Source organism: Rubrobacter tropicus (assembly GCF_011492945.1).
GTDB classification, from domain to species: domain Bacteria; phylum Actinomycetota; class Rubrobacteria; order Rubrobacterales; family Rubrobacteraceae; genus Rubrobacter_D; species Rubrobacter_D tropicus.
Map to the genome: position 1 here is coordinate 3,018,155 of NZ_CP045119.1, position 56,392 is coordinate 3,074,546.

Annotated in this window: 56 protein-coding genes and 1 pseudogene (2 of these 57 cut by a window edge); 23 read left to right on the forward strand and 34 right to left on the reverse strand. The window is 67.7% G+C overall.

Translation table 11 applies throughout. The annotated features are described in order from the left end of the window. A protein-coding gene (locus GBA63_RS15215; protein WP_166177413.1) for a prephenate dehydrogenase/arogenate dehydrogenase family protein crosses the window boundary here: on the forward strand, positions 1-152 show its final stretch. It extends 955 nt beyond the left edge of the window; only the last 152 of its 1,107 coding nucleotides appear in the window; its start codon lies off the left edge, out of view; its stop codon occupies positions 150-152. Between the two features lie 131 nt (positions 153-283). Then, entirely contained in the window at positions 284-703 is a 420-nt protein-coding gene (locus tag GBA63_RS15220; RefSeq protein WP_166177415.1) for a globin family protein, read from the forward strand. A 25-nt stretch (positions 704-728) separates the two neighbouring features. Here the strand turns inward: GBA63_RS15220 and GBA63_RS15225 are convergent, their stop codons facing one another. The 4 genes from GBA63_RS15225 to GBA63_RS15240 form a co-directional block, all read right to left on the reverse strand. Beyond that, positions 729-1,178 (reverse strand): nucleoside deaminase, encoded by a 450-nt coding sequence (locus GBA63_RS15225; RefSeq protein WP_207956822.1) that lies wholly within the window; start codon positions 1,176-1,178, stop codon positions 729-731. Between the two features lie 9 nt (positions 1,179-1,187). Continuing rightward, positions 1,188-1,751, reverse strand: a complete 564-nt coding sequence (locus tag GBA63_RS15230; RefSeq protein ID WP_166177417.1) for a Uma2 family endonuclease — start codon at positions 1,749-1,751, stop codon at positions 1,188-1,190. Positions 1,752-1,831: 80 nt separating this feature from the next. Further along, positions 1,832-2,722: a TIGR01777 family oxidoreductase gene (locus tag GBA63_RS15235; RefSeq protein ID WP_166177419.1), complete on the reverse strand. Its 891-nt coding sequence runs from the start codon at positions 2,720-2,722 to the stop codon at positions 1,832-1,834. Positions 2,723-2,803: 81 nt separating this feature from the next. After that, the gene (locus tag GBA63_RS15240) at positions 2,804-3,418 is read right to left on the reverse strand and encodes a DedA family protein (RefSeq protein ID WP_166177421.1); all 615 of its coding nucleotides are present in this window, start codon (positions 3,416-3,418) and stop codon (positions 2,804-2,806) included. 224 nt (positions 3,419-3,642) lie between these two features. Between GBA63_RS15240 and GBA63_RS15245 the strand changes: the two genes are divergently transcribed. Further along, positions 3,643-4,035, forward strand: coding sequence for a CopG family transcriptional regulator (locus GBA63_RS15245; RefSeq protein WP_166177423.1), 393 nt, complete (start codon positions 3,643-3,645; stop codon positions 4,033-4,035). 19 nt (positions 4,036-4,054) lie between these two features. After that, a complete protein-coding gene (locus tag GBA63_RS15250; protein ID WP_166177425.1) occupies positions 4,055-5,230 on the forward strand; it encodes an extracellular catalytic domain type 1 short-chain-length polyhydroxyalkanoate depolymerase in 1,176 nt (391 codons plus the stop codon). A gap of 183 nt (positions 5,231-5,413) precedes the next feature. Here GBA63_RS15250 and GBA63_RS15255 read toward each other — a convergent pair whose 3' ends face one another. Genes GBA63_RS15255 through GBA63_RS15265 form a run of 3 tightly spaced genes read right to left on the reverse strand, consistent with a single transcriptional unit; the run spans position 5,414 to position 7,410 of the window. Beyond that, positions 5,414-5,875 (reverse strand): calcium-binding protein, encoded by a 462-nt coding sequence (locus GBA63_RS15255; RefSeq protein WP_166177427.1) that lies wholly within the window; start codon positions 5,873-5,875, stop codon positions 5,414-5,416. Between the two features lie 60 nt (positions 5,876-5,935). Next, complete coding sequence (locus GBA63_RS15260; protein ID WP_166177429.1) at positions 5,936-6,946, reverse strand: SPFH domain-containing protein; 1,011 nt, start codon at positions 6,944-6,946, stop codon at positions 5,936-5,938. Beyond that, a complete protein-coding gene (locus GBA63_RS15265; RefSeq protein WP_166177430.1) occupies positions 6,943-7,410 on the reverse strand; it encodes an NfeD family protein in 468 nt (155 codons plus the stop codon). The genes GBA63_RS15260 and GBA63_RS15265 overlap by 4 nt, the downstream gene beginning before the upstream one ends. A 68-nt stretch (positions 7,411-7,478) precedes the next feature. On the opposite strand from GBA63_RS15265, the gene GBA63_RS15270 reads away from it, so the two are divergent. The 6 genes from GBA63_RS15270 (at position 7,479) to GBA63_RS15295 (ending at position 13,525) form a co-directional block, all read left to right on the forward strand. Continuing rightward, entirely contained in the window at positions 7,479-8,459 is a 981-nt protein-coding gene (locus GBA63_RS15270) for a phosphotransferase family protein (protein WP_166177431.1), read from the forward strand. Positions 8,460-8,565: 106 nt separating this feature from the next. Continuing rightward, positions 8,566-9,453, forward strand: a complete 888-nt coding sequence (locus tag GBA63_RS15275; RefSeq protein WP_166177432.1) for a nucleoside hydrolase — start codon at positions 8,566-8,568, stop codon at positions 9,451-9,453. 85 nt (positions 9,454-9,538) lie between these two features. Continuing rightward, positions 9,539-10,777 carry an ABC transporter substrate-binding protein gene (locus GBA63_RS15280; RefSeq protein WP_166177433.1) on the forward strand — a complete coding sequence of 413 codons (1,239 nt, stop codon included), beginning with the start codon at positions 9,539-9,541 and terminating at the stop codon, positions 10,775-10,777. A gap of 3 nt (positions 10,778-10,780) precedes the next feature. Continuing rightward, positions 10,781-11,635: an ABC transporter permease gene (locus GBA63_RS15285; RefSeq protein ID WP_166177434.1), complete on the forward strand. Its 855-nt coding sequence runs from the start codon at positions 10,781-10,783 to the stop codon at positions 11,633-11,635. After that, entirely contained in the window at positions 11,628-12,461 is an 834-nt protein-coding gene (locus GBA63_RS15290) for an ABC transporter permease (RefSeq protein ID WP_166177435.1), read from the forward strand. The genes GBA63_RS15285 and GBA63_RS15290 overlap by 8 nt, the downstream gene beginning before the upstream one ends. Next, the gene (locus GBA63_RS15295; RefSeq protein WP_166177436.1) at positions 12,458-13,525 is read left to right on the forward strand and encodes an ABC transporter ATP-binding protein; all 1,068 of its coding nucleotides are present in this window, start codon (positions 12,458-12,460) and stop codon (positions 13,523-13,525) included. The genes GBA63_RS15290 and GBA63_RS15295 overlap by 4 nt, the downstream gene beginning before the upstream one ends. A gap of 122 nt (positions 13,526-13,647) precedes the next feature. Here GBA63_RS15295 and GBA63_RS15300 read toward each other — a convergent pair whose 3' ends face one another. Together GBA63_RS15300 and GBA63_RS15305 are read right to left on the reverse strand one after the other, a co-directional pair. After that, positions 13,648-14,040, reverse strand: a complete 393-nt coding sequence (locus tag GBA63_RS15300) for an NUDIX domain-containing protein (protein ID WP_207956823.1) — start codon at positions 14,038-14,040, stop codon at positions 13,648-13,650. A 38-nt stretch (positions 14,041-14,078) separates the two neighbouring features. Further along, positions 14,079-15,071: a zinc metalloprotease gene (locus tag GBA63_RS15305; protein WP_166177437.1), complete on the reverse strand. Its 993-nt coding sequence runs from the start codon at positions 15,069-15,071 to the stop codon at positions 14,079-14,081. A 210-nt stretch (positions 15,072-15,281) separates the two neighbouring features. Between GBA63_RS15305 and GBA63_RS15310 the strand changes: the two genes are divergently transcribed. From GBA63_RS15310 to sppA, 4 genes are all read left to right on the forward strand, one after another. Further along, the gene (locus GBA63_RS15310; protein WP_166177438.1) at positions 15,282-15,899 is read left to right on the forward strand and encodes a metallophosphoesterase family protein; all 618 of its coding nucleotides are present in this window, start codon (positions 15,282-15,284) and stop codon (positions 15,897-15,899) included. Between the two features lie 68 nt (positions 15,900-15,967). After that, positions 15,968-16,852: a hypothetical protein gene (locus GBA63_RS15315; RefSeq protein ID WP_166177440.1), complete on the forward strand. Its 885-nt coding sequence runs from the start codon at positions 15,968-15,970 to the stop codon at positions 16,850-16,852. A gap of 41 nt (positions 16,853-16,893) precedes the next feature. Continuing rightward, positions 16,894-17,556, forward strand: coding sequence for a YIP1 family protein (locus GBA63_RS15320; protein ID WP_166177442.1), 663 nt, complete (start codon positions 16,894-16,896; stop codon positions 17,554-17,556). Positions 17,557-17,583: 27 nt separating this feature from the next. Further along, a complete protein-coding gene (gene sppA, locus GBA63_RS15325; RefSeq protein WP_166177444.1) occupies positions 17,584-18,648 on the forward strand; it encodes a signal peptide peptidase SppA in 1,065 nt (354 codons plus the stop codon). Positions 18,649-18,728: 80 nt separating this feature from the next. Here sppA and GBA63_RS15330 read toward each other — a convergent pair whose 3' ends face one another. Further along, a complete protein-coding gene (locus GBA63_RS15330) occupies positions 18,729-19,868 on the reverse strand; it encodes a golvesin C-terminal-like domain-containing protein (protein ID WP_166177446.1) in 1,140 nt (379 codons plus the stop codon). A 271-nt stretch (positions 19,869-20,139) separates the two neighbouring features. On the opposite strand from GBA63_RS15330, the gene GBA63_RS15335 reads away from it, so the two are divergent. Next, complete coding sequence (locus GBA63_RS15335) at positions 20,140-21,036, forward strand: bifunctional helix-turn-helix transcriptional regulator/GNAT family N-acetyltransferase (protein WP_207956824.1); 897 nt, start codon at positions 20,140-20,142, stop codon at positions 21,034-21,036. Between the two features lie 220 nt (positions 21,037-21,256). Here GBA63_RS15335 and GBA63_RS15340 read toward each other — a convergent pair whose 3' ends face one another. Further along, a complete protein-coding gene (locus GBA63_RS15340) occupies positions 21,257-22,765 on the reverse strand; it encodes a CoA-acylating methylmalonate-semialdehyde dehydrogenase (RefSeq protein ID WP_207956825.1) in 1,509 nt (502 codons plus the stop codon). A 35-nt stretch (positions 22,766-22,800) separates the two neighbouring features. Further along, positions 22,801-23,343: a hypothetical protein gene (locus GBA63_RS15345; RefSeq protein WP_166177448.1), complete on the reverse strand. Its 543-nt coding sequence runs from the start codon at positions 23,341-23,343 to the stop codon at positions 22,801-22,803. Positions 23,344-23,489: 146 nt separating this feature from the next. On the opposite strand from GBA63_RS15345, the gene GBA63_RS15350 reads away from it, so the two are divergent. From GBA63_RS15350 to egtD, 4 genes are all read left to right on the forward strand, one after another. Continuing rightward, positions 23,490-24,449 (forward strand): zinc-dependent alcohol dehydrogenase family protein, encoded by a 960-nt coding sequence (locus GBA63_RS15350; RefSeq protein WP_166177450.1) that lies wholly within the window; start codon positions 23,490-23,492, stop codon positions 24,447-24,449. 186 nt (positions 24,450-24,635) lie between these two features. Continuing rightward, positions 24,636-25,943, forward strand: coding sequence for an ergothioneine biosynthesis protein EgtB (egtB, locus tag GBA63_RS15355; protein WP_166177452.1), 1,308 nt, complete (start codon positions 24,636-24,638; stop codon positions 25,941-25,943). Positions 25,944-26,106: 163 nt separating this feature from the next. Then, entirely contained in the window at positions 26,107-26,901 is a 795-nt protein-coding gene (egtC, locus tag GBA63_RS15360; RefSeq protein ID WP_166177454.1) for an ergothioneine biosynthesis protein EgtC, read from the forward strand. 25 nt (positions 26,902-26,926) lie between these two features. Beyond that, entirely contained in the window at positions 26,927-27,925 is a 999-nt protein-coding gene (gene egtD, locus GBA63_RS15365; protein ID WP_228282592.1) for an L-histidine N(alpha)-methyltransferase, read from the forward strand. Positions 27,926-28,107: 182 nt separating this feature from the next. Here the strand turns inward: egtD and GBA63_RS15370 are convergent, their stop codons facing one another. The 7 genes and pseudogenes from GBA63_RS15370 to pckA all read right to left on the reverse strand — a co-directional run bounded on the left by GBA63_RS15370 (position 28,108) and on the right by pckA (position 34,351). Further along, positions 28,108-28,614: a hypothetical protein gene (locus tag GBA63_RS15370; protein ID WP_166177456.1), complete on the reverse strand. Its 507-nt coding sequence runs from the start codon at positions 28,612-28,614 to the stop codon at positions 28,108-28,110. Next, positions 28,611-28,817 carry a hypothetical protein gene (locus GBA63_RS15375; RefSeq protein ID WP_166177458.1) on the reverse strand — a complete coding sequence of 69 codons (207 nt, stop codon included), beginning with the start codon at positions 28,815-28,817 and terminating at the stop codon, positions 28,611-28,613. Before GBA63_RS15375 ends, GBA63_RS15370 begins: the two co-directional genes overlap by 4 nt. Positions 28,818-28,977: 160 nt before the next feature. After that, positions 28,978-30,029 (reverse strand): annotated as a pseudogene (locus GBA63_RS15380) (spore photoproduct lyase family protein). A gap of 323 nt (positions 30,030-30,352) precedes the next feature. Then, on the reverse strand, positions 30,353-30,694 hold the full coding sequence (locus GBA63_RS15385; protein ID WP_166177460.1) for a cupin domain-containing protein: 342 nt from the start codon (positions 30,692-30,694) through the stop codon (positions 30,353-30,355). Positions 30,695-30,749: 55 nt separating this feature from the next. Next, a complete protein-coding gene (locus GBA63_RS15390; RefSeq protein WP_166177462.1) occupies positions 30,750-31,187 on the reverse strand; it encodes a Fur family transcriptional regulator in 438 nt (145 codons plus the stop codon). Between the two features lie 162 nt (positions 31,188-31,349). Further along, positions 31,350-32,228, reverse strand: coding sequence for a manganese catalase family protein (locus tag GBA63_RS15395; RefSeq protein WP_166177464.1), 879 nt, complete (start codon positions 32,226-32,228; stop codon positions 31,350-31,352). 521 nt (positions 32,229-32,749) lie between these two features. After that, complete coding sequence (gene pckA, locus GBA63_RS15400; protein ID WP_166177466.1) at positions 32,750-34,351, reverse strand: phosphoenolpyruvate carboxykinase (ATP); 1,602 nt, start codon at positions 34,349-34,351, stop codon at positions 32,750-32,752. 185 nt (positions 34,352-34,536) lie between these two features. On the opposite strand from pckA, the gene GBA63_RS15405 reads away from it, so the two are divergent. Together GBA63_RS15405 and GBA63_RS15410 are read left to right on the forward strand one after the other, a co-directional pair. Continuing rightward, positions 34,537-36,402, forward strand: a complete 1,866-nt coding sequence (locus GBA63_RS15405) for a transketolase (protein WP_228282133.1) — start codon at positions 34,537-34,539, stop codon at positions 36,400-36,402. A gap of 229 nt (positions 36,403-36,631) precedes the next feature. Then, positions 36,632-39,553, forward strand: coding sequence for an ATP-binding protein (locus GBA63_RS15410; protein ID WP_166177468.1), 2,922 nt, complete (start codon positions 36,632-36,634; stop codon positions 39,551-39,553). Between the two features lie 45 nt (positions 39,554-39,598). Here GBA63_RS15410 and GBA63_RS15415 read toward each other — a convergent pair whose 3' ends face one another. The 15 genes from GBA63_RS15415 to GBA63_RS15485 all read right to left on the reverse strand — a co-directional run bounded on the left by GBA63_RS15415 (position 39,599) and on the right by GBA63_RS15485 (position 55,208). Continuing rightward, complete coding sequence (locus GBA63_RS15415) at positions 39,599-39,979, reverse strand: hypothetical protein (protein ID WP_166177470.1); 381 nt, start codon at positions 39,977-39,979, stop codon at positions 39,599-39,601. Positions 39,980-40,158: 179 nt separating this feature from the next. Further along, positions 40,159-41,622, reverse strand: a complete 1,464-nt coding sequence (locus tag GBA63_RS15420) for a dihydrolipoyl dehydrogenase family protein (protein WP_166177472.1) — start codon at positions 41,620-41,622, stop codon at positions 40,159-40,161. Next, positions 41,619-42,998: a cytochrome P450 gene (locus GBA63_RS15425; RefSeq protein WP_166177474.1), complete on the reverse strand. Its 1,380-nt coding sequence runs from the start codon at positions 42,996-42,998 to the stop codon at positions 41,619-41,621. Before GBA63_RS15425 ends, GBA63_RS15420 begins: the two co-directional genes overlap by 4 nt. Further along, positions 42,995-44,290 carry a hypothetical protein gene (locus tag GBA63_RS15430; protein ID WP_166177476.1) on the reverse strand — a complete coding sequence of 432 codons (1,296 nt, stop codon included), beginning with the start codon at positions 44,288-44,290 and terminating at the stop codon, positions 42,995-42,997. The genes GBA63_RS15425 and GBA63_RS15430 overlap by 4 nt, the downstream gene beginning before the upstream one ends. Then, positions 44,287-45,528 carry a hypothetical protein gene (locus GBA63_RS15435; RefSeq protein WP_166177478.1) on the reverse strand — a complete coding sequence of 414 codons (1,242 nt, stop codon included), beginning with the start codon at positions 45,526-45,528 and terminating at the stop codon, positions 44,287-44,289. The genes GBA63_RS15430 and GBA63_RS15435 overlap by 4 nt, the downstream gene beginning before the upstream one ends. Further along, entirely contained in the window at positions 45,525-46,796 is a 1,272-nt protein-coding gene (locus GBA63_RS15440) for a hypothetical protein (protein WP_166177480.1), read from the reverse strand. Before GBA63_RS15440 ends, GBA63_RS15435 begins: the two co-directional genes overlap by 4 nt. A gap of 291 nt (positions 46,797-47,087) precedes the next feature. Beyond that, the gene (locus tag GBA63_RS15445) at positions 47,088-48,512 is read right to left on the reverse strand and encodes a phytoene desaturase family protein (RefSeq protein WP_228282134.1); all 1,425 of its coding nucleotides are present in this window, start codon (positions 48,510-48,512) and stop codon (positions 47,088-47,090) included. A gap of 46 nt (positions 48,513-48,558) precedes the next feature. After that, positions 48,559-49,332, reverse strand: a complete 774-nt coding sequence (locus GBA63_RS15450; protein ID WP_166177484.1) for a DUF1990 family protein — start codon at positions 49,330-49,332, stop codon at positions 48,559-48,561. Continuing rightward, on the reverse strand, positions 49,329-50,078 hold the full coding sequence (locus GBA63_RS15455) for a hypothetical protein (RefSeq protein ID WP_166177486.1): 750 nt from the start codon (positions 50,076-50,078) through the stop codon (positions 49,329-49,331). The genes GBA63_RS15450 and GBA63_RS15455 overlap by 4 nt, the downstream gene beginning before the upstream one ends. A 68-nt stretch (positions 50,079-50,146) precedes the next feature. Then, the gene (locus GBA63_RS15460) at positions 50,147-50,503 is read right to left on the reverse strand and encodes an STAS domain-containing protein (protein ID WP_166177487.1); all 357 of its coding nucleotides are present in this window, start codon (positions 50,501-50,503) and stop codon (positions 50,147-50,149) included. A gap of 83 nt (positions 50,504-50,586) precedes the next feature. Next, positions 50,587-50,979, reverse strand: a complete 393-nt coding sequence (locus GBA63_RS15465; RefSeq protein WP_166177488.1) for an STAS domain-containing protein — start codon at positions 50,977-50,979, stop codon at positions 50,587-50,589. After that, entirely contained in the window at positions 50,960-51,439 is a 480-nt protein-coding gene (locus GBA63_RS15470) for an ATP-binding protein (protein ID WP_166177489.1), read from the reverse strand. The genes GBA63_RS15465 and GBA63_RS15470 overlap by 20 nt, the downstream gene beginning before the upstream one ends. After that, on the reverse strand, positions 51,436-52,605 hold the full coding sequence (locus GBA63_RS15475) for a PP2C family protein-serine/threonine phosphatase (protein WP_166177490.1): 1,170 nt from the start codon (positions 52,603-52,605) through the stop codon (positions 51,436-51,438). Before GBA63_RS15475 ends, GBA63_RS15470 begins: the two co-directional genes overlap by 4 nt. Positions 52,606-52,698: 93 nt before the next feature. Beyond that, a complete protein-coding gene (locus GBA63_RS15480) occupies positions 52,699-53,922 on the reverse strand; it encodes a hypothetical protein (protein WP_166177491.1) in 1,224 nt (407 codons plus the stop codon). Continuing rightward, positions 53,919-55,208, reverse strand: coding sequence for a hypothetical protein (locus tag GBA63_RS15485; RefSeq protein WP_166177492.1), 1,290 nt, complete (start codon positions 55,206-55,208; stop codon positions 53,919-53,921). The genes GBA63_RS15480 and GBA63_RS15485 overlap by 4 nt, the downstream gene beginning before the upstream one ends. 289 nt (positions 55,209-55,497) lie before the next feature. Between GBA63_RS15485 and GBA63_RS15490 the strand changes: the two genes are divergently transcribed. Next, positions 55,498-56,340, forward strand: coding sequence for a fumarate hydratase (locus GBA63_RS15490; RefSeq protein ID WP_166177493.1), 843 nt, complete (start codon positions 55,498-55,500; stop codon positions 56,338-56,340). After that, positions 56,337-56,392, forward strand: partial view of a FumA C-terminus/TtdB family hydratase beta subunit gene (locus GBA63_RS15495; protein ID WP_166177494.1) — the beginning only. It continues 514 nt past the right edge of the window; 56 of the gene's 570 nt are visible here — the first part of the coding sequence; the start codon lies at positions 56,337-56,339; its stop codon lies beyond the right edge, outside the window. Before GBA63_RS15490 ends, GBA63_RS15495 begins: the two co-directional genes overlap by 4 nt.

Sequence of the window (56,392 nt, forward strand, 5' to 3'; positions counted from 1 at the left end):
TGGGCTCAAACGGCATAAACATCCACGACCTCTACGTCAGGCACTCGAACACGGAGAGGGCCGCCCTGGTACTGACGCTGGACGCGAAAGCGGCGCCGGCGGCGCGCGCGCTGTTGAGAGAGGCCGGCTTCGGGGCGGAGATCCAGAGCTAGAGCGGTCACGTTGTTTGGCCGGAGCAGGGCCGCTGACGGCCGTCGGCCCTTCCAAACGCTTCAACCTCATCGCGAAACGCTCTAGAATGCTGACCGCAGAGAGTCGACTCAGGCGCACGGGGGGAGAGACGATGCCTTTGACGGACCACCAGAAGGCGCTGGTACGCTCGACGTGGGCGCAGGTGCTCCCGATCTCCGACGAGGCCGCGCGGCTTTTCTACGGCAGGCTCTTCGAGATAGATCCCTCGACCAGGCCCCTGTTCGCCTCGGCGAACATGCCGGAGCAGGGCAAGAAGCTGATGCAGACGATAGACGTGGCGGTTGCCAGCCTCGACGACCTGGACCGCATAAGGCCCGCCGTCGAGGACCTGGGGCGCCGTCACGTCGACTACGGGGTGGCGGAGGAACATTACGCCACGGTGGGAGCGGCGCTGCTGTGGACCCTGGACCGGGGCCTGGGCGACGGCTTTACCCCCGAGGCCGAGGCGGCGTGGACCGAGACCTACGGGATCCTCTCCGGCATCATGAAGGAAGCCTCCGCGCGCGCCTGAAGACCCGGCGCCCCGTACCATCCGCTCAAACCCGGCGCGCCATCTCCTCGTAGAGGGCGTCGCACTCGCCCCCCAGGACGCCGCCCTCTACCTTGAAACCACCGAAGGAGGCGCGGGCCGAAACCTCCCCGCAGCGCAGGTCCACGTGCGGAAGGCCGAGCCCCTTCAAGGTACCTATCGAGGTGCCGTATAGAACGCTCGGGATGCCGGACCAGAGGATCGCGCCCGCGCACATCGGGCAAGGCTCCGCGGTCGTGTAGAGGACGAGGTCGAACGGGTCTACGCCAGGCCTTCTATCGAACAGGTCCATGATCGCCGCCGTCTCGCCGTGCAGGACGGGGCTTCTATCCGCGTCGTTGAGGCCTTCGGCCAGGATCTCGCCGCTCCCCGCGTCCGCGATTACGCACCCGAACGGCGCGTCCGGGTTGCCGCGCGCGACCTCTATTGCCCGCCTCATGTACCGTTCGTGGTCCAAGCCGTCTCCTTATTCCTGCGCGAAGATCTCGGGCAGGGACAGCTTCCAGCCGGGCACCACGTCGGCCCCGTCCACGACGTCGCCGGCGTCGGCCGTGAGGACGCGTATGTCCTCTCGGGAGCGGTAGACCGTGATGGCGCGCCTCTCCGGGTGCGCCACGAGGACCATCCGGCACCCGGCCTCCAGCCAGTCGAGCGCCTTGTCCAGCACTTCGGAGCTCCTGTCGTTCGGGGAGACCACCTCGACGACGAGGTCCGGGGCGCCGGATCTGAAACCGCTGATCCGCCCGGCCGCCTCCACACGTTCCTGGCCCACGAATGCCGCATCGGGCGCGCGCACGGTGTCGGGGTCGGAAGAGATCTTGAACCCGGTCTCTGCCGTATACGTCCGGCCGAGCTTGTTGGCCTTGACGTGGTTCCTGAGCTCTGCGGCTATCTCTAAAGCCAGGTACCCGTGCTCATCTCCGGCCGGCGTCGTCTCCCTCAACTCCCCCCTCACCAGCTCGCGGCGCGTGCCGTCGTCCGGCATGTTCAGGAGCTCTTCGGCCGTGACGGTCTTCGTCTGCACGGTCATACGTCAACCTCGCCTCTCTGGTGGCCCTTCGCCACGTGGTTCTTCGTATGATACGCGCCGCGTTCCGCCCTCGAAACCGGCTACCGGCCGAGCAGGTGCCTGAGCGCGCCTTCGAGCTGCGGGTAACGGAACGCGTAGCCCGTCGCCTTCAGCTTTGCGGGCTCCATGCGCTGGCTCGCGAGCAGCAGGGCGTCGGCCACCTCGCCGAGCAGGATCCGGACGGCCGGAGCCGGAAGCGGCAGAACCGTGGGCCGTCCGAGGACCTTACCGAGGACCTTCGTGTACCCGGCGTTGGTCATCGGGTTGGGCGAGCCGACGTTTATGGGGCCCTCGACCGCTTCGTTCGTGAGGGCGTGGACGATGGAGCCTACGACGTCGTCGAGGGCGACCCAGCTCACCCACTGAGTGCCGCTTCCTATCTTCCCTCCCCCGCCGAGCTTGAAAATGGGTAGCGTCGTCCCGAGAGCCCCGCCTTCCGGGCTGAGCACGACGCCCAGGCGCGGGTGGACGACCCGGATGCCCGCCCGCCGCGCCGGTTCGGCCGCCGCTTCCCACTCCCGGCACACCCCGGCCAGAAAGCTCGTGCCCGACGGGCTCTCTTCGGTCAGGACCTCGTCGCCCCGGTCGCCGTAGTACCCGACGGCCGAGGTCGAGACCATTACCCCCGGCGGGGTCGCGAGGGCGGCTAGCTTCTCGGCGAGCAGGCGCGTCCCCTTTATCCTGCTATCGACGATGCGTTGCTTTTTCTGGGGGGTCCAGCGTCCCTCGGCTATGCTCTCGCCGGCGAGGTGGACGACGGCTTCGGTCCCTTCGAGGTCGCCGTCGATGGTGCCGGCCTCGGGGTCCCACCGGACGTCGTAAGCGGTCTTGGGGGAGCGGGTCAGGCGGGTAACATTGTGGCCTCCGGCCTCCAGTTCGGGGATGAGTGCCGACCCTATGAGGCCCGTCGCGCCGCTGATCAGGACGTTCATCTCTCTCCTCCGCCTAGCCGCCATCCCGTCCTATGTTAGCGTGCCCCCACGTCCCGCGGCGTGTCCGCTCTTCCACGCGCCTTACTGACCCTTCTTTCCGCGCCTGAAGTGGCGCAGGACGAGGAAGAGGGCGATGCCCGCGGCCCCGACGACGAGTACGACGTTGGAGTAAGAGCCGATCCAACCCTGAACCACCTGCCAGTTGGCCCCGAGGGCCACCCCGGCGCCTATGAGAAACCCGTTCCAAACCGCCGACCCGACGGTCGTAAGCACCACGAACCGCACCAGCGGCATCTTCGCCGTGCCGGCCGGTATGGAGACGATGCTCCGCGCGACGGGTACGACGCGGGCCCCGAGCACGACCCAATCGCCGTAGTGCCCGAACCAACCTTCCGCCTTCTGCAGTCTTTGCTCGTCGACCCGCAACCACTTCCCGTAGCGCAGCACGAGCCTGCGCCCGCCCCAACGCCCCAGCCCGTAGAGCACGACGGCCCCCGCAACGCTCCCGAAGGTGGCGGCGGCCAAAGCACCCCACAGGTTCAGGTCCCCCCTGCCAACCAGGAACCCCGCCAGCGGCAAAACCACCTCCGAAGGTATCGGCGGGAACAGGTTCTCGGCTATAAGGAGCAGGGCGAGCCCCACGTAACCGAGCGCCCCGATCACATCCAGAACCAACTGACCTACGTCGCCAAGCACGAACCCTCCACACGAAACACAACGGCCCCGCCGCACGGGCCGCCCCAGACACTAACACCGTATACCCGCAAACGAACGAAAGGTTTCATCGCGCATGAGAAAACCAACCCGCAAACCAACGCGCCTCAATATGAATCGCCCCTCCCCTTGACATCCCTTTGTCATCCACTTACCATCCATGTGGATGTTATACAGAGTATCGGAGAGTCTGAGGGCGTATTGGGATGAGCGAGACGGAGAAGATCACGATCAACCTCGGCCTGGTGGACCTTGGTCAGGTGGACCTGCTGGTGCAGGAGGGTTTCTACTCGAACCGGACGGACTTTATCCGCACGGCGATACGCAACCAGCTCTCCACGCACGCCGAGGTGGTGCGGCAGACGGTCGCCCGCAAGACGCTGGTGCTCGGGCTGGAGAACTACACCAGGCGGGACCTCGAAGCGGTCCGCGACGCCGGGGAGACGCTCGAGATCAAGGTCCTCGGGCTGGCGAGCATCGCAGACGACGTCAGCCCGGAGCTGGCGCTAGAGACCATCGACTCGCTGGTCGTGCTGGGGGCGCTCAGGGCGAGCCCGGCCGTAAAGTCGGCGCTGGCAGGCAGGATCCAATCCCCATAACCGGAAGGAGCAATTCTTTATGAACGAGAGCATACAGGCCCGCATGGCCGAGGCCACGCGCCTGACGCAGGAGGGACGCCTGGACGAGGCGACCTCGATCATCCAGGGCGCCCTCGGAAACGGCCTCCCGACGATGCCGACCAACCTCGGGACCGTGCCCAATTTCGGGATGGGCGGGACGAACGGACCCATAGACGTGACCTCCCAGCTCCTGAAAAGCGCCCCGCAGGGACCGGCGCCCCACCGGGGGACCGGCCCGAACCTGCGCTCCCGCGGCGTCAGGCATCCCTCCCACGGGACCACGGTCAAGGACGCCGGAAGCACGGCCGGCGGGCAGTTCGACGCGCGGTCGTACAGCGGCGCGGCCGGGGGGCGGTCCTACAAGCTCTACGTGCCGACAGGCTACTCCGGGGAGGCGGTGCCGCTGGTGGTGATGCTCCACGGGTGCACCCAGGACCCCGACGACTTCGCGGCCGGCACCCGCATGAACGCCCTGGCCGAGGAGCACACCTTCCTCGTGGCGTATCCCGCGCAGACCAACAGCGCCAACATGCAGAAGTGCTGGAACTGGTTCCAGGCCGCAGACCAGCAGCGCGGTCGCGGGGAGCCAGCCATCATCGCCGGGATCACGCAGCAGGTAATGGACGACTACGCGGTCGACGAAGGCCGGGTCTACGTCGCCGGGATGTCGGCCGGCGGGGCGATGGCCGCCATCATGGGCGCCACCTACCCCGACCTCTACGCCGCCGTCGGCGTCCACTCCGGGCTCGCCCCCGGCTCCGCCCACGACATGCCGTCGGCATTCTCCGCGATGCGCCAGGGCAACCCCGGCGCCCCGATGCCGCAGGCCCCCTCGAACGGACAGACGAAGGTCGTGCCGACCATAGTCTTCCACGGCGACAGGGACGGCACCGTCCACCCGCGCAACGGCGACCGCCTGCTCGCCCACCTCACGGCCGGCGACGGCTCCTCCCTCAAGGTCTCGACCCGCCAGGGCAAAAAACCGGAAGGCCACGCCTTCACCCGCATCTCCTACAAGGACGCCGAAGACCGCCCCGTGGTCGAGCGCTGGTCCGTCCACGGCCTCGCCCACGCGTGGTCCGGCGGGGGCCACCCCGGCTCCTACACGGACCCCAAAGGCCCCGACGCCTCGGCCGAGATGGTCCGCTTCTTCAAGCAACACGCGCGCAAGTAGGGAAGCTGTCAGCTTTCAGCCGTCAGCTATCAGCAAAGACCTTGTCGCGGGGACTTCCGTCTTTTCGGAAGTCCCCGCGACGGTTGCTCCCACACCAGGCGCCGAAGATGTCACCCGCTCCCGTCACACCAACAAAAAGCTGAAAGCCGAAGGCTGACGGCTGAAAGCTCTAGGCCGACCGCTCTAACGCGGCCGGCGGATCTCGCAGCCGGTAAAGCTGTCCTGGCCGGCGTCGAAGACCACGAGGTCGCGGGGACCGTTGCCGCAGGAGATCACGTCGCGCATCCCGTCGACGGCTTCGATGCGGTCGCTGCCCGTCCCGCCCGAGAGCCTGTCGTTACCGGTGTTGCCGATCACGACGTCTTCGCCGTCCGAGCCGTTAACCGTGTCGTTGCCCCTGCCGCCCGAGAGCCTGTCGTCGCCGCCGTCGCCGTTGATCGAGTCGGCGCCGGCGTTGCCGCGCACGAGGTCCCCGCCCTTGAGGCTGTAGATCGAGTCGCGCACCGGGCTGCCGAACATGGTATCCGGCCCGTCGCTGCCGACGCACCTGCCGCCGTTGCAGGCGAGCGTCGCCGCCAGCGCCGTACCCCCCGCCACGAGCAAAGCCGCCGTCACGACAGTCAACACGAGAATCGTGCGCCTCATTCCCTCTCCCTCTCCCCGCCGATACGTCCCGGTTACGTCATCCGTAGCATACCGGCAACGTCAGGCCCGTGCATCGGGGCCGCCGCGCTCCAGGCTCCGGCGGGAGGCACCGCCGTTCGGCGCGGTGAGCCGGGGCTTCTCTTCCTCCTTCTTGTCGTCCTCGGAGGCCATGCCGGCGGCGCCGGCGAGGGCGCCGACGGTTCCGGCGAGGTCCTGTATCTCGGATGGGACCACGAAGAGCTTGCTGGCGGGGCCTTTGGCCATCTCGGGGAGGGCCTTGAGGTAGAGGTAGCGGAGAGATTCGGGGGAGAGGGAGCTGCTCTCCAGGCGCTCAAAGAGGGCTCCCGTCATCTCGATCTGGGCGGCCTGGACGTTGCGGTAGGCCGCGGCCTCCCCCTCGGCGCGCAGCACCGCGGCCCGCTGGTCGCCCTCGGCGCGCAGGATCGCGGACTCCTTCTCGCCCTCGGACTTCAGGATCGCCGCCCGCTTGTCGCCCTCCGCGGTCAGGATGGCCGCGCGGCGGGTGCGTTCGGCCTGCATCTGCTTCTCCATCGCCTGCTGGATGTCTCTTGGGGGCGTGATCTCCTTCAGCTCGACCCTCGTCACCCGGATGCCCCACTTCTCCGTGACCTCGTCGAGGATCGTGCGGAGCTTGCCGTTGATCTCGTCCCGCGACGTGAGGGTTTTGTCCAGGATGAGGTTGCCTATGACGTTGCGGAGCGTCGTCTGCGTGATCTGCTCCAGCGCCAGGTGGAAGTTTGCGACCTCGTACTCGGAGGCCCGGGCGTCGACGACCTGGTAGTAGACGACCGTCGAGATCTGCATCCCCACGTTGTCGTTGGTTATGACCGCCTGGGGCTGGAACGCGATCACCTGCTCCCGAAGGTCGGTCTTGGGCAGCATCCTGTCGACCACGGGCACCACGAAGGTCAGCCCGCTCTCGGCGGTGCGGTGGTACCTGCCCAGCCGCTGCACTATCGCAACGCGGCTCTGGGGGATGATCCTGATGCTCCTCGCCGCCACCAGAAAGACGACGAACGCAAGTATTCCCAGCACTATTAGTCCCGTCACGGCCCTTCTCCTTCGGTCTCGACCGGCTCGACCAGCGCGGTTAGCCCGTCGGTGCCGAGCACCCGAACCTTCGCGCCCTTCCCTATCCCGCCCCCCGAATACATGGCCCGCGCCGTCCAGAACTCGCCGCTCCCGACCCGCACGGTCCCCTTTCCTCCCGCCTCTATCGGCTCCGTGACGACCGCGCTCGCGCCCGTGATGCCCCGGTGCCCGGCGTACTGCTCCCCACCCCTCAAGGAGAGCCGGTTCAACAGCGCGGGCCGCAGCACCACCATACTAAGGACGGAGGCGACGACGAACCCCACGGCCTGGGCAACGGGCCCGAGCCCGGCGAAGGCCATGACGAGCGCCGCGACCGCCCCGATCGAGAAGAAAAGCAAGAAGAAAGATACGGAGAGAAGCTCCCCGACAAAGGCAAGCCCGGCCAGCACGGCCCAAAAGATAACGTCCAGATCCAGACTCATATCTCCTTCCTGACGCAATTCTACACCACCCCGTCCGCCGACCGCGCCTTCATCCCTACAATATGGCCATGCCAGACGGTGACTTTAGCCGGGACGTACGACGCTACCTTCGAAGCCTGCCGAGCTTCTCGTACCACGGCGTCGAGTTCCTGGCCCGGGGCGAGTACAGCCTCAACTACCTGGTGCGGGGCCCGAACCTGGTGGCCCGGCTCGTAACGGGCACCCAAATGGGACTTCCGCTGGAGGAGCAGGCCCCCTACGAGCACCACGCCCTGACCCTCCTATCCCCCTCGGGCGTTACCCCGAAGCCCTACCACGTCGACCCGAACCCGAAGAACCTCCCCTACCCCCTGATCCTGGAAGAGTTCCTCCCCGGCCGCCCCCTGGACTACGCCACCGACATCCCCGCCGCCGCCCGCTGCGTCGCGGCCGTCCACGCCCTCGGCGTCCCGCAAGGACACCGCCTCCAGATCCACCCCGACCCCGCGCCCGCCATCCTGGAAGAGTGCCGCCGCCTCGCGGAACCCTACTTGGACTGGAGCGGCGCCCCAGAAGGGAGCAAGGTCGCCCTGTTGGGAGGCTTCAGACGCATACAAGGTCTTCTGGAAAGAAAGGGCCTCTTCACGGGAGACGACCTCGCCGTCGTCAACTACGATTTGAATACCCACAACTTCGTCGTCGAGGACGGTGGGGCGAAGCTGCTGGACTGGGAGAAGGCGCGCGTTGCGCCCCGCACCCAGGACCTCGCCCACTTCCTCCTCCCCACGACGAGCCTCTGGCGCGACGACACAGCGACGCTTCTCACCAAAGAGCAGGAACGGGAGTTCGTGGAGGCTTACCTGGAACAAAATCCCGTCGCGGACGTCGGGCGTTTCCACGAGCAGCTCGTGACGATGAAGACCATCGTCTCTCTGCGGGCGGTCTCGTGGTGCGCGTGGGCGTTGCAGGAGACGGCGCGGGCCGGGAGGCCCATCGCCAACGAGGAGACCCTCGACCGGAGCCGGGCCTACCTGGAGCCGGCGTTCATGGAGGACCTCTTCGGCCCTTGACGCGGGCCGTCACGCCGGGGTTCGGGCGGCCCGCAAGTAAGACGGAACAATCCCTGGCCGGCGCCGTGCTACGATCCCCGCGATCCGTCCTTGAAGAGAGGAAGCGATGCCACCAACCCGCGTAGTCCTCGACTGCGACACGGCAAACGAGGTGGACGACCAGTTCGCAATAGCGCACGCCCTCGGCCTGCCGGAAGGCGTCTTCGACGTGCGCGGCGTAGTCTCCGTACACAACACCACCGCCCACGGCCCGGGCTCGCGGGACATGTACCAGGACGAGGCCGAGCGGGTGGTCGGCCTGTGCGGGCGCGGCGTGCCGTGCATCACGGGGGCGGACCGGCCCATGACCAGCCGCGGCGAGCCCGTGCCGAGCGCGGGCCTGGAGTTCCTGATCGAGGAGGCAAGGCGAGGCCCCCTCACCGTGATCGCAACAGGACCCGCCACAGACGTCGCCTCGTTGCTGGTCTCCGGGCCGGATCTCCGGGAGAACGTCCGCGTCGTGTGGCTCGGGGGGTTCGGGGGCGCCGAGACCTACGGCCGGCACAAGTTCCACGAGCTGAACGGCCGGGCCGACATGGCGGCGTGGCGGGTCCTGTTCGAGGAAGACGTCGACCTGCTGCACGTCCCGGGCTGGCCCGCGCCCGCGAAGATCTTGGTTCAGGCGACGAAGTTCGCGCAAGAGGTGCGCTCCCTCGGGAACCCGGCCGCCTCGTACCTGGCCGAGATCCTGGAGCTGTGGGTGGCCGAGTACGGCGGCCCCGTGGACCCCAAGGGCGAGAAGATCCTCTGGGACGTGGCCTGCGTCGCGGCCGTGGCGGACCCGAAATCCGTGACGGTCGAACGCCGCGTCCTGCCCACGCTGGACGCCGCCGCGGCCCACGACTACGCGCTGCCGGGCCGCGAAGTGGATACGGTGGTAGATCTGGACGAGGGGCGTGTGATCTCGGGCCTGATGCGGGCGCTCGGGCGGCTGTCGGACGGTCCGCGGGCCTGATCCAGCCGCTTTCAAGAGGCGTATACCCGGACGCGTAGGGCCATCGTAGTGACACGTCTGCAAACGAGGTAAGCCAAGGTTGGACATGCCCGGCTCGAAGAGGATAAAACCCCTGGTCATCGCCCTGCTCTGCCTCGCGGCGCTCGCCGGCTGCGGCGGGACCGGGGGCGCGAACTCCCCCTCCGGCGAGGACCGCCCTTTTTCGGAACTGGAGAGGGCGGCCCGCGGCACCGAGGTCAACCTCGCCATATACGGCGGGGACGAGGCCATAAACGCCTACGTCGACGATTACGTCATCCCGCAGTTGAAAGAGAGACACGGAATAGAATTTACGCGCACGCCCCTTGGAGACACTGCCGACGCGGTCAACAAGCTGCTCAACGAGAAGCAGGCGGGAAAAGACGAGGGGACCATAGACCTCGTCTGGATCAACGGCGAGAACTTCGCCACGGGCGCCGACGCCGACCTCTGGTTCGGCCCGTGGGCCGAGGAACTCCCGAACGCCAGGTACGTAGACTGGAAAAGTCCCTCCATTAACCGGGACTTCGGCCACCCCGTGGAGGGTAGGGAGGCGCCCTGGGGCAAGGCCCAGTTCGTCATGATCTACGACTCGGCGAAGGTCGACGACCCACCGAAGACGATGGAAGAACTCAAATCCTGGACCGAAGAGAACCCCGGCCGCTTCTCCTACCCCGCCCCGCCCGACTTCACGGGCAACGCCTTCGTCGAGCAGGCCTTCTACGACGTGACGGGACGGGTCGAAGCCTACCAGAAACCTTTCGACGAGGAGGTCTTCGAGAGGGAGTCCCCAAAGCTTTACGACTTCCTGAAGGACATGGAGCCGAACCTCTGGCGCGAGGGCGAGACCTACCCCGCGACCTCGGCGAAGCTGGACGAACTCTACGGGAACGGCGAGACCTGGCTCACGATGAGCTACAACCCGCTCCTCGCCCAGCGCCAGGTGGACAAGGGCCTCTTCCCGAAGAGCACCCGCTCCTACCTGCTCGAAGGTGGCACCCTCAACAACACCCACTACCTCGCCATCCCTTTCAACGGCCCGAACAAGGCGGGGGCGCAGGTGGTAACGAACTTCCTGCAGGGCCCCGGGGCCCAGAGCGAGAAGCAGGACCCGAGAGGATGGGGCGACCTGACCGCCCTCAGCCTCGACCGGCTGCCGGAAGGGGCGCGCGAGGGGTTCGCGGAACCCGAGGGGGCGGCGACGCTGCCGACCCGGGTGCTGCAGGAGAACCGGGTACCCGAGGCAGGAACCGAGTGGCTCCTGCGGCTCGAAGAGGGGTGGCAGGAACGGGTTTTGGAGGACTAGGGGTTGGGCGGCCGGCTAAAGATAGCGTTGCTTTTGGCCCCGGCGCTGGCCGTGATCGGGGTCCTCTTCGCCGGCGGGCTCGTCGCCGCCTTCGCGCAGTCCTTGGGCTACCTGCCGGCCATCGGCATGACGGAGCTTTCGCTGGTCGCGTACCGGGAGATCCTCTCCGACGAGGGCTTCTTCGACTCGCTGGTCCTCACCCTGTACGTCTCCGGGGTCTCGACGGGCGTCTCGACGGTGCTGGCCGTGTTGGCCGCGCTCGCGCTCAGGGCGTCGGGCGGGCGGGTCTCGGCGGTGGTGTTTCAGTTGCCGATCACGATCCCCCACCTCGTCGCCGCCGTGGGCATCGCCCTCGTCGTCGGTCAGACGGGTCTTGGCGCGAGGCTGGCGGCCCTTCTCGGCCTCGTCGGCGAGCCGGGCGACTTCCCGGCCCTGCTCTACGACAAGTATTCCGTGGGCATCATCCTCACCTACGTGTGGAAGGAGGTGCCGTTTATAGCGCTCGTGGTGCTCGCCTCGCTCAGGGGTGTTGCCTCTGAGCTGGAGGACGTTGCCCGGACCCTGGGGGCGGGGGCGTGGCAGCGGTTCTGGTACGTGGTCTTTCCGGTGATCTCGCCCTCCGTGGTGGCGGCGAGCCTGCTCGTCTTCGCCTTCACCTTCGGGGCCTTCGAGGTGCCTTACCTGCTCGGTAAGTCGTACCCGACGATACTGCCCGTCATGGCCTACAACGAGTACAGGGAGATAGACCTGGCGGCGCGGCCTACGGCCATGGCGATCAACGTGCTCATAGCCCTCGTAACGGGGACGGTCGCGGCCCTGTACCTGCGGCTCGCCAGGGATCTCGGACGCCGTGGGTAAGAAGGGAAACAACCCGTGGCCCGCGGTCGCCTCGACGGTCGCCACGGCGGTCGTCGCGGCGCTCGTAGCGTTGCCTTTCTTGCCGCTTGTACTGTGGGCCTTCGCGGGGGAGTGGCGGTTTCCGGATCTGCTGCCGACGGAGTGGTCGTTGCGCGGGATGGAGCACCTCTTCGAGCCCGGCGGCGGGGTGCTCGGGGCGGCGTTCAGCGGCCTCCTCATAGGAGCGGCGACGGCTGTGGCTTCGGTCGCCGTCGGCCTGCCCGCCGGGATGGCGATTGGCGGCTACGAGTGGCGTTTCAAGGGGGGTGTGATCTTTTTCATCCTGCTCCCCATCCTCGTCCCCCCCCTCGCCTCGACGATGGGCGTGCACGTCACGTTTATCCGGCTCGGGCTCGCCGACACACTGGCCGGCGTCTTTCTCGTCCATCTTGTCCCGACGGTGCCTTACACGGCCCTGCTCCTGGCAGGCGTCTTCGCCGAGCGGACCGGGGAGTTGGAAGAGGCGGCGAGGACTCTGGGCGCGAGCCCGTGGCAGGCTTTTTTGCGGGTTACGCTGCCAGCGGTCTTGCCCGGGGTGGCCGTGGCCGGGCTCTTCGCGTTCCTGATCTCCTGGGGGCAGTACGTGTTGACGGTACTGATCGGGGGCGGCACCGTCGTCACGCTTCCGATGCTCCTCTTCTCCGCGGCCTCGGGCAACGACCCCGTAGTAACCTCGGCCCTCGCCCTGGCCTTCGCCCTCCCCGCGGTCCTGGCCCTCGTCCTGGCCCTGCGCGTCCTGAAACCGGGGCGGGGCACGAGCCTCGTCGGCCCGGGCAAGGTCTCGTGAGCGCCCGCCTGGAACTGGATAACGTCTCCCACCGCTACGGCGGGGACGCGCCCGCGCTCGAGACCCTGAGCCTCGCGGTCGAGCCGGGGGAGCTGGTCGCCCTCCTCGGCCCCTCCGGCTGCGGCAAGACAACGGCCCTCAAGGTCGTCGCCGGCCTGCTGCGACCGGAGTCGGGCGATGTGCGGGTGGACGGGCAGTCGGTGGTCGGCACCCCGCCCGAGAGGCGCGAGGCGGCGATGGTCTTCCAGAAGCCCCTCCTCTTCCCGCACATGAGCGTCGCCCGGAACGTCGGGTTCGGCCTGAGGATGCGCGGCGCGCGCAGGGACGACGCCGAACGGAAGGCCCATGAGGCCCTCAGGCGCGTGCGGATGGAGAGCTTCGCGGACCGTTCGCCGGAGGAGCTCTCGGGCGGGCAGCAGCAGAGGGTCGCGCTCGCGCGCGCCCTCGTCACCGGACCGCGGCTCCTGCTCCTCGACGAGCCCTTCAGCGCGCTCGACGCCAACCTCAGGGAGGAGATGCGGGACCTGATCCTCGGGCTCCAGCGCGAGGGCGGCCACACCACCGTCTTCGTCACGCACGACCAGGAGGAGGCCGTCGTCCTCGCCGACCGCATAGCCCTCATCTTCGGGGGCAAACTCCAGATGTACGACGAGCCGCAGGCCTTCTACGGCCGTCCCGCCACCCGCGAGGTGGCCCGCTTCTTCGGCGCGACGAACTTCATCCGAGGCCACGCCGAGAACGGCTCCATCCGGACCTCGCTGGGCGACCTCGAGCTCGAAAAGCCCGCCCCACCCGGCGCCGCCACGCTGACGATCCGCCCCGAGGCCGTCCGCCTGGAAGAAGGACAAAACTCCTTCCAGGCCAGGATCGTCTCCGCCTCGTACCTCGGCACCCAGGTCCACTACGAGCTGCGGGCCGCGGGCACTACCCTGCGGGCCGCGCTGCCCCCCCACGTCCGCCTCGCGGTGGGCGAGGAGGTAACGGCGCGGTTGCCTGCAGAGTCGTTGTGGGTGTTGGAAGAGCCGTCGGCTGTAAGCTATCAGCCTTCAGCCGAGGGCCCTTGACGACGCATCTCGCTCCCACCTACGTCAGCCTGAGGACATCCGCGCAGTTTCCGTCTTCACGTCCTGGCCCCGGGCCCACCCGCGCGCCCCAAAGCTGAAAGCTGACGGCTGATAGCTTATAGCTAGAACATCGCGTCCGCGACGATCCGACGATGGTCGAAGGCCAGCTCGACGGAATCGGGGTCGAGGACCGAGACCTCGGCCGCGTCCGAGGCCGCGACGAGGTCCCCGCCAACGACGCGGGCCAAAAAGGCCACGCTCACGTTGTGGCCGCGGGGGTCGCGTTCGGGGTCGGAGTAGACGCCGACCAGGCGCGAGATCTCCACCGCAAGCCCCGTCTCCTCCGCGGTCTCCCTGACGGCGGCCGCCTCGACCGTCTCGCCGACCTCGACGAAGCCGCCGGGCAGGGCCCACTCTCCCTCGAACGGGTCGCCGCCGCGACGTACGAGCACGACTCCCTCCTCCGAGGGGATTATTACGTCCACCATCAGCTTCGGCGTCTCGGGTCCCGCCAACGGTCTCACCTCCAGGGCCTGTTGCGACCCGCGATAGTTTAGGGGTATTTCCCGTCCAGGCCGAGCACGTCCCCACGTCCGAGGGAGCGCTCGGAGCTCTGGCACGGGCCGTTTATGACCGGGCCCATGGTGAGGTTCGGGTGGTAATCCTCCACAACGTGGCCGAGGCCGAAGGTGTGTCCCCGTTCGTGGGTCATCACGCCCTCTATGTCGTAGCGTCCCCTGCACGAGCGCGAGTTCGGGTTCGTGGTCCAGTGGTGGCCGACCTTGCTCAGCTTCACGTCGGAGCTGGTGACGACGTCGTAACCGGCTTTGGCGCGGGTATGGACGCAGGCGGCGGCGAGGTTGCCGGGGTTGGATAGAGCGCCGAAGGAGACGACGCTCAGGCCGTCGTCCGTCTCGCACGCGCCCCCGCCCACGCCGGCGTGCCGGGCCGTGTAGCCCTTGTAGGCGACGCCGGCCGGGACCCTGTCGCCGAGTCGGCAGCCGTTCAGGGTGTCGGCGACGTTGCCGCTGGCCTGCCTGATGGCGCTAATGGCGGCCCTGCGCGGGACGTCCCTGGGCGTCGTCCGCCAGTTGATGCGGTAGACGTGCGTGCCCTCCACGCGCCAGCCGTTCTCGTCGAAGCCGGCGTCCCCGCACTCACCCACGCCCTTCGTCGTGAACGCGGGGGGCCCGGCGCCCGTCCCGGCCGACTCGCTGCCGACGTGGTCCAGCTCGATCGCGCCGTCCTCCAGGCGGCGCACCCCGAACTCCTGGGCCCCGCGTTCCGTCAGGAGCTCGACGTGAACGCCCTCGCCGGGGGGAGGCACGGCGGCACCCGCCATCCCGTCTTCTATCACCCTGCCCGCGACCGGGCACCTGTTCTGGTCGATCGTTCGGGGAAGGGCGCGGGCGTCGATCGCCTGTTTGCCGGGCTCGCAGGCTTCAAGCACGCGCGGGTCCGTCTGCGCCGCGGGCGTCCTTGCGAAAGTCGCCACAACCAGGACCGCGAATGCCAGTGCCATACCGGATGCGAACAACCGTTTCATAGGTCGGTACTCCCCCTCGTTCCACTGCCCGACGCGCCGGCCCGGAACCCTCCTGGGCGGCGCGGGACGCATGATACAGGCTACATGTTCTCCACGAAAGGGCAATCACACACAACATGGTGTGGTTTCATTGCGCGTGGACGGTCCCGGCGCGGAACGAAAGGGGCCGGAGACGGTATGCTTTGCGAGGGGGGTGACTCAGGACCGGCCATGAAGATCTTGTGCATAAGCGACCAGGTCGAGCAGGTGCTGCACGGGCCGAGCCTCAACTCCTACGCGCGGGGGGTCGAGGCCGTGATCTCCTGCGGCGACCTCCCCTTCGACTACCTGGAGTACATCATCACCTTTCTCGGCGCCCCGGTCTACTACGTCCTCGGCAACCACGACCCCGCCCCCGACGGCCCCGAGTATCCGGGCGGCTGCGTACCGCTTGACGGCAGGGTGGTCGAGGTGGGGAGGGGCGAGGAGAAGGTGACCTTCGCCGGGCTCTCCGGCTCTCCGCTGTACTCGGGCGGCCCGAACCAGTACACGGAGGGTCAGATGGGCCGCCGGGCGTGGGGGCTGTCGGCCAGGATCCGTTGCAGGCAACTCCTCGGCCGCCCGGCCCCGACGGTCTTCGTTACCCATTCCCCGCCGTTGGGTCTCGGGGACAGGGAGGACCCGGCCCACGTGGGCTTCGAGCCCTTCCTGGGTTTAATCGACCGCCACAAACCCCCGCTGTGGCTGCACGGCCACGTCCACCTCTACGGCCCCGACCAGCAGAGGGTCACCAGCCGGGGAGAGACGAAGGTGTTGAACGTTTTCGGCCACCGTATTTTGGAGGTATAGGGTATTTGGTCAGCCTGAGCCTTGTTGGCGGGACCGGCCGGTTGTAGGCTGGAGCGGTGGTCGGCCACATGGATCTTAACGAACAGTCTGACAGGGACTTCTCCAGGGCGCGCAGGAAGGCTTTCCTGAGGCGTGTCGGCGCCTACCTGCGCAGGGACCCCGGGTCGAACCAGCTCCTCTCCTTCGACGAGGTTAGGGGGGCGCTCGGGGCGATACAGCAGGTCCACATAGGCCTTCGCGAGGTGCCGGTCTCGAAGATCGTCGGCAGCGTCGGGCGCCACAGGGACTTCGACCGGGCCTTCCTGCCGTCAAAGCCGGACCTCGGCACGCGCTGGAAGCGGATAGACCAGCTCATGCACCAGGACCAGGGCCTGCCCCCGGTCAGCCTCTTCAAGATAGGGGACGCCTACTTCGTCAACGACGGCAACCACAGGGTCTCGGTCGCCAGGCAGCAGGGCATCGAGACGCTCGACGCCGACGTCATCGAGCTGCGCAGCAGGGTTCCGGTCGATTCCGCGCTCACTGCCGGAGACATCCTGCACATGCTCGAGCACCGCCACCTTCTGGAGCGGCTGCCGATCGACCGGGTGTTGCCGGAGATAAAGATCCGGTTCTCCGACGCGGCGGACTACCGCAGGCTGGGAAACTACATAGAGGCGCACGGGTTCAGGATCTCGCAGCTCTGGCGGCGCTACGTCACGGCCGAGGAAGTCTTGCGCGACTGGTACGAGTACAGCTACAGGCCGATCATGGAGATGATCCGGGAGGACCGCGTCCTGGAGGCCTTCCCCGGCCGCACCGAGCTCGACCTGTACCTCTGGATAGTCAAGCACCGCGAGCACCTCGCACTGGAGGCAAGGGACGAGAAGATCTCACCCGAGGCCGCCAAGGACGACATCCTGAAGCAGGGCCGCCGCCGGCGCCGTCCCCCGCTCCCCGGCGGCCCGTCCTGAGCGCGGGCGGTTCGGGGGGCAACCCCTTAGGCGTCGTCGCGGTGATCTGGAACCCTATCCGCGCACTGCGGGGGGTCGCAGAGAGGCGCTCGGCCCTCCCCGGCTTTGTCGTGGTGGCCGTCTACGCGGCTTTGGGCCTCGTCGTAAGCACGGTTTTCGTCCTGAGCGGCGCGACGCGCCGGCAACTGGAGCGGGGCTTCGAGCAGCCGCCGGGGCAGCCCGCCCTGCCGCCCGAGGTCATCGAGCCGGCGGCAAGGGCGGCCGAGATCGGCATCCCCGTAATCGCCCTCGTCTCGCCTTTTGTGGGCTGGATCTTCGTCTCCTCTCTGATGCAGCTCGCGACGCGCCTCTTCGGGGGCACCGGACCGTTCTCCTCGATGCTCGGCGTGGTCGGGGTGGCGCAGGCGCCTTTCTTTGTCAGCTCGATCTCGAACGCCCTCCTTGGCGGGTTGCGGGCGTGGATGGGCGTGGGGACGCCGGCGGGGGTCGCGATCGGCTACCTCGTCTCCCTGATCGGGCTGGCCTGCTTTATGTGGTACGTGGTCCTGGTCGTGATCGGGGCCTCCCAGGCAAGCGGCGTCGGCTACGGGGAATCCGCCGGCTCGTGCGCCTTATCGTGCGCCGGGCTCGCGGCTCTTATAATTCTTTTGGTAGTGGTCGTGGGCATCGGCATCTTCGCCGTCGCGGGCGCCGCCGCGCAGTAGGGCAAAACGAGATGGAAAGGGTCTGACTTGGACTCGGAGAGCAGCGCGCGCAGGGAAGAACCGCGGGGTCGGGCCGGTGGGAACGGCGGCGGTCGCAGGCGGCGCAAGTGGCCCTGGATCGTCGGCGGGCTCGTGGTGTTGGGCCTGTTCGGCCTCGCCGCTATAGCCGTGGCCCTGATCGTCGCCCTCGGCGCCTCGGGAGGGGTCGCCGGCGGGACGGCCCCGGCGGTCTACGACGAAGAGTACGTCTCGGGCGAGGGGTCGAGCAAGATCGCCGCGATCCCCGTCGAGGGCGTCATCGCCGCCGCCGACAGCAGCCTCGGCGGCGTGCAGCCGACCGTGACGCCCGAGGGCCTCTCCGACGCCCTGCGGCAGGCGGCCGACGACCCGAACGTGAAGGCCGTGGTGCTCGAAGTAAACTCGCCCGGCGGCGGGGTCACGGCCAGCGACGAGATGCACCAGAGCATCCTCGACTTTAAGGAGAGAACGGGGAAGCCCGTCGTCATCGCGATGGGCGACACGGCCGCCTCCGGCGGCTACTACATCTCGACCGCCGCCGACGAGATCGTGGCTAACGAGACGACGCTCACGGGCTCCTTAGGCGTCATCTTCCAGCTCAATAACTTTACGGAGCTGGCCGACAAGTACGGCTACGAGCAGGTGGTCATTAAGAGCGGCGAGTTCAAGGACATCGGCAACTCCTTCAGGGAGATGACGCCGGAGGAGCGCGAGATCTTCCAGTCCCTCGTGGACGAGTCCTACGCCGAGTTCGTGGACGTGATCTCGACCGGCCGCGACATCCCGGAGGACCGCGTGCGCGAGATCGCCGACGGCCGCATCTACTCGGGCGAGCGGGCAAGGGAACTCGGCCTCGTCGACTCCTTCGGCGGCCTGGACGAAGCCGCCACAAACGCCGCCGAACTGGCGAACGCGGGCGAGACGACCGTGGTCCGCTACATCCAGACCCCCACCCTCACGGACACCCTGCTCTCCGGCTTCGCCCCCCAACCCACCGAGGCCGAACGCCTGCTGAACGAGGCGGGCATCACCCTGGAGCCGAAGCCCTACTACCTCTACCTCCCCGGCGCCTGAAAAGCTATCAGCCGTCAGCTATCAGCGATCAGCCAAAGACGAAGGGCTGATCGCTGATAGAGCGGTTCCGGTCTGGCGCTTTAGCGGGACACGAGACGCTTGGCGCCCCAGAAGTTCTTGAGGTAGCGCTCCTTGCTCTCGACGACCTTCCCGAAGTAGCTCGAAGCGTGGATGATGTTCCCGTTGCCCGAGTAGATCGCGACGTGGTCCGTGTAATGGTCCCTGAGGTCACGGTCCTTGTTGAGGTCGTGGAAGACGAGGTCGCCGGGCCGCATCAGCGACTTGTTGCGGAACTCGAATCCCCTGTCCGTGTACCACTGGTAGACGGGCGAATCCGGCAACGCTATCCCGTGGGCCAGGAGCACGTTGCGCGTCAGGCAAGAGCAGTCTTCGCGAGACATCGCCCGACGGCAGGGGGCGTGGTCGTAGTCGTAGGGCCTGCCGATGTGGCGGCGGGCCGTGCTTACGATGGCGCTACCCTTCGCGGCCTTGCCCGAAGCGGTTGGCCCGGTGGTCTTCGACTGGTCCACCGGGGAGCCGACGCTGACCATCTGGGCGTTCTTTCCCACGAGGACGTTCTTGGAGATCATCACGGCGTCCGCGACGGCGTCTCCTTTTTTGCCGGGGGACACGAGCACCGAGTAACGGTCGCCGGCGGCCATCCGAAAAGCGCCGACCCGCACCCACGCGGAGCCGTCCACCGCCTGGTCTGTCTCCTCCCAGCGCACGCCTGCCGGGGTCGAGACGCCGATCCGAACGGTCTTTGCCGCGTTGGCGGGCCAGCGCGCGTAGAGCGTGTAGTAGCCGGCGGTCGGGACCTTCACCTTGAACCTGGCATCGGAGTTCTGGCGCCCGGTGGCCCCGTGGAGGCTCCCGCCGTGCGCCCCGGTTGCCTTTTCACGCTTCCAGCCGGGGGCCGAGAAACGACCGCGGGTGGTGTCGTCCACCACCTGACTGTAGGGGTCCTTGGCGACGGTGTTGGCGACGCGGTCTTCGAGGCCCGCGGCATCGGGCTCGTCCACGTCCGCGGGCGGAGGAGGCGGCTGGACCGAAGCCTCCGCGGCCGGCTCAGCAGGCGGAGCATCCTCGGAAACGTCCGCATCTGGCTGATCCGGCGCGGCGTACTGGTCCACCGACTGGGCCTCGGCCGAGAGCGTGGCGAGAGAGACTAACGACATGGCCGCGAATACAGCGCAGGCAACGAAAATAAGGCGACGCATGTTCCCCCTCCCAAGTTCTCACGGGCGTCAGCGCGCATTGTAACCCCCCCACGACACAAAAGCGACGTTTTGGGAAACTTTCTTTGAGAACCGTTACGTAGGCGTTTAGTTTCGTTCAAGAGGCAGGACGGGACAAACCTCGTCACAGTATCTGGAGCGCATGGGCGGATCACAACCGCCGGTACGGAACGCCGCTAAGCATCGGTACCCCAAAAGCCACTTTCGGCCCGCCACCGCTTGACGCCCCACCGGCCACTGCTAATATCTGACTGTGGTCAGAGACATCGCCAGCGACGACGTGGCGCTTATCCGCCGCTTCAACCGGACCGTGACCGAACGGATCGGCGCGCTCGAGGAGTCGTTTTTGGGGCGTGATCGCCCGCTCGGGGCCTCGCGTTTGCTGTGGGAGATCGGGGACAACGGCGCGGACCTGCACGAACTGCGCGACCGGCTCGGGCTCGACTCGGGTTACGCCAGCCGCCTCGTGAGACGGCTGGAGAACGAGGGCCTCGTCGTCGTCGAGGTAGATCCTGCCGACGGGCGGCGGAGACGGCTCCGCCGGACCGCCGCGGGGCTCACGGAGGTCCAAGAGCTCGACCGTCTCTCCGACCTGGCCGCCGCCGCGTTCTTCGACGGGGTGCCGACCGGCCACCGTGGGCGGCTGCTGGCGGCCATCGCCGAGGTCGAACGGTCGCTGCGGGCGACGCTGGTGGGCATCGGCGTCGAAGACCCCCGCCACCCCGACGTCGTGCGCTGCTTCACCCGCTACGCGAACGAGCTCGATGCCAGGTTTTCCGGGGGCTTCGATGCCGGTAAGAGCATCTCGGCCGACCCGGAGGAGCTGACCCCACCTGCCGGCTACTGCGTGGTGGCCCGGCTGCGGGGTCGGGCTATCGGATGCGGCGCGTTAAAGCTTCACGGCGCGGAGCCCGCCGAACTCAAGAGGATGTGGGTCGATCCGGATTCGCGCGGGCTCGGCGTCGGTCGACGCCTGCTAGAAAGCCTGGAGGCGCTGGCTCGCGAGAACGGAGCGAGGGTATTGCACCTGGAGACCAACAGTGCCCTCGGAGAGGCGATCGAGTTGTACCGCAGAGCCGGGTTCGTGGAGGTTGCCCCGTTTAACGACGAGCCCCACGCCCACCACTGGTTCGAGAAGGCGCTGTCCTAAAGCGGTCAGCGATCAGGCCGCTCCGGCTTCGCCTCCGCTCTCAGCTATCAGCTCTACTGCTCCTGGCTGAGAGCTGACGGCTAAGCCACGGCTGGTTCCCGAACCGGCGTGCCAAGCCTCGTTAGTCGGCTTATGCGTCCCGGACTTTATGGCGCGGTTCGGGCGGGACGCCTCTGGAGGGCGCCCCGTCCAAGAAGGAAGGTTCCCGCCGGTCTTACCGTCAGGCGCCGCTCTCCGTCGGACGTTTCACGGCCTCGGCGGTCCCGGGCTCCGAGAGGAAGCGGGCGATCTCCACCTTGTTCTCGGTGAAGAACCTCACCCCGTCCTTGCCCGTGGCGTGCAGATCCCCGTAGAACGAGTCCTTTATCCCGTTGAACGGGAAGAACGCCATCGGCGCCGCGACCCCTACGTTCACCCCCAGCATCCCCGCCTCGACGTTCTCGCGCCAGTAGCGCACCGCCGCCCCGTTCTCCGTGTAGATCGAGCAGGCGTTGCCGAACGGCGAGCCGTTCGTGAAATCCACCGCCTCCTTTAGGCTCCCCACCCTCACCACCGAGAGGACGGGGCCGAAGATCTCCTCCCGGGCCACCCGCATCTCGCCGGTGACCTCGTCCAGGATGGTCGGGCCGAAGAAGAAGCCCTCCTCCCTGGGCGGCTCGCGGCCGTCGAGGACGACCGATGCCCCCTCCTCCTCGGCGGAGTCCACGTAGGAGCGGACCTTGTCTCTGTGGGAGTCGCGGATCACGGGGGTAAGCTCGGAGCCCTCCTCGTAGCCGGGCCCCACCTTCATCGCCGCGGCGGCCTCCCGGATCCTGCCGACCACCTCGTCCGCCACATCGCCGACGGCCACCAGCACGCTCCCGGCCAGGCACCGCTCGCCTGCATTGCCGTAGGCGCTGGAGACTATGTTCGGCACGGCCTTCTCGAGAACGGCGTCTGGCATCACGATCATGGAGTTCTTGGCGCCGGCCAGCGCCTGAACCCGCTTTCCGTGGGCGGCGCCGTGGCGGTAGACGTGCTCGGCGACGGGCTGGCTTCCCACGAAGGAGACGGCCTCGATACCCGGGTGCTCCAGGATGCCGTTCACCGCGTCGCGGGCGCCGTTGACGATATTGAAGACGCCCTCGGGCAGGCCGGCTTCGGCGAGCAGCTCGCCGAGCCTGATGGCCGACAGCGGCGTCCTTTCGGAGGGCTTGAGGATGTAGGCGTTGCCAGCCGCTATCGCCACGGGGAGCGTCCACAGCGGGACCATGCAAGGGAAGTTGAAGGGCGTGATCGCGGCGACCACCCCGAGCGGGAACCGGTGGGAGACGTTGTCTATGCCCCTCGCCACGTCCCTGACGGACTCTCCCATAAGCAGGCTAGGCATCCCGCAGGCGAACTCGACGACCTCTATGCCCCGGCGGACCTCGCCTCCGGCGTCCTTGGCGTCCTTGCCGTTCTCAAGGGTCACGAGGTCCCGCAACTCCTCGAAGTGCTCCTCCAGCAGCATCTTGTAGCGGAAGAAGACGCGGGCCCTTTCGATGACGGGCGTGGAAGACCAGCCGGGGAAGGCCGCCTTGGCCGCCTCGACGGCCCGGTCCACGTCCTCTTTCGTAGATAGGGGGGTCTCTCCGATGACCTTGCCCGTGGCCGGGTCGTAGACGGGTTCGGTCTCGCGGCCGTTACCGTTTTCCCAGGAACCCCCGATCAGGTTCCGCACCTCGTAGCTTTTCTCGGATATTTGCACCGCGCCTCCTTTACCTGGACTGGACGCCTCGCCGGCTACTCGCCGCCCTTGCGGAACGTCTCAAGGTTCTTCTGGTAGAGGGCGAACGGGGCGCTCATGAGGCTCGCGTAGCTCTCGGTCGCCTCCGTAAGCATCTTCTGGAAGGCCTCCATCTGCTGCTGGGAGCCCTCGACCATCCCGCGGGCGATGGCCTGGTTGCTCTCCACCTGGCTGCGGAGCTCCCCCGTCACCTTCTCGAAGAAGCCCTGCGTGAGCTCCGTGTTCTTTTCCTGGAGCGTGGTCACCTTCTCCACCACCTCTTTGTACGACTCCATGCTCTCGGCCAGCGCTTTGTTGGTGCGCGCCTGGGCCTCCAGGGACTCGTCCACCACCTTGACGTAGGACTCCATCGCGCGGGTGAGCGCCTGGTTCGTCTCGGCCTGGCTCTGCAAGAGCCCCGTGAGGCTCTCGACCCAGTCCTGGGCGAGCCCGACGTTCCTCTGCTGGGCCTCCACCGCGCTCTGCACCACCGTCCGGTACGACTCCCCGAAAGCACCCGCCAGTTCCCCGGCCGCCCCTTGCTTGTCTTTCTCGGACACGCCTTCCTCCTTCTCGCCGTTCTATGCTCGCATTCTAAAGCAAATGGAGTACCGGCTTCTCGGCTCTCCGCGCCCGGCGGTCGTTTGTAGTGGGGTCTGGGCGGGCAATTACGGGTGCGGTGCATTCGTCTATGGAAGGATATTTCATGCGAGCGATGGTTACGCCACGTTTTGGTGGTCCCGAGCTTTTCGAGGAGAGGGAAGTGGAGAGGCCGCAGGCCGGGCCCGGGGAGGTTCTGGTCAGGGTGGCCGTGGCGGGGACCAACCCGGTGGACGCAAAGCTCAGGGCGGACGGGTCTTTCGCGGGGATCGAGCCCCCTGTGGTGCTCGGCTCGGACGTCTCCGGGGTCGTCGAGGAGGTCGGTCCGGGCGTCCGGGACCTGGCGTCCGGGGACGAGGTCTATTACACGCCGGAGATCTTCGGCCCCGGCTCCAACGGCGGATACGCCGAGTACCACCTCGCCGGGGCTGACATCGTGGCGAAGAAGCCGGGGGCAATCTCCCACGCGGAGGCTGCGGCGGTCCCGCTCGCCGGGGGCACCGCCTACGAGGCGCTCGTGAGGAGGCTCGCCGTGCGGGTCGGGGAGACCGTCCTCATCCACGGCGGGGCCGGGGGCGTGGGCTCCTTCGCCGTTCAGATCGCCCGCTCGGCCGGCGCCCGCGTCATCGCCACCGCCGGCCCTGACAACCAGGAGGTCCTGAAAGAGCTCGGCGCGCACGTCCCCGTCGACTACACCCGGGGCAACGTGGCCGAGACCGCCCTCGAGGAGACGGGCGGGGCCGGCGTGGACGCCGTCCTCGATTGCGTCGGCGGCGGGACGGTCGTCGAGAGCATCCCGGCGACGAAGCCCTTCGGGCGGCTGGCGACCATCCTCGGGGCGCAGGGCGACCTGACGCCGCTCTACGTGAACAACCAGACCCTCCACGGCGTCCTGCTCATGCGCGAGCGGGCGCGGCTGGACGAGTTGTCGCTGATGCTGGAGCGGGGTCAGATCAAACCGCTCGTGGACGACGTGCTCGACCTGAACCGGGTCGGCGAGGCCCACGAAAGGCTGGACTCCGGCCACGGCCGCGGCAAGGTGGTGCTGCGCGTCTCCGGCGACTAGGCTGGATCGCGGCCTCCAGCTCTCGGGGTTTTTTGGCTGGAGGCCGCGAGAACCCCGTGAACGTGGCAGACGCGCCGTGGCATCCGCGAAGTAATGCGGCCGAAGCGGAATACGTTCGCCGCGGCGGTGCGATGCGAGGGGTGTTGGTCGTTGCAGGGGTACGTGAGGGCGACTAACATCAAGATCATGGATACCAAGCGCGCGGTACAGAAGGAAATGCTCGCCCGTCGACTGGAGGAGGCGAGGGGCCGGACCCGGTTCCTGCTCGGGACCGTCTCGGACGAGGACCTGGCGGTCCAGCACGACCCCATAATGAGCCCCCTGATCTGGGACTACGGACACATCGGCAACTACGAGGAGCTCTGGCTGCTTGAGAAGGCCTTCGGCAGGGGCCTCTCGGACAGAGACCTCTACGACATGTACGACGCCTCGCTGCACCCGCGCGAGGAACGCCCCTCCCTGAACCTCCTCGACCGCGCCGACGCCGGCCTGTACCTCGACGCCGTCCGCGGGGCCGCGCTCGATGCGCTCGAAGAAGCCGACCTCGAAGGCGAAGACCCGCTCCTCAGGGACGGCTTCGTCTACAACATGATCCTTCAACACGAGTACCAGCACAACGAGACCATGCTCCAGACCCTACAGCTCTCGGGCAGCCGCTACCGGCCGGACGAACCGGCGAAGCTCCCCGCCGGCGATCCGGCGGCGGAGGGTGAGATGGTCCGCGTCCCCGGCGGCCCGTTCGTCATGGGCACAGACGACCGGGCGCTGGCCCTGGACAACGAGCGCGGCGCCCACGAGGTAGACGTCCCCGGCTTTCACCTGGACAAGACCCCCGTGACCAACCGCGCCTACCTGGAATTCGTCGAAGACGGCGGTTACGAAAACGAGAACCTCTGGGACCCCAAGGGATGGGCCTGGGTTCAGTCGGAGGGCATCACCGCGCCGAAGCACTGGTACCAGCCGGATCCCCATTCCTGGTGGACGGTGTGCTTCGGCTTTGACGAGCCGCTGCGGATGGACGCCCCGGTCGTTCACGTCTCCTGGTTCGAGGCCGACGCGTACGCCCGGTGGGCGGGCAAGCGCCTCCCGACGGAGGCGGAATGGGAGAAAGCGGCCTCCTGGGACCCCGAGACGGGTACCGGGAGGCCGTTCCCGTGGGGCCACGAACCCTGGTCCCCGAACAAGGCCAACCTCGACCAGCTCGCCCTCCGCCCGGCCCCCGTCGGCTCCCACCCCGCGGGCGCCAGCCCCTGCGGCGCTTTGGGCATGATAGGCGACGTCTGGGAGTGGACCGCGAGCGAGTTCTCCCCGTACCCAAACTTCCAGAGCTTCCCCTACAAGGAATACTCCGAGATCTTCTTCGACGACGGCTACAAGATCCTCCGCGGCGGCTCCTGGGCCACCCGCCCCGGCGCCGTCCGCAACACCTTCAGAAACTGGGACTTCCCGATTCGCCGACAGCTCTTTGTAGGATTTCGCTGTGCGAAATCCTAGCTATCAGCCGTCAGCTTTCAGCGATCAGCCTCAGGCCCTCGGTTCGCCACCCCGCGCGTCGACCGTAGCGCTTCGGGTAGATCGGAAATCCTCTCGTCGTCCCGCGACCATAGCGCGGACCGTAGGGAAGCCGAAGGCTGACCGCTGAAAGCTGAAAGCTAAAATGTGCCGCCTCGTCGCCTACCTGGGCGAAGCCGAGACCACCCTTTCTTCCCTGGTGCTCGAGCCCGAGCACTCCCTGCTGGTGCAGAGCTACGCGCCGCGGGAGATGATGAGCGGGGTGGTGAACGCGGACGGGTTCGGGGTGGGCTGGTACGCGCCGTGGAGCGGGGAGGAGCCGGCCGTGTACCGTTCGGGGGCGCCGCTTTGGGCGGACAGGAGCTTCGCGGGGATGGCGGCGAAGATCCGGTCTTCGGCCGTCTTCGCGGCCGTCCGGAGCGCGACGCCGGGGCTGCCGGCGGAGGAGAGCGGGGTGCCGCCGTTTTCCTCCGGGGCTTTCGCCTTCATGCACAACGGCGCCATCGAGGGTTTCAGGCGCGGGCCCATGCGGCTGTTGCGCGACTCTTTAAGCGACGAGACCTACGCGGGCCTGCTCGGGGTGGCAGACTCGGAGACGGTCTTCGCCGTCGCCCTGGACGTGCTCGGGGAGGGCGCGGGCCTCGCGGAGGCCCTGGAGGAGACCGTCCGGCGCGTCTCGGGCGTTTGCGAGAAGCTCGGGAGGCGCGCGACCCTCAACTTCGCCCTGACGGACGGGCGGGGGATGGCGTTCAGCCGGCACTCGACCGAAGGCCCGGGCAACTCGCTGTACGTGCTGGAAGACGGGGCCGGTTTCCCCGGCGGGGTGGTCTTCGCCTCCGAGCGCCTCGACGGGGACGCCCGCTGGCGCGAGGTCCCGGACCGTCACCTGATCGAGGTGGACGGGGAACGCGGGGTAAGGCTGCGACCGCTGGTGTCCTGAAGACGAAAACGAAAGGGAATGCGTGATGCGAGAAGGTACCGTGGAGGTGATCTCGCTCGATAAGGGCGGGGAGGACGCCGGGCAGATGGCCCGCGACGTGGGCTCCGGCCTGTCGACGACCCCGAAGGACCTCTCTCCGTGGCCCAAGTACTTCTACGACGCCGAGGGCTCGCGGCTCTTCGAGGAGATCACGGCGCAGCCCGAGTACTACCAGACGGGGGCGGAGCTCTCGATCCTCAAGAGCCGCTCGGAGGAGATCCTCGCCCGCACCCGCTGCCGGGAGCTCGTCGAGCTCGGCTCCGGTTCGGCGAGCAAGACCCGCGCCCTGATAGACGCCATGATCGACGCGAACGGCGCGGACGGCCCGCCTCCCCGCTACGTGCCCCTGGACGTGAGCGAGAGCGCGCTCAGGGAGAGCGGCGAAAGGCTAGTCGCGGAGTACCCGGGGCTCGAGATCCAGGGCTTCGTCGGGGACTTCGACCTCTCCCTGGGGCGCCTGCTCGGGCGGCCGTCGGACCGGAACCGCCTCGTCGCCTTTCTCGGCGGCACCGTCGGCAACTTCACGCCACAGAAGCGGCGGAAGTTCCTCGGCGCCTTGCGGGCCGGGCTGCGCGAGGGGGACCGGGCCCTGATCGGGCTGGACCTCGTCAAGGACGCCCGGACGCTCGAGGCCGCCTACAACGACGCCGCCGGCGTGACCGCCCGGTTCAACAGGAACATGATCCGGGTCATCAACAACCGCCTCGGCGCCGGCCTCGACCCCGACCTCTTCTCCCACCGCGCCGTCTACGACGCCGATCTGGAACGCATCGAGATGTGGCTCTACTCGGAGGCCGAGCAGAAGGTCCAGACCCCGGACCTCGAAGCCCGATTCGAGGGCGGGGAGGGCGTCCGTACCGAGATCAGCGCGAAGTTCACCCCGGAATCCGCCGCCCGAACCTTCGAGCAATCCGGCCTGGAGCTACTGGACATCTACACCGACGACAGAGACCTCTTCGCCCTGGCACTCGGCGGTCCGGCGTAGAAAGGCTTTCAGCCATCAGCTGTCAGCTGGTCGTCTTGACCCGAAGCGTCTGTTCGGAGGAGGTTCTTTAGAATCGGATCTCCATGCGAAAGCGTCGCCACGGCCCAACAAACCATCTCTCTGGCGAAAAGCCCTGCTGGCTGAAAGCTGACCGCTGACAGCGCGGCTTGCGGAGCAAGCCGCTACAGCGCCGACTCCATCCAGCGCGGGAACCTGGACCAGAAGACCCGCTGCCCGAGATCCCAAACCCGCACGAACGGGCGGCGCACGAGGGCGTCGAGGCGCAGGGTAACTACCGTCCCCCCTCCCCCCTCCTCGGCCCAGAACTGGAGCCGGGTCGGGCGCGCGAGGCGCGGGCTGAGGGCGTAGGAGCCGTAGAAGTATTTGAGGTCCCTGTAGGCGGGCTCGTCTCCGGGCCCGCGCACCCGCCCGATGACGCCTGCCGCGTTCAGGAACGGGCCGTGGTGGGCGTTGAGCACGCCGGGCTCGAAGCCGCCGTCCACGAACTCGACCCCGAAGGGCCACACCTGACCTTCGACGAACGTCGCCGGGTCGTTCAGCCAGGCCCAGACGGGGCCGATGGAATGATCCACGACGAACGTTTTCCGGTAAGCGTGCTCCACGAAGCCCTCTGGGGCGCCCGTGGGCACCGCGACGTTCTCAGGCCCGATCTCCGGGTCAAACCTCATAAGACCTTCACCTTCGCGGCCATGTCCGTAACCCCACCGTACCCGTTCTTCTCGTAGAGATCTTTGGCCGGGATTCCGAGCCCCGTAAAAAGGAAGACGCTCCCGACGCCCACCTCCCGCAAACGGTCCTCCAGGCGCGTGGGTGGTCTGCCGCCGACGACACACACGGAGCCCTCGAAACCCGGGGAGCGGTAGATCTTCACCAGCCTCTCCCGGGCCGTTCGCGTGCCCCACGGCTCCGAGGCGAACACCGAAGCGTACGGCGCGTCGCATCCGTCCAAGAAATCCTCACGGAAAAACCCGATCTCCTCAGGCGTCATGCCCACAGACTACAGGATGGACCGCTGATGCGGCGCGCCGATACTAGAACGCATACCGCACCCGACAATAAGGCATCTTCTCCGAAAGGAGCGCGCGGAACTCCCGCAACAGGCCCCGCTTGAGGTTCCGCTCGTAGCGCAAGACGCGACTGCCGCTCGCCTGCGAGATCTTGTGCTCCTGGACGTCCGGCCGCCACAGGATCTTCTCGCCCTCCGGGTGCTAGCCCAGGTTGACCTCGTGAAGTTCCCCAGTGTGCGTGAGGAATATGACCTCGGCCGCCAACTGCGTCTTCGCCGCCGGGGAGAGCGCGGCGTCGAGCATCCCGAAAAGCTCGGCGTAATCGTCGAGCCAGCCGTCCTTGAAGATCACGGGCCCGAAGTTCACGTTCACCTCGTAACCCGCCTCCACGAAGTCGTTTATGGCCGAGATGCGCCGCCCGACCGGCGAGGTCCGAACGTCCACGAGCTTCGCGGTCTCCGGCGGCATCAGCGAGAACCTCAGGCGCGTCTTGCGCTGCGGATCGTAGTCCAGCAGCTCCCGATTCACGAACTTGGTCGCGAACGTCGCCTTCGCGTTGGGAAGCTCGCGAAAGAGGCCAACCGCATCCCTGACGTTGTCCGAGACGGCGGCGTCGACCGAGAGGTCGCTGTTGGTCCCGAGCTCGTAGACCCAGAGGCCCTCATCGGCCTGCGTCCCCTCGAACTTGAAGCCCTGCTTCGCCGCGTGCCGCTCGACGGCGCCCAGGATCTCCCCGCTGTTCACGAAGGTCGTTATGGGGTTGGCGTAGCCCTTCCGGCGGCCTACGTAACAATAGCTGCAGGCCATCGCGCAGCCGTTTGCCTGCGACGGGGCTATAAAGTCCGCGCTGCGATAGAAGGAACGGATACCGAGCCCCTTCTTGACGCCCAGCACGAGCACGCTCTTCTTGTTCCGGGTCCAGTCGCCGACGCCGCCGGCGTCCCCGTGGAGCGCGGGTATGTTCCAGTGCGAGGGCACCTCCACCCGTTCGGCATCGGGGAAGCGGGCCAGGATCTCGCCCCCCGCGCGTAGTCGGCGACGTTCGGCTCGTGGTAGATCTTCTCCACCCCCAACAGCCCGTTCGCGACCCTAGACGCCCCGCTCTTCGCCGTATCTCTCACACAAGAGTTCTACGGCAACCCGCAGCACCAGACAGTAACCCGTAACACCCGAAAGCCCCCACCGCATTGGCGACGGGGGCCCGTAGACTCACGAACTGCTTGAAGGCTATAGCGGTTTGCAAAGAGGTTGGGCCTCTTCGCAGGGCTCTCAGCCTTCAGCAAGGGCAAAAAGCTGATGGCTGAGAGCGGAGGCGAAGCCGCAGCGGGCTGACAAGCTGACCGCGCGGATCGCGGGGGCGATGCCCCCGCGATCCGCTTTAAGACCTGATGCTTGAAACCTACTCGTCGCGTCCGTGGACTTCGGCGGGCGGGCTCGTCGCCTCGACGGCGGTGAAGCTCTCCAGGATGTTGTAGGTGTGGGAGGCGCCCTTCGGGACGAGCCAGGAGTCGCCGGGCTCCAGCAGAACCATCTGGCCTTCGAGGTGCAGTTCGGCGCGGCCGGAGATCACGTACCCGACGGTCTCGTAGTCGCGGCTGGCCTCGGGCTTGGGATCCGAGGGCTCCTCGCCGTCCCACAGGCGCATCGAGACGGACTTGCCGTCGGCGAGGTACTTCTGGCCCATTCCGCCTTTGGGCGAGGTCTTCGAGCTTACTTTCTTGACGCTCTTGTCTGCGGTCATGATCCTCCGATAATCTCGAATGGTGTCTGCCGACTTTACCTCTCCGGCGTCCTGGCTAAACGCCGGAACCGGCGGCTGTCGAGCACGGGGGGCAGAGGCCGCGCAGGAGCACGGTCTTGCTTTCCACGACGAACTTCTCCGTGGCGGAGATCCTGATACCGTCGACGCCCTCGACGGGCACGTCGTAGAGCCGGTCGCAGCCCCGGCAGCGGAAATGGTGGTGGTCGGGGTCGGGGTTCGGGTCGTAGAGTACAGCGCCCCGGCTCTCGACGGCCTGGAGCATCCCGGCCTCCACGAAAGCCGCGAGCGTGTTGTAGACGGTGGCCCGCGAGAGCTCCGGCAGCCCGCGCCTCGCCCTGGCGAACACCTCGTCGGCGGCCAGGTGCCCGTCCTCACCGCTCCCGAAGGCCGACCACACGGCGCGGCGCTGCGGGGTGACCCGTAGCCCGGCCTCCCGCATCTTCGCCTCCGCGTGTCCGTCTTCTCGTATCATGGCCCTTCCGGGAAAAGTACTTTAAACGCGCTTAACTTGCACATTGGTACGCATCCGGTCCGGTGCCGGATGTTCGGGTCTGGCCGCGTGCCCCTGTACGCGAAGGCCGGCGCGGGAGTATCTCCCGCGCCGGCCTCCGGCCGATCGGTTGTTCCCGGGGTATTAGAGGCGCTTGGCGATCTCCGCGATGTCCTCCTCGTTGACGCCGGGGGCGTACAGCGGCGGGGCCGGGGTGAGGTCCGGCACCGGACCGCCCTCGGGGATGTCGTCGACGACCTCCCGCGGCTCGCCCGTGTCCACCTGCATCCCGTTCCAGATCTCCCCAAGCTCGTTGTAGTCTTTGGGGCTGAACTTGTAGAGGAAGCGGTGGTAGCCCTTGTCCATGAACTTTTTGGCGTGCGGGAAGTTGTCGCTCCGGATCTCCGGCACGGGCAAGAGCTTGGTGATGTCTGCGCCCGAGAGGTCGGAGAGCGCCTTGGCGTAGGCCTCCTGGTGGACGCCGCCGCGCACGATGAGGTAGCCGATCATCTCGCGGGCCACGGGGTTCTGGGTCGCCTCGTAGACCCGGATCTTACCCATCCTGGCGCCGGACTCGAGGAAGAAGTTGTGCAACAGGTCGAGCTTCAGGTTGCCCGAGTTGAAGACGTTCTCGCCCGTCCAGGCCTTACCCGCAGCCCCGCCCGGTATGGTGCCGAGCCCGAAGTTCAGGAAGTGGTCGGGGTTACCCGTCATGCCGCTGAAGTTGAGGGGCGGCGCGACGCCGTCGGTCGAGGCCTCGGTCTGGTCGAGCAGCAGGTTGATGGTGTTGGCGACGAGCTCGATGTGGCCCATCTCCTCGGCGGCGATGTTGGCGACGAGGTCGTAGTAGGGGCGGATCTTGCTCTTGCCCCTCATGTTGAAAGACTGGTACGTGTAGTTCATGAGCGTGCTCATCTCACCGAACTTGCCGCCCATGAGCTCCTGCACGATACCGGCCGATTCCGGATCCGCCTGCTCCGGCTTCGGCAACTCTATCTGCAACTTGTCGATGCGTAGAAACATCTTCCTCCTGTTCTGCGCTCCTCTTGCTGACGCCCCCCATCTTGCCCAGATTAGAAAGTGTCTAAACAGATACAGAATCTAATAACGTTCAACGGTCAGCGGTCAGTTTTCAGCTTTCGGTTTCTGTACGGTCGGAGCGTCACGACGGCGCAAACCCTCACCCGGCAAAGCCTGCCCGGGAAGAAGCGAGGAGGGAACGAACTAAAGCGGTTTGCACAAGGATGGAGCCCGTTGTGAACAGGCGACGTGTTGCGGAGGTTTTGAGGTTCTCAGGTTTTCAGGTAATCGCTGAAGCCTGAAACCTGAAGCCTTTACAATCGGGATCCGCCTTTCCGCAAGCCGCTGTAGGGGTGGGTCACGAAGCCCCGGGCAAGCCTCACCCCCCACCCCTAAAAGCCTTGGAACCGCAAAACCTTCCGAACTTCCAGGTTCATCTCTTATGCAAGCCGCTCTAAGGCCCGGAGACGACTAGCTAAAAGCTGAGAGCGAAGGCGAAGCCGGAGCGCGCTGATAGCTGACAGCTACAACTGCGGCCCGGCGTTTCTGACCTCGTCGGTGACGCTTCCCTCGAACTTGGTGAAGTTCTCGCGGAACAGGTCGGCGAGCTTCTTGGCCTGCTCGTCGTAGGCGTCTTTGTCCGGCCAGGTGCCCCTGGGGTCGAGGACCTCCGTTGGGACGCCGGGCACTTCCACGGGGACGTTCAGGCCGAAGACGGAGTGCTGCCTCGTTTCGGCGCCGTCGAGGCGGCCTTCGATCACGGCCCGGACCATCTCGCGGGTCGCCGACAGGTCTATGCGTTCCCCCACCCCGTAGGCCCCGCCGGACCAGCCGGTGTTTATGAGGTAGCAGCGGGCGCCGTGCTCCCTGAGGCGCTCGGAGAGCATGGTCGCGTAGGTGGTGGCGGGAAGCGGCAGGAAGGGCGCCCCGAAGCACGCCGAGAAGGTCGCCTCGACCTCCGAGTCCATGTCGGCCTCGGTGCCCGCCAGCTTCGCCGTGTAACCGGAGAGGAAGTAGTAGGCGGCCTGCTCGGGGGAGAGGGCGCTTATCGGGGGGAGCACGCCGAAGGCGTCGGCGGTGAGGAACAGGACGGCCTTGGGGTGGGCGCCCTTGCCGTCAGGGACGGCGCCTTCTATGTACTCCAGGGGGTAGGCGACGCGGGTGTTCTCCGTTATCGAGGCGTCCGTGAAGTCGACGGCCCGCGTCCTGCGGTCCATGGCCACGTTCTCTAGCACGGCGCCGAAGCGGATGGCGCCCCAGATCTGGGGCTCCTTCTCGGGGGAGAGGTCTATGGTCTTGGCGTAGCAGCCGCCCTCGAAGTTGAAGACGCCCGAGTCGGACCAGCCGTGCTCGTCGTCCCCGATCAGGCGCCGCTCCGGGTCGGCGGACAGGGTGGTCTTGCCCGTCCCGGAGAGGCCGAAGAACAGGGCCACGTCGTCTTCTTCGCCCACGTTGGCCGAGCAGTGCATCGGCATCACGTTGTGTTCGGTCGGCAGCACGAAGTTCAGGGCGGTAAAGATGCTCTTCTTGATCTCCCCGGCGTAGCGCGTCCCGCACACGAGGACGACGCGACGGGAGAAGTCCAGCCCGACGAAGGTCTCGGACTCCGTGCCGTCCTCCTCGGGCTCCATGAGGAGGCCCGGCATCGAGATGACGGTCCACTCCGGCTCGAAGCGGTCGAGCTCGCCTTTGTCGGGCCGGCGGAAGAGCTGCCTCGCAAAAAGCGCCTGCCAGGCGTGCTCGGTGACCACCTGCACGTTCAGGGAGTAGCGTTCGTCGGCGCCCGCGTGGGCGTCAACCACGAACACCTCCTCGAGGTTCTCGACGTACCCCGCCGCCTTCTCCAGGAGCCTCCCGAACGCCTCGGAGGAGAACGGCTTGTTTACCGCCCCCCAGTCCACGGCGTCGCGGGTGAGGTCGTCCTCGACTATGAAGCGGTCCTTGGGAGAACGGCCCGTGCGTTTGCCCGTGCGGACGACGAGGGCGCCGGAGGGCTCGCATATCATGCCCTCACGCCTCCTCACGGACGCCTCCACGAGGCGGGCGGGCGGCAGGTTCTCGTGGACCGCGCCGAGGTTCTCCACGCCGAAACGTTCCAGCGACTCCTTGCGTACCGCCAGATCCATATCTTCCCCTTCGCAAGCTCCGATTCAGCGCGGCGAACGGGCGCCGCGACGCACGCCGGATTCTAACAAAGCCCCCTTTCCCGCGCCGCCGCAGAAGGTGCAGTCAACGGACCGTTTTCGTGAGCGGGGGCCGGGGTAGGTATGATGTGATCGTCTACAGGAAGATTCTTTCCGGGAGGTAAGTGGTGACGCAGCAGATAGATCAGAGGACAGCCGGCTCGGAGGAATGGCGCGCGCTGGCCCAGCAGTTGCGCGCTGACAGCATCCGTTCGAGCACCGGCGCGGGCTCGGGCCACCCGACCTCGTCGATGTCGGCGGCCGACCTCATGAGCGTGCTGATGAGCAAGTACCTGCGCTACGATTTCGATGAACCGGAGAACCCGGGCAACGACCACCTGATCTTCTCCAAGGGCCACGCCTCCCCCCTCCTCTACTCCATGTACAAGGCCGCCGGCGCCATCACGGACGAGGAACTCATGACCTTTCGCGAGTTCGGCAGCCGCCTCCAGGGCCACCCGACCCCCGTTCTCCCCTGGGTGGACGTGGCAACCGGCTCCCTGGGCCAGGGCCTCCCCATTGGCATCGGCGTGGCGCTCGCCGGCAAGTACCTCGACGAGGAGCCCTACCGCGTGTGGGTACTCTGTGGCGACTCGGAGATGGCGGAGGGCTCGATGTGGGAGGCCTTCCAGCACGCCTCCTTCTACAAGCTGGACAACCTCGTCGCCATCCTCGACATGAACCGCCTCGGCCAGACCCGCGAGACCATGGACGGCTGGAACGGCGACCATTACGCCAGCCGCGCCCGCGCCTTCGGCTGGCACGCCATCGAAGTCGACGGCCACGACCCCGAGGCCATAGACAACGCCTACTCCGAAGCCCTCGGCAACGACGGCCCGACCCTCATCGTCGCGAAGACGAAGAAGGGCTACGGCGTCTCCTTTCTCGAGGACGTCGACGGCATGCACGGCAAGCCGGTAACGCCGGACCGGGAAGAGGCGGCCCTCGAAGAGCTCGGCGGCACCAACGACCTGCGCGTCGACGTCCACAAGCCCGATGGCACGGCCTCCACGGGCGGCGGCTCGACCGGCGAGGCCGATCTTCCGACGTGGGAACTCGGCGACGAGGAGGCGACCCGGGGCGCCTACGGGGCCGCCCTCAAGGCCGTCGGCGGGGCCAGGGACGACGTGGTGGCCCTCGACGGCGAAGTCAGCAACTCCACCCACTCGCAGGAGTTCGCAGAGGAGTACCCGGAAAGGTACTTCGAGATGTTCATAGCCGAGCAGCAGATGGTCGCCGCGGCGGTAGGGATGAGCGTTCGCCGCTACGTGCCCTTCGCCTCCTCCTTCGCGGCCTTCTTCTCCCGGGCCTACGACTTTATCCGGATGGCCGCCATAAGCGGCGCCGACCTCAGGCTCTCGGGCTCCCACGCCGGCGTCTCCATCGGCGAGGACGGTCCTTCGCAGATGGCCCTCGAAGACATAGCCATGATGCGGGCCGTCCACGGCTCGACCGTCCTGCAGCCCTCCGACGCGAACCAGACGGCGAAGCTCGTCGCCCAGATGGCCGACACCAGCGGCATAAGCTTCATGCGGACCCTCCGCCCGAAGACGCCCGTGATCTACTCAGCCGAGGAGGACTTCCCGATCGGCGGCAGCAAGACGATCGCCTCATCCGATGACGACGAGGTCACGATCATAGGCTCCGGCATCACCGTCCACGAGGCGATAAAGGCCGCGGACGCCCTGGCGGGCGAGAACATCTCCGTGCGCATCGTCGACTGCTACTCCATAAAGCCGATAGACGCAGCAGGAATCCAGGCCGCCGTCCGCGCGACGGGCAACAGGGTCGTCGTGGCCGAGGACCACTGGCCCGAGGGCGGCGTCGGCGAGGCCGTCCTCTCGGCCCTGGCCGAAGACGGCGGCGAGCCCGTCGAGTTCAGGCACCTGGCCGTCACCAAGATGCCCGGCTCGGGCAAGTCCGAGGAGCTTCTGAGTTCTCACGGCATCGACGCCGAGCACATAGCCCGGGCGGTGCGCGAACTGGTGGGGTAGCTTTCAGCTTTTAGCTGTCAGTGGTCAGCCTTTGGGGAGGGGCCCGGTGAGATCCACCGGGCCCCTTTCCTGATCCTGGCAAAGCGTGTCCTCTCTCTACAACGTCGTGGCGTTACGAGGTTCTTGAACTTGCCTGCGCCGTTGCGTTGACTCCCGGGCGGCAGCATAATGCCGCGAGGACAGGCGGCTGAAAGCTGAAGGCTGAGAGCTGACAGCTCCAGGAGTTGCAATGGCCCGGACGACGATTACGTTGCTCGGCGCGCCGCGCGTGGAGCACGATGGTTTGCCGGTCGAGGTGGACACGCGCAAGGCGACGGCGCTCGTGGCCTACCTGGCCGTCTCGGGGCGACGCCACACGCGCGACGCGCTGGCGGGCCTGCTCTGGCCCGAGTACAACCAGGCCCGCTCCCGCGCCGCCCTGCGCCGGACCCTATCATCGCTGAAAGGCGCCAGGTCGGAGGGCTGGCTGCTCGTGGACAGGGAGGGCGTGGACCTCGCTCGCGACGGCATCCTGGTGGACGTGGACCGCTTCCGCGGTCTGCTGTCCGGGTGCCGGGACCACGGCCACCCGGATTCGGAAGTCTGCCCGGAATGCCTGCCGTTGTTGGGGGAGGCGGTGGCGCTGCACCGGGACGACTTCATGGCCGGTTTCGGCCTGCGTGATAGCGTGGCCTTCGACGACTGGCAATTCTTCCAGGCCGAGAGCCTGCGGCGCGAGCTGGCCGGCGCGCTGGAGAGGCTCGCGCGCGGTCTCGCGGCCAGGGAGGAGTGGGAGTCGGCCATCTCCCACGCCAGGCGCTGGCTGGCCCTGGATCCCCTCCACGAACCGGCGCACCGGCTGCTTCTCGAGCTCTATGCGTGGTCGGGCCAGCGGGCCGCGGCCCTGCGACAGTACAGGGAATGCGTGAAAGTTCTCGGCAAAGAGTTGGGCGTCGCGCCGCTCGAAGAGACCACCCTGCTCTACCGGGCAGTTCAGGAGAACGATTTGCCGGCACCGCCGGTCCTTTCAGAGCCGGGCCGGGCAAGCTCGCGGGAGAAGCAGGCTCCGTCCCCCGTCGAGATTAAGGCCGCCGCCTCCCCCCCGGATAACCCGCTCGTCGGCCGAGACCGGGAGTGGGACGCGTTGATCCGATCTTACGGGGAGATCGAGCGGGGGGGCCGGCTCGTGATGCTCGAAGGGGAAGCCGGCATCGGCAAGACCCGGCTCTCCGGGGAATTCACGGCCCACGTCGAAGGAGAGGGCGCGTCCGTCGTCGCGGCGCGTTGCTACCCGGGAGAGACGAACTTCGCCTACGGGCCGTTCGTGGAAGCCCTCTGCGCCGCGCTCGGACGGGAGGGTACGGGGCGATTGAAAGGTCTGGCGGAGGGGCCGTTGGGCGAGGCGGCGCGTCTGATGCCGGACCTTGCCGGGCTGCTGCCGGAGGCGCGGCCCCTTCCGCCGCTCGACACGCCGGGGGCCAGGAGCCGCTTCTACGAGGGGGTGATCCAGGTACTGCTCGCGGTACTCGGCGGCCCTTCCCCTGGCGTCCTGTTTCTCGACGACGTGCACTGGGCCGACGAGGCCTCCCTCGGCCTGCTCACCTACCTGGTGCGCCGGCTCGAAGACAGGCCGCTCCTCGTGCTCGTAACCTGGCGCCCGGAGGAGGTACCCGAACATCACCTGCGCGGGCTTCTCGCCGAAGCGAGGAGGTCGGGCGTGGGGACGACCCTGACCCTTGGGAGGCTGGACCCCGCCTCCGTCCGGGAGCTCGTCGCGCGCAGGCTGGGGGACGCCGCGGAAGACATGGGACAGTTGGTGTCGCGCCTCGGCGGGGAGACAGAGGGCCTGCCGCTCTTCCTGGCCGAGTACCTGACGAGCGTGGCGGAGGGCGAGCTGCGCGCAGGCGACGCTGCTTGGGCGATGCCGGGCGGGGTTCAGGACCTGCTCGAGGGCCGCCTGAGGACGGTCGGCGAGACGGCCGCGCAGGTGCTCGCCGCGGCCGCCGTCGTCGGGCGGTCGTTCGACTTCGACACGGTGCGGGAGGCGAGCGGGCGGGGCGAAGAAGAGACCCTCGCGTCCCTCGAAGAGCTGGTATCGCGGGGCCTGATCCGGGAAAAAAGAGACGCCCCCTCCGACGGCCCGACCTACGACTTCGACCACGACAAGCTCAGGACGCTGGTCTACGAGGGGACCGGCCTGGCCCGCAGGCGCCTCCTCCACCGCCGCGCCGCCGCGGCGCTGGCCGGGCCAGCCAAAAGACGTGAACCCGGACCCCTCGCAGACCAGATAGCCCGCCACCACCGGCTCGCCGGCCAGGACGCCGAAGCGGCCGCGTACCACAGGCTCGCGGGAGACCACGCGCGCGGCCTGTACGCCAACGGCGAGGCACTGGCCCACTACGAGGAGGCGCTCGCCCTCGGCTACCCCGACGCGGCCGCGTTGCACGAGGTCGTGGGAGACCTCAGGACCCGTCGCGGCGAATACGGCGCGGCGCTCGAAGCCTACGAGCTTGCCGCGGCGTCCAGCGAGACCGGGGACACGGCCGGTCTGGAGCACAAGATCGGCGCCGTCCACGCCCGGAGGGGGGACCGGGATCTCGCCCGCAGCCACTACGAATCCGCCCTGGAATCCCTCACGAAAGCGGACACCGGAACCCCGGGCAAGCTCGCCCGGCTCTACGCCGACCTGAGCCTGCTCTCCCACCAGCAGGACGAGCCGGAGAGGGCAACGAGGTTCGCCCACCAGGCGCTCGAGCTGGCCCAAGAAGCCGGGGACGCGCGGGCCCGCGCCCAGGCCCACAACATGCTCGGCATCCTGGCCGGCGACGGGGAAGCGGCCCTCCGGCACCTCGGGGAGAGCCTGGACCTCGCGGAGGCGCTCGGTGACCCGGAGTCCGAGGTGGCGGCCCTCAACAACCTGGCCCTCGCCCTGGGAGCCAGGGGGGAGATCGGGGAGGCGTTAGAGACGGCCGGGACCGCCCTGGAGCTGTGCGTCAGGCTCGGGGACAGGCACAGAGAGGCGGCGCTCCGCAACAACCTCGCCGACCTGCTACACGCTGCGGGCCGCGAAGAAGAGTCCATGGCGCAACTCAAACAGGCCGTCGAGATCTTCGTCGAGGTCGGCGAAGGAGACGGGCTGCAGCCCGAGATCTGGAAGCTCGTCGAATGGTAGCGGACCAGCCATCGGCTTTTTTGCTCTTGCTGAGGGCTGACCGCTCTAAAACCCGTGATCGGAGTTAAAGACCTGGTGCTCGCGCGTCACGGCGGCGGCCCCGTTGGTAGACCTGGCCCGGGTACCGGCGGCTTCGGGGCGGAGGGGCTCGAACTCGGCCAGGACGTAGCGGGCGCGGGCGTCGCCATACTCGATTACCGTGGGACCGCCGGGGCGGGCCCCGGCGAAGAGCCCGACCATGCCGACGAAGAGAAGCGTCAGGGCGAGCAGGATCACACCGGACCCGACGGCCTGGTAACCGGTATGGGCCGCCTCGCCCAGCCCGGGGACGTAGATCGTCAGGTTCAACAGGTCTGAGAACGTCATGAACATCCCGCCAACGACGGCCGCCAACCCCGCCCACCGCATCGTCCCCAGACCCTTCATCCTCTCTCTCTTCCCTGATCGCCGTCTGCACCCCCACCCTACCCCGCAACCGCTACGAGCCCGTTACGAAAGGCGTTACGCAGGCGCCGGCGCACGTATCTTTTCCTTATCCCGTCAACGAACAGGGCCAGATAAACCGAAAAGCCAAGAGCTGAAAGCTGACGGCTGATAGCTGACAGCTATCCCGCGCTGTGCTCCCACTCCGCCGCGCCCGGATGTCCGAAGTCTCGGCCTTCTGGCGAGGCATGGTCGAGTTCGCGGACGATCCGGCGGGCGGCGAGGCCGACTATGGACGTGAAGGTCGGGTAGGCGAGCTCCAGGTCGGCGAGCTGCTCGACCGGCATGCCGGCGCGCATCGCCGCCGCCGCGAGCTGGACGACCTCGACGGCCTGCTCCCCCACGATGTGCGCGCCGAGGACCCGGCGCGTGGAGCGGGAGACGACGAGCTTGCAGGAGCCTTCCGGGAGGCCGTCGATGACGCCCCGGTCGAGGTCCGCGTAGGGCACGACCGCGACGGCGCAGCCCGCCTCTCCGAACTCCTCGCGAGCCCGGTCCTCTGTTAGCCCAACGCCGGCGTACTCCGGGTCGGTGAAACCGCCGTGCGGCACTATGGCGTGCCTGTAACCGCGGTCGGAGCCGAGGGCCGCGTTCTCGGCGGCCAGCGCCCCCTCGTACGTTGCGCTCTGGACCAGCATCATGCGTCCCGTGACGTCCCCGGCCGCGAAGACGTGCGGGGCGCTCGTCCTGAGCGCGTCGTCAACCGGCACGTAGCCGCGCTCCGCCCGCACGCCCGCGGCGTCCAGGTTCAATGCCTGCACGTTGCCGGGCCAGCCCACGGCGAGCACGACCGCTTCGGTATCCAGTTCACGGCCTTCATCCCCCTGTCGGTAGAAGAGACGAAGGTTCCCGCCCGCTTTCTCGATGCGTTCGATCCCGCCGATGCCGGTCAGGACCTCGATCCCACGCCGCCCGAACGCCTCCGCCACCCCGCGAGATACGGCCTCGTCTTCCCCGCCAAGGATACGCGGCGCGACGTCGAGCAGCCGCACCCGGGCTCCGAACGCCGCGAAGACCGAGGCGAGCTGGCAGCCGGTCGCCGCCGCGCCGACCACGGCCACGGAAGAAGGCAGGCCCTTCATCGTCCAGACGTCGCTGTGGGTCAGGGCGTGCTCGCCACCGGGGAACCCTATCCTGCGCGCGCGGCCGCCGGCGCAGAGGACGAACTTCTCTCCCCGCAGCTCTTGCGCGCCGTCCAGCGCGAGCGTGTGCGGGTCCGAGAACCGGGCCTCGCCCGCGCGTTCGAAGACGCGAACGCCGGCCGACTCCAGGCGGGCCTTGATCTGCTTTTTCTCCTGGACCTCGTAGACGATGCGTTGGGTGCGGTTCAAGAGCCTGGCGAAATCCACGCGCGGCGCTTCGCCGATCAGGCCGTAGTCGGCGAACTGTTCGGCGTCGCGCGCGAGGCGGGCCGCGTGGGCCAGCACGCGGGTAGGCACGCAACCGTCGTTGGTGCAGGTGCCGCCCAGGTTCCCGCGCTCGACCAGGGCCACGGAAGAACCCAGCTCCCTGGCCCGGAGGGCGGCGGTGACGCCCGCCGGGCCACCCCCGATCACGACCACCCCGTAGCCGTCGCCCGGCGTCATGCGGCCTCGACGGTCATCGGCAGGCCGCCCCGCGGCCTGAGCGTGGCGAGCGCCTGGGCCTCGACGGGTCTGCCGGGTATGGGCCGCAGCCGGCAACGCCCGAGGATGGTCGCTAGCACCAGCTGGGCTTCGACGAGGGCCATGCTCTGCCCGATGCACTGGCGCGGTCCGCCGCCGAACGGGAAATAGGCGAAGCGCGGGCGTTTGTCGTGCCGTCCCGGTGCGAAACGCTCGGGGTCGAACTCGTCTGGGCGATCCCAGTAGTCCGGGTGGCGGTGGAGGACGTAGGGGCTGAGCGTCACGAAGGATTTGGCCGGGATACGGTGGCCGAGGATATCGTCTTCGGCGATGGCCTGGCGGTTCGTGATCCAGGCCGGCGGGTAGAGCCTCAGGGTCTCGTCCACCACCATCTTCGTGTACGCGAGTTTCGGCAGATCCTCCAGGGCCGGCACCCTGCGGTCCGCGCCGAGAGCTTCGTACAGCTCGGCGCGCAAGCGCTCTTCTGCTTCGGGGTTCGCCGCGAGCAGGTAGAAGGTCCACGAGAGCGCGTTGGCCGTCGTTTCGTGGCCGGCGAGGAAGAGGGTTATGACCTCGTCGCGCAGCTGCTTGTCGTTCATGGCCTCGCCCGTCTCCTCGTCGCGCGTCCCCATCAGGAGGGCGAGCAGGTCTTCCTCGTCCCCGCCGCCCCGGCGGCGCTCGGCGATGATCGAGTACACGGCCCGGTCCACGGTGCGCAGCGCGGCCCGGAAGCGCCTGTTGCGCGGGGTGGGCACGCGGTGCGGCGGGTAGAAGGGCACCTCGAAGCGGTAGCCCGTGTCCTCGACCAGCGTGCTTATGGCCCGGCCTATGACCTCGGGCTCCTCACCGACGTGGGCGTGGAAGAGGGCGCCGGTCACCACGTCGAGCGTGAGCCGCGCCATCTCCGCCTGAACGTCGAGCGGCTTGCCCGTCCCGAGCGCGGGCCGCCAGCGCTCCAGCATGGCGAGGGTCTCTCCGGTCATCAGCCCGCCGAAAGAGGCCACGCTCTTGCGGTGGAAGACCGGCTGGATGAGGCGCCGCTGCCTGAGCCACAGCGCGCCCTCGCTGGTGAGCAGGCCCTCCCCCACCACCGGCTTGAAAAAGTTCAAGGTAAGTGCGCCTTTGCCGTAGTTGCGGTTGTTCTCCTGCAAGACGCGCCGGACGCCTTCGGGGTGGTTGATCTGGTACCAGGTCAGGTGGGCCGTGCGGTAGCGGGCAACGTCGCCGTAGCGCGTCAGGCTTTGGACAAAGCCGAGCTTGTCGCGCTGGAAGTCGCGCATGCTGCCCAGGATCGGGTTCCCCCGCGGTCCCGGCGTCCGGCCGGCGTATCCCCTGCCGTTGCTGATCGTCGCGCTCATGGTCCTCCAGTCCGAGGGCCCCGGCCCGGCGCCGTCGGGTCGAAGCCCTCTGCTGGCCCGCCCGTTCTCGCCGTGCGTCCGTACTGTGGGCCGCCCTCTCGTGGCGCGAGGGTGGGTTCGCGCAGCCACAGGGAGACGAAGGCGGGCTGCATCGTCTCCCTGACCACCCCGGCGAGGTCGTCGCCCAAAGAGTCGAGGTCGGTCTCTTCGCGCAACCTCGCCGAGAGGGACTCCAGGATTCTCCCGGCGTCGTACTTCTTGCGGTAGAAGGCGCGGTCTATGAGGTTCTGGATGCCCCGGCGCAGGGGGCTGAACATGGCCGCGATGGCGAGCGTCGAGGCCACCACCGCGAGCGACGACTCCTGTCCGGTCGTGGCGCGAAGGGCGTACTGCAGGACGACCACGCCCCCGAAGTACAGCGCGGCCAGCGTCACGGTCAGGACGGCGTAGACGAGGGTGCGGTTGATGATCCTGTCTATGTCGTAGAGCCGGTATCTTAGGACGGCGATGCCCACCGCGACGGGGAGACCCAAGGGCGGGACGGTCCAAAGCAGCGTATCGGGCGGCACGAGCCCCGCGAGGGCGAGCGAGAACCAGAACACGAACAGGAAGACCATCACGGCGACCGCGTAGGCGAACCACTTTATCTGCTGGCGCTCCTCGTCCCTCGATCGGCGAAAACGCACGACCACCGCCGACCCGCCCACCAGGAGCGTCAGCGGCAGCACGAGGTACAGGACCTCCTTGAGTAAGCTCATGATCGGGAGGTCCAACCCAAGCGGGTTGGGCACGAACGCCAGGCGCACGTCGTCCGACGCCGGCGAGAGCCAGACGACGACCGTGAAGTACAGGGCGAAGACGACGGCCCCCCACAGGGCCGGGCGCCAGCGCGGGGACGGCAGCCTCCCGGTGGGGAACAGCAAGAGCAAGAACAAGACGACGATCAGCCACCCCATACCGCGCATCCACCCGCCGAACCACCCGACCCACGCCCCTGCGGGGAGCGTGCCGGGGGCGGTGATCAGGGCGTAGACGGCGTACTCCAGCGCCAGTTCTCCCAGAATCCAGCAAAGGGCCCCGAGGCAGAAGATCCACCCGATGGGGTTCTCGGGCCGGCGCGAGGCCACGAGCGCCCCGACCGAGGAGAACGCGAAGATCACGAGCACCATAAGGCCCGTGTTGCGCGCCGAAGACGGCTCGCTGAGCGAGGCCATAGAGAGCGTGGGCGCCGCGGAAAGCACGGTCAGGGCCCAAAGCCCCCACGCCGTCCGCCCGGCCATACGTCCGCTCATTCCCGAGCCTCTTCGGCGGCGCCGCGCCCCCCGGCCGAGGGTCTCAGCCAGAGGAAGGCGCGCTCGGGCTGCACCGTCTCGCGCACGACCTCGAGCAACTCGGGCGCCAGCCGGTCCAGGTCGGTCTCGTCGCGCAGCACCGCGGAGAACGCCTGGAGGGTCTTCTCAGCGTCGTACTTTTTGCGGTAGAAGCGGCGGTCTATAAAGCTTTGCACCCGCCTACGGAGCGGTCCGAAGAGCGCGGCGATCAGGAGCGTCGAGGCGACGACCGCGAGCTGGTTGCCTTCTCCCGTCAACGGCGAGAGCAGCCTCTGCAACCCCACCACGCTCCCGAAGTAGACGGCCGCCAGGGAAGCGGTAAGGGTCCCGTAGACGAGGGTCCGGTTTATGACGAGGTCTATGTCGTAGAGGCGGTAGCGCAGCACCGCTATCCCGATGGCCGTGGGCAGGCCGATGAGCAGCCATCCGAGCACCAGTCCGCCGACGATACCAGGCAAGAAATCCGCGAACGGGAAGGCAAGAACGGGCGCGGTGGCGAACAAGAACCACTTCATCTGCTGGCGTTCGACACCGCCTGAACGACGTACGCGTACAACCACGGCCGCGACCGCCCCGACACACCCGACGGCGAGGGGAACGCCCAGCGCGCCGATAACGAGCGGCATATCCTCGACGTGGGCCAGGCCCTCGATCCCGATGGGGTTTTCGATTCGGTAGTCGATGTCCTGGCCGGTCAACGTGTCGACGAACATTCCGAGAACGATTATGACCAGGGCTCCGGCGCCCGAGATCACCGCGACCGGCAGCCAGCGGCGGGAGGGCAGGCGCCCGTCGGGGAAGTAGAGGGGCAGGTAGATGAAGGCGAGCATTATGAACAAGAACCAGTACCAGCCGTTTACCCACGCGCCGAAGACGGCGAGCGGGTCGGGCCGACCGGTGGTGGTCATCACGTAGGCCGCGTACGTCTCGAGCGCCGAGGCAGGGACCACCAGCGAGGTCACGCTCAAGATCCAGCCGATAAGGTTTCCGGGCCGCCGGGCGACCAGCAGGGCGCCCACTACCGCGAACATCCCGAACCCGACGATCATGATCGCATCTTCCACCGGGTTTCCGCCGCCCGGGCCGATGCGGCGGTCCAGCCAACGGTTCACGGCGATGCCCGCGACGTAGAGGACGAGCACCATCCCCGCCGCCAGCCGCGCCAGAAGCACCCTTCGTCCTGACGGGGCCGCGCTCACGGCCCGCCCCCCGGCTCCCGCCGCCACAGGCCCGCGTGCTCGGGCTGCATCGTCTCCCTGACCACCGAGACGAGGTCCTCGCTCAAGGCGTCGAGGTCGGTCTCGTCGCGCAGCCTCGCGGAGAACGCCTCGACGGTCCTGGCCGCGTCGTACTTTTTGCGGTAGAACCGGCGATCTATGAAGGCCTGGATGCGCCGCCGCAAGGGGTTGAACATGGCCGCGATCGCCAGCGTGGAGACGACTACCGCCAGCTGAGATCCGCCCCCGGTCAGCACGCGAAAGGCGTACTGCAAGGAGACCACGCCGCCGAGGTAGACGGCCGCCAGGGAAGCGGTTAGCGGACCGTAGACGAGGGCGCGGTTGATAACGAGGTCCATGTCGTAGAGGCGGTACCTGAGGATCGCGACGCCCACGGCCACCGGCAGGCTCACGAACCCGACCATGCTGAGCACGAAGCTGCTCCCATCCAACCACCGCGCGCCGGTCGCGTCCGAGACGGCGGCGGTCAGGACGGCGCCGCCGAGCAAGACCACGGTGACGAAGGCGAACAATTTCATCTGCTGGCGCTCGACCCCTCGCGAGCGGCGGAAGCGCACCACCACGGACGCGACCGACCCGATGCCCGCGACGAGAAAAAGGCCGTTGAGCACGCCGAATATCTTGAGGTCCTCGGCCCTGCCAAGGCCCTCGATCCCTACCGGGTTCTCGATCCCGTAACCGGGAGCCTCGTTTACGGGAATGGTCTCCACGAGCGCGTTCAGGAGGACGTTGCCCGCGGTCGTGACCCCCGCGAGCACGGCGACCGGGAGCCAGCGGCGGGAGAGCAGGCGCCCGTCTGGGAAGAGCATGGGGAGGTAGATCAGGCCCAAAGCGAGCATCAAATACCAGAACCAGTTGAAGGTCCACGCGCCGAGGACGGCGAGCCAGTCGGGCCGTCCGTAGGTGACCATCACGTACGTGGCGTACGCGCCGCCGGCGAGAAAGATCGCCAGCATGAGCGCGACAACGGCCAGGATCCAACCGATAGGGTTCGTCGGCCGCTTCGCCACCAACACGGCGCCGACCACGGCGAAGGCGCCGAACCCGATGTCGAACGCCACGGTCTCCACGTTCTCTGCCGGGTTCTCGCTCCAGAACCCGGCGCTGCTGGTGAGCAGGCCGTACGCGCAGATGCCCGCAACGTACAGGGGAACGGTCAGCCACGCCACCACCCTCGCCAAGGGCGGGGTGCGTCCCGTCTCGGCGGAGGGGTGGGCCTCAGTGCTCATCTCGCCTTCTCGCGCCCTGCGTCCACCGGTTCAAGCATCCACAGCGAGACGTGGGACGGTCGCATCGTCTTCCGCGCGACCTCTGTCAGATCGCCGGACAGATCATCGAAGAAATTCCCGAACAACCCCGAGCCCCCGACGACCGAAGACAAGCCGGTAAGAACGCCGGCGGCGAACGTGGCCGCGGGGTGACCGCCGAGAGCACGGGCAAATGCCGCGGAAGGCCGGCCGCCCGCCGGAGAGCCTGAATCGTCCCGTTTCCCGACTTTCGTCGCGGCCTTCATACTGCCCTTACGTCTTCAGGTAGCGCAGGGCCGAGCGGGCGGCCATGAAGCCGCACAGCCCGTGCACGGCGCCACCCGGCGGTGTCGAGGACGAGCAGATGTAGAGTCCGTTCGCCGGGGTCGAGTAAGGGTTGGCGCGCAACGCCGGCCTTCCGAACAGTTGCCGGACGTCCATGTAGCCGCCGTTTATGTCCCCCCCGACGAGGTTGGCGTTCCACCCTTCGAGGTCGGCCGGGCCCCAGGCGTTGCGGGCAAGGACGCGGTTCCCGAAACCCGGGGCGAAGCGCTCTATCTGGGCCTCTATCCTCTGCGTCATGTCGAAGGTCGAGCCGTTTGGTACGTGGCAGTAGGCCCATGCGGTGTGCTTGCCCTCGGGCGCGCGGGTATCGTCGAAGAGGCTCTGCTGGGCGAGAAGGACGAAAGGCCTCTCGGGGTGCTCACCGTGCGAGACGGCGGCCTCGCCGGCCGAGATGTCCTCAAGCGTCCCGCCGAGGTGGACGGTGCCTGCCCGCAGGCATTCTTCGGCGCTCCACGGGATCGGCCCGTCGAGCGCGAGGTCCACCTTGAAGACGCCCGGGCCGTAGCGGTAGCGCTTGAGGGCATCCCTGTATCTTTCGGTGAAGTGAACGCCCGCGATATCGAGGAGCTGGCGCGGCGTGACGTCGAAGAGGACCGTCCGGGTTCTCGGGACTTCATCCACCGAGCGGACCCTGACGCCGGTGAAGATCTCACCCCCTAAAGACAGCAGGTAGGAGGCGAGGGCGTCGGCTATGCTCTGCGAGCCCCCCTTCGGCAAGGGCCATCCGAAGGCGTGCCCCAAAGTTCCGAGCACGATCCCGAAGAGGGCGCTCGGCCGTTTCTCCATCGGCAGGAACGAATGGGCCGCGTTGCCCGCGAAGAGCCCGCGGGCCCTCTCCCCTCGAAGACAGCCTCCGCGAGCCCCTGGCCGAACCCAGCGAGCGCAACCCGGCGGACGCCAGGGCGAGCGGGTGACGGGGAAGGCTCGTCGATCCGGAGAGCGTGGCCTGTATCCGCCGGGCGTCGTCGGCCAGGGGGTCATCAGGTTCCGGTAGGCCCCGGCGTCGGACCCGAGCGTGGCGGCGGTCATCTCCGTCGAGCGTTCGAGGGTGGCGGCGGTCCCGTCGTCGAAGGGGTGGGCGAGCGGGGCGGGGGGGTGGATCCACTCCAGGCCGTGCTCTTCGAGGGGGAGCGTGGAGAAGAACGGCGAGGCGTAGCCGAGGGGGTGGATGGCCGAGCCGAGGTCGTGGACGAAGCCTGGGAGCGTGATCTCGTCCGAGCGGGTCCCGCCCCCGATCCTGTCCTCGGCCTCGAGCACGGCCACGGAACGGCCGCGCCGGGCGAGCTCCACGGCGGCGGCGAGGCCGTTCGGCCCCGCGCCGACGACGACCGCGTCGTAGGTGCTCCCGCTCATGGCCCACATTCTATCCGTGCCCGGCCTCTCCCCGCCGCCGATCCGTTCACCTCCGCGATCTGGCGCGGCGCCAGCGCAGGGGGGCTGCCATCGTGTAGATCATCGACCGGGCCCCCGCGTTGTGCCAGAGGTTCCGTATCTCCGACCACTGGACCTTCGGGTCGACGCAGGTCTTCTCGAGGCTCACGGGCTCGTTCACGCCGAAGTGGGCCGAGAGCGACTTCAGGACATGTGTCCAGATACGCTCCTGCTCCGTGGCGCCGACCACGCGGAAGCCGATCTCGTAGATTGGATCGTTGGCGCGGGCCAGGGACTGCACCTGGGCCACCGTCGTGCCGTCCTCGTCGGCGTAGGCCGAGAAGGTATTCCAGCCCGACTCGGGGTGGCCTTCCGGGGTCATGACCGTGAAGGACTCGTCGTCGGCGTAGATCACACGCACCCCCGTGTGGACGGGCATGCCGCCGACGGACGCGCTTATAAATAGCACCTCGCCAGGAGCCACACCAGCCATCGAGGGGTAGAACCGGCTGTTGGGCGGCTGGAGCTCGGGGAAGCGCTCCTTCCACACCCGCACGACCTCCTCAGGCGTGGAGGCGACGCCGGCCAGGCGGACCCTGTAGGTCTTCTGCCAGAGCTGGCCGAAGCCCTGCAGCGCGCCGACCTCCCGACGCCCCTGGACGTTCACGTTAGAGGCCCCTTCCGGCACGGCGGAGACCTCCAGCTTGTCGACCCTCTTCGCCCAGAAAGCCGCGTCGCGCGGTTCCGGTGGGGGTTGACGCTCCTGGCCCTGCTCTTCGCTTTGTGGGGTTCGATCGGTCATCGGGTTCCTCCCTTCGTCTGGTCCTGGGTTCTCGGAGTCCTGCTCGTGCCCGTGGCCCGACGCTTTATCCAGCGCAGCGGGGCGGCCGCGGCGTGCAGCGCCGAGATGAGGAGGGCGTTGTGGCGGACGTTCGTGTAGCGCCGCCACTGGCGCTTCGGGTCCACGCAGATTATGCGGGTCTCGACCCGGCCTTCGGCCCCGAAGTGGACCGCTACTCTTCCGAGGGTCCTTTGCCAGGTCGTGTCCTCTAACTTGTGCAATCCCAGGGGCATCATGAGCTCGTAGATCGGATCGTTGGCCCGGATGAGGAGCTGGGCCTGGGCAACCGTCGTGCCGTCCCCGTCGGGGTAGGAGCTGAAGGTGATCCAACCAGAGAAAGGGTGTCCCTCGGGGGTCATGTAGGTGAAAGACTCGGCGTCGGCGTAGAGGACGACGACGCCGCTCAGGCCGCCTAGCAGCGCCACGGCACCCGGCACGAGGCCGCCGTCCGGCACCCGAAAGCCCTCGCCGAAGCCGGAGATCTCCGGGAACCTCTCCTTGAGGGTCTCGACCACCTCGGCCGGCGGGACCGGGACGCCCTCCAGGCGGGTCTTGTAGGTCTTCTGCCACATCTTGCCGAAGCCCTGCAGCGGCCCGACCATCCGGCGGCCCTCGACGTTCGGCGCGGTCCCCGACGTTTCGGGGACCCGGATCGTCTCGCTGTACCGCGCCCAGTGGGCCGCGTCGCGGGGCCGTTGCTCCGTCATCTCGCTCCTCCCTTCGGTCATCGCCGGCTGGTCGGCCTGTCAGCTTTCCCGATTCGCTGACCGGCTTTTCATACGTTCGTGGCTTCGACGGCTTCCTCTTCCGTCTCGTGGATGCCTATGGCGTCGTCGAGGCGTGTGATCTGGAAGATGCTTCTGTAGTGTTCGCTGAGGCCGTAGGTCAGGAGACGCTGCTTCTCGCGGTTGACGCGGATGAGGAGCGTGACCAGGAGGCCTATGCCCGAACTGTTCATGTACTCGAGGCCCTCGAAGTTCAGGATGATCGCGCGGACCCTCCCGTCGCTCGCCTGGTTGTAGGCGTCCATGAGAACACCCTCGGCGAAAGCGGTAAGCTCGCCCTTGATGTCGATGATGCTCGCGTTGTCATCGACCCTGCGAACGTCCATCGTGACCTGTGCCTGGGGCATTTGCTCCTCCCTTCGGTCGTCGCGGCTTTCAGCCATCAGCTTTCAGCCGTCGGCTTTTTCATTGGGTTGGTTACTCTGGACCGTCAGCTTTCGGCTTCCTGGTTCTGGCTGATAGCTGACTGCTGGTGGCTAAAAGCTCCAATCGCGCTCTCTTCGTCAGGGAAGACGCCCATAAAGTCCGAGAGGCGGGTTATGTTGAAGATCTCGACGTAGTGTTCGCTCAGGCCGTATGCCGACAGGGCGCGCTTCGCTGCGCGCGCGCTGGCGAGCAGGCCGACGATCAGGGCGATACCCGTGGAGTTGATGTAGTCCACCTCTTCGAAGTTCAGGAAGATGGCGCCGGGGTTATCCTTCTCGGCTTCCGCGTATGCGGCGTCCAGGGTCTCCTGGGCGAAGCCGTCGATCTCGCCCCGCAGGTCGAGCACGGCCCCCCGGGGTTCCCGGCGCACCTCGGCCTCAAAGTGCTTTACGGCCATCTCTCTCCTCCTCTCGCGCGTTCAGGTGCAGGACCAGCTCCACCGTGTGGTGGCGCTCGTCGCCGGTCACCTTCATCTCGTCGACCATGCTCTTGATGAGGAAGAGCCCCCAACCCCGCGGCGTCTGCGCGCCTTCGAGCTTCGCTCCGAGGTCGGGGGTCTGGGGGTCGAAGGCGGCGGGGCCGGCCCCCTCGTCCGTGATCCTGACGCAGAGCTCGGCGTCGGTGGCCGAGACTTCTATGAGGACGGGGGCCTCTTCCCTGTAGCGGTTGCCGTGCTCCATCGCGTTCATGGTCGCCTCGGCGACGGCTGTCTTGAGCCGCTCCAGGGTCCTGTCCGGCAGGCCGAGCCCCTCGACGGTGCCGGCGACCTCCTCCATCGCCCGGCGCTCGTTGCCGGGCTCGCTCGGCACGCTCAGCTCGGCGAGCGTCCGGCGGGCGCCGTTTCTGGGTGCGGTCACGACTCCTCCGGTCTGTCCAGGGTCACGAGCGTAATGTCGTCTTCCTGCTCCCAGCCCTCGCCGGTAAAGCGTGCAAGCTCCGAAAGAAGGAAGCTTATGAGGGAGGAGCCGCCCGAGCGGTGGGCGCCGACGAGACCCTGCAGGCGCGGGAAGCCAAACATCTCGCGCCGGCGGTCGTGGGCCTCGACGAGCCCGTCGCTGTAGAACAGGACGCTCTCGCCCCTGCCCAGCAACATCTCCTTCTCCTCGTAGCCCATCCCGGGCATCAGGCCGAGCGGCATCCCCCTCGCCCTCAGCTCCTCGGCCCCCTCCCCGCGCCCGGCACGGCGCCTGTAGGGCAGGTCGTGGCCCGCGTTGGCGTAGACGACGCGCCCGGACTCCGGGTCGAGGATCGCGTACAGGCAGGTGACGAACATGTTTGGCGGTATGTCCTGGACCAGCACGTCGTTCACGCGCTGGAGGACCTGCCCGGGGGAGAGCAGTCGCTGGGCGGCGGCGCGGAGCATCGTGCGCGTCGTGGCCATCACCAGTGCCGCCGGGACGCCCTTGTCCGTCACGTCGCCTACGACGAGGCCGAGGCGGCCGTCCTCGAGCGTCAGGAAGTCGTAGAAGTCGCCGCCGACCTCGCGGGCCGGCTGGTAGTAGGCGGCCACCTCGTAGCCGGGGAGTTCCGGCAGGGCTTTTGGCAGCAGGGTCTGTTGGATCAGGCGGGCGACCTTGAGCTCCTGCTCGATGCGCTCGCGCTCTTTTGCCTCCTGCTGCTGCTGGCGGACGAGCTGGGCGACCCTCACAGCGGGGGCTGTCTGGGTCGCGAGATCCGAGAGCAGCTTCCGGTCGTCGGCCGAGTACTCCTGCTGGGAGAGCCGCGGGCCGAGGTTCAGCAGCCCTATTAGCTCCCCCTGGCTCACGAGCGGCACCAGCAGCTTGACGCCGGCCTCCCTCATCTCCGCGAGCGCCGGGGAGTCGAGGTCGAGCTTGTCTACCTCGACCACCCCCGAGACGCCGGCGAGGTAGGCCAGGATCGGGTCGTTCGGCGCGATATCCAGCTCCGGCGCGGCCTGCCGCGGCGCCTCCGCGACGGCGTCCGTCTCCCCGGACGCCCCGCGCCCGTCGCGCCTGAAAAGGTCCCGCCAGAACCCCGTCTTGTTCGTCGTCTGTACCGTCATCTCGCCTCCTTGTCCGGCATCTTAAAGGCCGACCGTCTCCCCACCGTTACGAGAAGCGTTACGGGTCCCCTCCCCCGTGATTTTTTCCGCATCTCACCTCTCCTCTCCCCGGCCCCGGGCCATCGGACGCAGCCACAGGCGGGCGTGCGCCGGTCGCATCGTCTCCTGGACCACCCCGACGAGGTCTTCGCCGAGCCTCTCCAGGTCGGTCTCCTCGCGCAGCCTGGCGCCGAAGCTCTCAAGAGTCTTCCGCGCGTCGTACTTTTTCCGGTAGAACAGGCCGTCTATGAAGGCCTGGATACCCCGCTTCAAGGGGCTGAACAGCGCGGCGATGGCGAGGGTGGAGGCCACGACAACCACCTGCGAGCTTCCCCCGGTCAGCGCGCGAAGCGCGTACTGCAGGGTGGCCACGCTCCCGAAGTAGACCAGCGCCAGCGACGCGGTCAGGGCTCCGTAGACGAGGGTGCGGTTTATAAGGGCGTCCACGTCGTAGAGCCGGTGGCGCAGGATCGCGACCCCGATCGATGCGTAGAGGCAGAGCAGGGGCAGAACCTCGACCACGGCGTCCCACGCACCGGGCGGATCGTAGAAGAACTGGGTGAGATACAGGAGCACGAGCACCACGGCGGCGTAGGCGAACCATTTGATCTGCTGCCGCTCGACCCCGCCCGCGCGCCGGAACCTGAAGATTAGGGAGAGCGCCGCCGCAGGAATGGCGGCGAGGACTACGAGAGCTCCACCGTGGCCGAGGATGGCGATGACTCGCCCGGCGACGCCCCCGACGCCGAGCGGGTTCTCGATCGGCACGAAGCCGCTCCTGCCCGGGATGAAAGGGCCGGCGATCAGGGCCAGGCCCCCGAGCACGAGAACGGTCCACACCAGGAACCTCCACCGCGGCGACGGCGTCCGTCCCGAGGGGAACAGCACCATCAGGAGCGGGGTCAGGATCAGCCACACCATCCACCCGACCCCCGCGACCGCGGTCCCCATCGTCCTGGGAAACGGCAACGCTCCGGGTTGGGCCACCAGCGCGTAGGCCGCGTAGGCCTGCGCGAACAGCAGGAGCGACAGCGCCCACCCGAGCGAGATCCACAACCACCCGTACGGGTTTCTCGGGCGGCGCGTGGCGACGAAACACCCGAGGACGGAGGCCCCGATGACCGCGGCACAGGAGATGACCTGTCCCCGCCAGGAGATCCAACCCGCCGGCAAAGGCGTACTCCAGCCGAGAGACACGAGGGCCATGGCCGATGCCGGCAGGATCAGGGCGAGCCCGAAAGACACCCACGCCAGCCTGCTCAGGGCTCGATCCGTCACCCGTCACCACCTCTTCCCTCACGCCCGTCCGGGGCCGGCGCCAGCCAGAGGGAGACGCGCTCGGGCTGGACCGTCTCCCGTACGACGCCGGCCAGGCCCCCGGCCAGCGCCTCAAGCTCCGTCTCACCCTTCAGCCTCGTCGAAAACGCCTCCAGCGTCTTGGCCGCGTCGTACTTTTTGCGGTAGAAGCGCCTGTCTATGAGAGCCTGGATGCGGCGCCGCAACGGCCCGAAAAGGGCGGCGATGACCAGCGTGGAGGCGACGATGGCGAACTGCGACTCCCCGCCGCCAAGGGCACGAAACAGGTACTGGAGCAAGACCGCGCTGCCGACGTAGACGGTCACAAGCGTGCCCGTCAACGCCGCGTAGACGAGGGTGCGGTTGATGATCAGGTCTATGTCGTAGAGCCGGTACCTGAGGATGGCGATCCCGGCGGCGATGGGTATCGAGGGCACGACGAGCACACCCAGCGTATTGGTGACGGCTTCGAAGGACGGATTCGAGTCGGGTATGCCTTCTATCAGGAACGTCCAGAACAGCGTGATGGCGGCGGCGTAGGCGAACCACTTGATCTGCTGCCGCTCGACCCCGCCCGCGCGCCGGAAGCGGACGAATAGAGAGGCCACAGCGGCCAGCCCGGCGACGAGCATCATCGGAAACGCGACGTATTCTACGAGAACGTCGAGGGCCCGCTCCGGGCCCCCCTCCTCGCCCGTCGGGGGCGTCAGCAACGCCGGGCCCCTCTCGGGCCAGAGAATGACCGCGGCAAGCGCGGCGATCACGGCCACGGAGGCGCCGCCGATCCAACCCGCCCACCACCAGCGGCGCGACGGCGGGCGGCCGTCGGGGAACAGCAGGGGCAGGAACACGAGGACCAGGCCGAGACCAGGGGCCCAGGTCCAGTTGCCGACCCAGGACATCGGCGCCCCGAAGGGAACCGAACCGGGCCGCGTGAGGAGCGCGTAGGTGGCGTACTCGTACCCGAAGTTCGCCAACCCCTGAAAGAGGCCGACGGCGCAGAAGATCCAACCTATAGCGTTCCCGGGCCGGTGCGAGACGATAAGCGCCCCGACGACGGAGAAGGCCGCGGTCAGAACCGCCACGGTGAGTATGCCCTCCTGGACGAGGATCTCGTCCAGGGTGCGCCCGTTGAGGACGGCCAGGATAAGGCTCCCTGAGGCGAAGCCAACGCATAGCAGGCAGACGGACAGGGCCAGCCCCGAGGAGGCGCGTGTACCCGCCCTGCGCCGTCCGCCCCCCACCCGTTCTCCCGGCTGCCGGTCCAAACGCTAGCTCCTTCTTGGATCTCCCGACGATCGTTCCGTAGCCCGGCCCAGTAAACGATCACACCGGGCCACGCCCGCCGCATCGCCCAAATGGGCTACCTTTGCCCGACCCGGCGCCGTTTGCCTTCGGGTTTGCCTTCGGGACGCCGTCACACCCGCAGCATAAGGTCGCCCCGTCTCCGAACCGTTACGGGGAACGTTACGGTTCCGTCGATCCATAAAGCCACTTCAGAAAGACCGCCTTCGGTGCTACCCTTTGCCGGATCACACAGGAAACGGGGCGAGACTCTTGCGCGAGATAGAAGCAGCCACGGTGACGAAAGCGGTGCGCGACCTCTGCATCGAGGCGAACACCGAACTGCCCGAAAGCCACCTGAAGGCCCTCCGCCGCGCGCACGAAGCGGAAGAGTCACCCCTCGGGCGCGAGGTCATAGAACGGCTCCTCCAGAACGCCGAGGTCGCCAAGGAGAGGTGCGTCGCCTTCTGCCAGGACACCGGCTACGCGGTCTTCTTCGTCGAGGCGGGAGACAGAGTACGGGTAAAGGACGGCACCCTCGGCGGGGCCATAGACGAGGGCGTCAGGCGGGGCTACAAGGAGGGCTACCTCAGGAAATCAATAGTACGCAGCCCCATAGACCGAACCAACACCGGCGACAACACCCCGGCGGTCGTCTACCACGAACCCGTACCGGGAGACAGGCTCAAGCTGACCATGCTCGTCAAGGGGGCAGGCTGCGACAACATGAGCGCCCTGAAGATGCTGACCCCCGCAGACGGCGTCGAGGCCATGAAGGATTTCGTGGTCGAGACCATCGAGAAGGCGGGCCCGAACGCGAGCCCTCCCGTCACGGTAGGCGTGGGCATAGGCGGGCCCTTCGAGAAGGCGGCCCTGCTCGCCAAGAAGGCGCTGACCCGTCCGTCGGGCGAGCCGAACCCGGACCCGGAGCTGGCGGAACTCGAAGAAGAGTTGCTCGACAGGATCAACGCCACGGGCATAGGCCCGGCCGGCTACGGCGGCACCCAGACGGCCCTCGCCGTCCACGTCGAGAGCTTCCCCACCCACATCGCCGCCTTCCCCGTAGCCGTCAACCTGGACTGCCACTCCCACCGCACCGCCTCCGTCCAGCTATGAGCAAAGAACCTATCCACATCCGGACCCCGCTGACGAGGGAGACCAACGAGTC

Bases quoted from the DNA above. Each gene is read 5' to 3' on its own strand.
- GBA63_RS15410 (WP_166177468.1), top strand. From the start codon at position 36,632: ATGGCCCGGACGACGATTACGTTGCTCGGCGCGCCGCGCGTGGAGCAC.
- GBA63_RS15315 (WP_166177440.1), top strand. From the start codon at position 15,968: ATGGATCTTAACGAACAGTCTGACAGGGACTTCTCCAGGGCGCGCAGG.
- egtB (WP_166177452.1), top strand. From the start codon at position 24,636: ATGGATACCAAGCGCGCGGTACAGAAGGAAATGCTCGCCCGTCGACTG.
- GBA63_RS15450 (WP_166177484.1), bottom strand. From the start codon at position 49,332: ATGACCGATCGAACCCCACAAAGCGAAGAGCAGGGCCAGGAGCGTCAA.
- GBA63_RS15305 (WP_166177437.1), bottom strand. From the start codon at position 15,071: ATGAAACGGTTGTTCGCATCCGGTATGGCACTGGCATTCGCGGTCCTG.
- GBA63_RS15445 (WP_228282134.1), bottom strand. From the start codon at position 48,512: ATGAGCGGGAGCACCTACGACGCGGTCGTCGTCGGCGCGGGGCCGAAC.
- GBA63_RS15270 (WP_166177431.1), top strand. From the start codon at position 7,479: ATGCCAGACGGTGACTTTAGCCGGGACGTACGACGCTACCTTCGAAGC.
- GBA63_RS15220 (WP_166177415.1), top strand. From the start codon at position 284: ATGCCTTTGACGGACCACCAGAAGGCGCTGGTACGCTCGACGTGGGCG.
- GBA63_RS15235 (WP_166177419.1), bottom strand. From the start codon at position 2,722: ATGAACGTCCTGATCAGCGGCGCGACGGGCCTCATAGGGTCGGCACTC.
- egtC (WP_166177454.1), top strand. From the start codon at position 26,107: ATGTGCCGCCTCGTCGCCTACCTGGGCGAAGCCGAGACCACCCTTTCT.
- GBA63_RS15310 (WP_166177438.1), top strand. From the start codon at position 15,282: ATGAAGATCTTGTGCATAAGCGACCAGGTCGAGCAGGTGCTGCACGGG.
- GBA63_RS15455 (WP_166177486.1), bottom strand. From the start codon at position 50,078: ATGACGGAGCAACGGCCCCGCGACGCGGCCCACTGGGCGCGGTACAGC.
- GBA63_RS15330 (WP_166177446.1), bottom strand. From the start codon at position 19,868: ATGCGTCGCCTTATTTTCGTTGCCTGCGCTGTATTCGCGGCCATGTCG.
- GBA63_RS15255 (WP_166177427.1), bottom strand. From the start codon at position 5,875: ATGAGGCGCACGATTCTCGTGTTGACTGTCGTGACGGCGGCTTTGCTC.
- GBA63_RS15460 (WP_166177487.1), bottom strand. From the start codon at position 50,503: ATGCCCCAGGCACAGGTCACGATGGACGTTCGCAGGGTCGATGACAAC.
- GBA63_RS15465 (WP_166177488.1), bottom strand. From the start codon at position 50,979: ATGGCCGTAAAGCACTTTGAGGCCGAGGTGCGCCGGGAACCCCGGGGG.
- GBA63_RS15385 (WP_166177460.1), bottom strand. From the start codon at position 30,694: ATGACCGCAGACAAGAGCGTCAAGAAAGTAAGCTCGAAGACCTCGCCC.
- GBA63_RS15430 (WP_166177476.1), bottom strand. From the start codon at position 44,290: ATGAGCGGACGTATGGCCGGGCGGACGGCGTGGGGGCTTTGGGCCCTG.
- GBA63_RS15245 (WP_166177423.1), top strand. From the start codon at position 3,643: ATGAGCGAGACGGAGAAGATCACGATCAACCTCGGCCTGGTGGACCTT.
- GBA63_RS15475 (WP_166177490.1), bottom strand. From the start codon at position 52,605: ATGACGGTACAGACGACGAACAAGACGGGGTTCTGGCGGGACCTTTTC.
- GBA63_RS15370 (WP_166177456.1), bottom strand. From the start codon at position 28,614: ATGAGGTTTGACCCGGAGATCGGGCCTGAGAACGTCGCGGTGCCCACG.
- pckA (WP_166177466.1), bottom strand. From the start codon at position 34,351: ATGGATCTGGCGGTACGCAAGGAGTCGCTGGAACGTTTCGGCGTGGAG.
- GBA63_RS15415 (WP_166177470.1), bottom strand. From the start codon at position 39,979: ATGAAGGGTCTGGGGACGATGCGGTGGGCGGGGTTGGCGGCCGTCGTT.
- GBA63_RS15280 (WP_166177433.1), top strand. From the start codon at position 9,539: ATGCCCGGCTCGAAGAGGATAAAACCCCTGGTCATCGCCCTGCTCTGC.
- GBA63_RS15275 (WP_166177432.1), top strand. From the start codon at position 8,566: ATGCCACCAACCCGCGTAGTCCTCGACTGCGACACGGCAAACGAGGTG.
- GBA63_RS15395 (WP_166177464.1), bottom strand. From the start codon at position 32,228: ATGTTTCTACGCATCGACAAGTTGCAGATAGAGTTGCCGAAGCCGGAG.
- GBA63_RS15420 (WP_166177472.1), bottom strand. From the start codon at position 41,622: ATGACGCCGGGCGACGGCTACGGGGTGGTCGTGATCGGGGGTGGCCCG.
- GBA63_RS15250 (WP_166177425.1), top strand. From the start codon at position 4,055: ATGAACGAGAGCATACAGGCCCGCATGGCCGAGGCCACGCGCCTGACG.
- GBA63_RS15350 (WP_166177450.1), top strand. From the start codon at position 23,490: ATGCGAGCGATGGTTACGCCACGTTTTGGTGGTCCCGAGCTTTTCGAG.
- GBA63_RS15390 (WP_166177462.1), bottom strand. From the start codon at position 31,187: ATGATACGAGAAGACGGACACGCGGAGGCGAAGATGCGGGAGGCCGGG.
- GBA63_RS15440 (WP_166177480.1), bottom strand. From the start codon at position 46,796: ATGAGCACTGAGGCCCACCCCTCCGCCGAGACGGGACGCACCCCGCCC.
- GBA63_RS15425 (WP_166177474.1), bottom strand. From the start codon at position 42,998: ATGAGCGCGACGATCAGCAACGGCAGGGGATACGCCGGCCGGACGCCG.
- GBA63_RS15265 (WP_166177430.1), bottom strand. From the start codon at position 7,410: ATGAGTCTGGATCTGGACGTTATCTTTTGGGCCGTGCTGGCCGGGCTT.
- egtD (WP_228282592.1), top strand. From the start codon at position 26,927: ATGCGAGAAGGTACCGTGGAGGTGATCTCGCTCGATAAGGGCGGGGAG.
- GBA63_RS15230 (WP_166177417.1), bottom strand. From the start codon at position 1,751: ATGACCGTGCAGACGAAGACCGTCACGGCCGAAGAGCTCCTGAACATG.